This is a genomic window from Pseudomonas sp. GL_090 (assembly GCF_057837765.1).
Window position 1 is genome coordinate 3673980 of sequence record NZ_CM174452.1, and the last position, 57671, is coordinate 3731650.

Consider the following 57671-nt stretch of genomic DNA (forward strand, 5'->3'; position numbering starts at 1 on the left):
GGCCGGGTGTCTGCTGGCCAATCGACTGTCGGCCGATGCGCAACATCGCGTGTTGCTGCTCGAGGCCGGTGGCCGCGATAACTACGCGTGGATTCACATCCCCGTGGGCTACCTGTTCTGCATCGGCAACCCGCGCACCGACTGGTGCTTCAAGACCGAAGCACAACCGGGCCTGCAAGGTCGCGCCCTGAGCTACCCGCGCGGCAAGGTACTGGGCGGTTGCTCCTCGATCAACGGCATGATCTACATGCGCGGCCAGGCCGGCGACTACGATCGCTGGGCCGCCGACGGCAACCCTGGCTGGAGCTGGCAAGAGGTGTTGCCGCTGTTCAAGCAGAGTGAAAACCACTTTGCCGGTGCCGCCGAATTTCACGGTGCCGCGGGCGAATGGCGGGTCGAACGCCAGCGCCTGTCTTGGCCGATTCTCGATGCGTTCCGCAGCGCCGCCGAACAAAGCGGCATCGCCAGCATCGATGACTTCAACCAGGGCGACAACGAAGGTTGCGGTTACTTCCAGGTCAATCAGAAGGCCGGCATCCGCTGGAACGCGTCCAAGGCCTTTCTCAAACCCATTCGCCAGCGTCCCAATCTCACCGTGCTGACCGCTGTCGAAGTCGACCGCGTGCTGCTGGACAATGGCCGCGCCTCAGCGGTCAGCGCCCGCTGGCAAGGCCAGGCGAAAACCTTCAAGGCACGCAAGGAGATCGTCCTGTGTGCCGGCTCGGTCGGTTCGCCCAGCATCCTGCAACGCTCCGGCATCGGCCCGCGACCATTGCTTGAGCGGCTGGGCATCGGCGTCGCCCATGAGCTGCCCGGTGTCGGCGGTAACTTGCAGGATCACCTGCAACTGCGGCTGATCTACAAGCTGGAAAACGCCCGCACCCTGAACCAGATTGCCGGCAGCCTGTGGGGCAAGATGGGCATGGGCCTGCGCTACCTGTATGACCGCAGCGGCCCGCTGTCCATGGCGCCGAGCCAATTGGGCGCCTTTGCCCGCTCGGGGCCTGAGCAGACGTCAGCGAACCTCGAATACCACGTGCAACCGCTGTCACTGGAGCGTTTTGGCGAACCGCTGCATGCCTTCCCGGCGTTCACCGCGTCGGTCTGCGATCTACGTCCGCAAAGCCGTGGCCGGGTGGAAATTCGCTCCGCCGATCCGCAAGAAGCCCCGCTGATCCAACCCAATTACCTGAGTCATCCGCAGGACCTGCGGGTCGCCGCCGACGCCATTCGCCTGACCCGGCGCATCGTCGCCGCTCCGGCCCTGCGCGCCTTCAATCCGGTGGAATACCTGCCCGGCGACAGCCTGCAAAGCGAGGAGCAACTGCACGAAGCCGCCGCACGGATCGGCACCACGATTTTCCATCCGGTGGGCACCTGCCGCATGGGCAACGACGCCGACGCCGTGGTCGATGCGCAACTCAAGGTCCATGGCATCCCCGGCCTGCGCATTGCCGATGCCTCGATCATGCCGCGCATCACCTCGGGCAACACTTGCTCGCCGACGCTGATGATTGCCGAGAAGGCGGCGCGGATGATCCTCGACTCCGCTGCACACACAATCCCTGTAGGAGCGAGCCTGCTCGCGATGACGGAATGACAGTCAACATCTTCGTTGTTTGACCCACCGCCATCGCGAGCAGGCTCGCTCCTACAAGGACCCGCATCAGATTCACGGACACTGAGCATTACCCCTGAAATGGAACACGCAGCACCAGTGGAACAACAAAAACAATCACTGTGAGGGATACCGGAATGTCAGAAAACGTTCAAACCCTGGAAGCCGTGCGCAGCGCGGGCACCAGCCAGGAAACCCAGAAAGTCATCTTCGCCTCGTCCCTCGGGACGGTCTTCGAGTGGTATGACTTTTTCCTCTATGGCGCCCTCGCGGCGGTGATCAGCAAGCAGTTCTTCGCCGGGGTCAACGACACCACGGCGTTTATCTTTGCCCTGATGGCCTTCGCCGCCGGCTTCATCGTCCGGCCGTTCGGCGCGCTGGTGTTCGGGCGATTGGGGGACATGATCGGGCGCAAGTACACCTTCCTCGCCACCATCGTCCTCATGGGCCTGGCGACGTTCTGCGTCGGATTGCTGCCGACCTACGCCAGCATCGGCATCGCCGCGCCGATCATTCTGGTGGTGCTGCGCATGCTCCAGGGCCTGGCCCTGGGCGGTGAATACGGCGGCGCCGCAACCTACGTCGCCGAGCACGCGCCCATCGGCAAGCGTGGCTTCCACACCAGCTGGATTCAGTCCACCGCGACCCTGGGCCTGCTGCTGTCGCTGCTGGTCGTGCTGGGTTGCCGCTACTTCACCGGCGACCAGTTTGAAGTCTGGGGCTGGCGCATTCCGTTCCTGTTTTCCATCGTGCTGCTGGGCATCTCGACCTGGATTCGCCTGAGCCTGCACGAGTCGCCAGCCTTCGTGAAAATGAAAGAAGAAGGCAAGCTGTGCAAACAGCCGATTCGCGATTCCTTCGGCAAATGGGAAAACCTCAAGGTGGTGTTGATCGCCCTGTTCAGCATCAATGCCGGGCAAGCGGTGACCTTCTACGCCGCGCAATTCTACGTGCTGTTCTTCCTCACCCAGTTCCTGAAAATGGACCCGGCCGTGGCCAACGGCCTGCTGATTGTCAGCGTGACCATTGGCGCCCCTTTCTTCATTTTCTTTGGCTGGCTGTCGGACAAGGTCGGGCGCAAACCGGTGCTGATGATCGGCCTGCTGCTGGCCACCGCGTTGTACTTCCCGATCTTCAAGACCCTGGCCCACTACGCCAACCCGGCCATCGACCAGGCCAGCCGCCAGGCACCGATCACCGTGATGGCCGACCCGGCCACCTGCACCTTCCAGTTCGACCCGGTGGGCAAGGCGAAATTCGACAGCCCGTGCGACAAGGTCAAGACCTTCCTGGTCAAGCAGGGCCTGCCGTACCAGAGCGCAGCGGCCCCGGCCGGCAGCGGCGTGCAGGTCAGCGTCGGTGACGTGAAGATCGATGGTTTCGACGAAGCCGCCCTGCGCGGTGCCGTGACCCTGGCCGGTTACCCGCAAAAGGCAGACATGCAGCAGATCAACAAGCCGATGATCGTGGCACTGATCGTTGCCCTGATCATCATCTCCGCGATGTGCTACGGCCCGCTGGCGGCGTTGATGGTCGAACTGTTCCCGACCCGCATCCGCTACACCTCGATGTCCCTGCCCTACCACATCGGCAACGGCTGGTTCGGCGGCTTCCTGCCGACCGTGTCGTTCGCGTTGGTGGTGTACACCGGGGACATCTTCTACGGGCTGTGGTACCCGGTGGTGATCACCGGGGTAAGCCTGGTGGTGGGGATGATTTGCCTGCGTGAGACGCGCAACGTCGATCTCGACAAGAACTGAGGTCATTGTTCGCGACGAGGGAGCGCCTCCCTCGTCGCGGTAACCAGCCCCAATCAAACCTCGGCATCGAGCAGCTCGAACTTCACCTGATCCGGGTAGAACGCCACGTACTCACGAATCTGTTCGACAGACACCTTGGGGTTCTCGTAACTCCACACCGCGTTGGCAGCTTCATGCCCTGGCACCTGCAAACTGAAATAACTGGCATCGCCCTTGTACGGGCAATAACTGGTGTGGTCGGTGCGGGCGAAATACTTCTCGTCGATATCCTCGCGCGGCACGTAGTACACCGGCGGGTAATTGGCCTCCAGCAACACCAGGGCCCGCGCCGAGGCAGCCACTTGAATACCGTGAAATCTCACCAGCAGACAGCCAGGCTGCTCGGCGATGGTGATGACAGGGCTAGGACCGGAGCTTTTCATGGAATGCGTTCCTCATGACGGTGATGGACCTGCAAATCGATGATGCGGGAGCGTGGCTTGCCCGCGATGGGCTGCGCAGCGGCCCCAAAACCTGAAACCTCGATTTATCAGGTATAACCCAAGTTTTACCCTCACGACTGCTTCGCAGCCGAACGGGAGTGACACACCAAGCTGTACATCCATACAGATAAAGATTGCTCCATCGTCCATCAAGCGCCATTCTGTGCACCCTTGGCACATTGATCGACGATGGTGGTTATGCGGCTGTACCTCTGTGAAAAACCTTCCCAGGCCAAAGACATTGCGGCTGTCCTCGGCGCCCGGCGCCGGGGCGATGGCTGCTGGCTGGGAACGGACGTCACGGTGACCTGGTGCATCGGCCACCTGCTGGAAACCGCACCGCCGGATGCCTACGACGCGCGCTACAAGCGCTGGGTGCTGGCGGACCTGCCGATCATTCCCGAAAAGTGGAAAATGACCGTCAAGCCGCGCACCGCCAGCCAGTACAAGGCGGTCAAGCGCCTGCTCGGTGAAGCGTCCGAACTGATCATCGCCACGGACGCCGACCGCGAGGGCGAGATGATCGCCCGGGAACTGGTAGAACATTGCCGCTATCGCGGGCCGATCCGCCGGCTCTGGTTGTCGGCGCTGGACGATGCGTCCATCCGCAAGGCCCTCGCGGCCCTCAAACCGGGCAACGAAACCTTCAGCCTCTATCACTCGGCCCTGGGGCGGTCCCGGGCCGACTGGCTGATCGGCATGAACATGAGTCGATTGTTCACCCTGTTGGGGCGCCAGTCCGGCTATCAAGGCGTGTTACCGGTCGGCCGGGTGCAAACGCCGACCTTGCGCCTGGTGGTGGATCGCGATCGCAGCATCGCCGACTTTGTGCCCGTCCCCTATTGGGCCATCGACGTGCAATTGCTGCACAACGGGACCACGTTCACGGCGCAATGGCGCGCGGCATCGGAGCTTTGCGACGATCAGGACCGCTGCCTGAACCAGGCGCTGGCCCAACAGGCGGCAGCCGCCATGCGCGGCGCGGCCAGTGCGCGGGTGATCAAGCTGCGCACCGAACGGATGCGCGAAGTGGCCCCGCTGCCGTTCGACCTGGGCACCCTGCAGGAGGTCTGCTCGAAGAAGCTCGGCCTCGGCGCCCAGGAAACCCTCGATATCGCCCAGGCACTCTACGAAACCTACAAAGTCATTACCTATCCGCGCAGTGATTGCGGCTACTTGCCCCTCAGCCAGCACAGCGAGGCACCGGCCATTCTGGCGGCGTTGCGCCAGGCCGATTCTGCGTTGAACGCCTTGCACGATCACCTTGATCCGCAACGGCGCTCACGGGCCTGGAACGATGCCAAGGTCAGTGCTCACCACGGCATCATCCCCACCGCCGCGGCGAAGAATCTCGACAGGCTGGCGGGCAAACAGCGTGCGGTCTACACCCTGATCCGCGCGCGGTATCTGGCGCAGTTCCTGCCCAATCACGAATACGACCGCACCCAGGCCGACTTCGATTGCGCCGGCGAGGCCTTGCGGGCTGTCGGCAAGCAGATCATCGAGCCTGGCTGGAAACGCGCCCTGCCCGAAGCACTGGCGCAGGCCAAGGGGCGCGAAGCCCCGGCGCCGCAGACACTGCCCAACCTGGCCGAAGGCATGGATTGCGCAGTGGCCGGCGTGCAATTCAAGGACCTCTGGACGCAACCGCCAAAGCCGTTCACGGAAGGCGACCTGATCAAGGCCATGAAGAATGTCGCCAAACTGGTGGAAGACCCGCTGCTCAAGCAAAAACTCAAGGACACCACCGGCATCGGCACCGAAGCGACTCGCGCGTCGATCATCCAGGGCCTGCTCGACCGTGGTTATCTGGTCAAGAACGGCAAGGCCCTGGCCGCCACGCCGGCCGCGTTCAGCCTGATCGACGCCGTACCGCGGGCCATCGCCGATCCGGGCACCACGGCGATCTGGGAGCAGGCCCTGGACATGGTGCAAAGCGGGGAAATGAGCCTGGAAGAGTTCGTCACCAAACAGGCGGCGTGGATGAGCAAACAGGTCAGTCGCTGTGCCGGGCTGAGCCTGACCATCAGCGGCCCACCGCCCGGTGGCTCCGCCGCGGCCCCCTGGAAGAAAAAACGCAAGAGCACCCCACGCAAACCAGCAAGCGGCACCAGGCGCAGGGCAAAGCCGGCAAGCAAAACCTGAACCCGGCACCGAACCCTGTGGGCAACCATAATGAACGGTGTCCCTGCCCCGGCGTAACTGGAGCCAACCCGCATGCCTTCGATAGAACTGCACGCCGCCGAACGCGATGAACTTGAAACCATCGAGAACCTGATGCAGTTCTACACCTACGACTTCAGCGAATGGTTGCCGCTGAAACTGGGCGAATACGGTTTGTTCAACATCCTGCCCATGCCCGACTACTGGCGAAACCCGGCCACCCGGCCCTTCCTGATCAAGGTCGACAGTGAACTGGCCGGCTTCGTGACCGTGGATAACCAGGTCCATCTACCCGGTGCCGACTACAACATCGGCTATCTGTTTGTCAGCCGACGCTTCCGTGGCCAGGGTGTCGCGCGATTTGTCGTTTCCACCCTCTTGAGCCGCTTCCCCGGTCAATGGCAGATTTTCCACATCAAGGCGAACCAGCCGGCGCGCCTGTTCTGGGCCGCCGTAATGCCGGGGCTCAACGTTGGCGGGTTCACCTTGCATCAGCAGGTAGTTGACGGTCATCCCTGCACTTTTTACCGCTTTGAGTGTCCGCCTTTGTCGTCCTGACCGACACGACCTCGCCCCCCGCGCTAATTCCCAACAGCTTTGTCCGACAATATGTAGTGACTGAAAATATTCACTACAAAACCGTTGACGCCTCCGATTTGCCCTTGCATGATGCAGACGTCTCCCCGATCGGGAGTACAGGCAACACGTTTGAGCAAGCTCGTCTGACCGCCGAGCTGTTTTTCCCGGATACACGCTGCCCACAAGGCAGATTGAAGAAGCTGACCTGGCCTGAACGTCCAGTACAAGGGCGAGAAGTCTTGGCGAGCAATCCTCATGAAGCTTGTGGCCGACCCTGAAAACGTCGGCAGTGGCCTTAAGGTTTTCGCCGCTTCTCTTCGTTGTGACGCTATTGCGTAGCAGTTATTCAACACGACTACATGCAACAGACGCAGGACCCCGCCCGATAAGGCGGTCGAACGCTGACGTCCTGGTTTCGGTGCCAGGGATCAACTAACCGATGGGCTACCTGTATTAGCGAATCAACTTTGAAAGATCACCAATTGGTCAAGGGGCTTTATGATGAATTTGAACAATCAACCAACTATCGATGAACTGGCTCGTATCTTCGCTGCAAAGAAAGACAGCCACGACAACCATATTCTCTGGATCAGCAAGTGTGGCCAGGTTCATATCGACTGCCTGTCGCCGCACGCCCATGAAGCAGAGTTCGACCAGAACAACCAGAACCTGTTGGCCCGACTGAAGATGTACCGTCGCGGCCAGGGCTATGTCGGCAAGAAAGCCGCCGCCGACAAGGACTTCATCGGTAATGTTCTGCAAACCCTGAAACAGGCCTGGGCCTCGATGCAGAATCAGAACGAAGTTCGGGTGATTGACCGGTTCTACTAATTGAAATGAGTCATGACTGACTTATTGATAAACAAGGCCTGCTCCCGATAAGGAGCAGGCCTTTTTTATGCCTGAACGGAGATCAACAGTGGGAGCAAGCCCGCAGGGTTTTGTAGTGATCAGAACCGTCGTCCATTCAAAAAGTGACCGCCCTTGCAACGGTCACAGGCTGGGCCATCTCAGCGTTTGACACCCAGATCGACCTGGGTCATGCGGCTGCGAATGGTGAACACGCCATCACCGGAGAGAATCGCACTGCGAGCAAACAGGCGCCCGCTCTCCCAGTTCGAAAGCCCCAGTTCCGGCTTGTTCAGCGCGTACTGGCCGTCGACCCAACGAGTGATGCCATTGCCGACAAAAGGCGCGTTGACCGCGTTGTAGAAACGCTCCTGGGCCTCGGCACTTTCACTGATCAGCGACACCGTGAATTGCGGGCTGTAGCGATTGAACAAGTCAATGGCACTGTCCAGGTCGTCGACGATCTTCAGGCTGACTTCCGGGGTTTCTTCCCACTCCCACTCACGGCCCAATTGATCTTCCGGCAACGGCTCGGCCTGTGCCTCGCTCTGATAGCCTTCGGCGCGGTACACCTGGACCGTTGCAGCCAGCCAGTCCTGCGGCAGGTGCGACTCGCTGCCTTCGACGATGTGCAGCTTGCATCCCTGGCCCCTTGCGGTGCCGGCCTGCTTGAGTGCGTCGAGGAACAGCGGCACCAGTTCAGCGGCGCGGTCGCGGTGAATCAGGCAGACGTTCAGGGTGTTGCAGACCTTGCGGTCCAGGGAGTTGCGCACCACGGCGGCAAAGCGCGAGGCATCGGCATCGGCGTTGGCAATCAGCCACGCGCCACCGGTGCCGTGCAGGCTGACCGCCGTGCCGGCCTGCTGGGCAATGCTGCCCAACTGGCTGACGGCACGACCCGAACCACGGGCCACCGCCAATGACAGGCGCCGGTCAGCGAACATCGCCCAACCGGCGGCGTGGTTGACACTTTCCACCAGCGATACGGCACCGACCGGCAGGCCGGCGTCGCTCAGTGCGCGATTCAGTGCATGGGTGACGATCGCCTGGGCGGTGCCCAACGCATCACTGCCGATGCGCAGCACGGCGGTGTTGCCGGTGCGCAATACACCGGCCGCGTCGGCAAACACATTCGGCCGGCCTTCGAAGACGAACGCGACAATGCCCAGGGGCGAGACCACTTGCTCGACTTTCCAGCCATCGTGCTCGACGCAACTGATCACCTTGCCACGGCTGGCCGCTGCATCACGCCAGGCGCGCAGGCCGGCGATCATGTCGCGACGCATGCGCTCATCGGCCAGCAAGCGGGTGGTCGAGCGACCGCGTGCCTTGGCCCGTTCGATGTCGGCCAGGTTGGCGGCTTCGATCAAGGCCCAGCATTCCGGGGTTTCCAGGCGTTGGGCAAACAGGTCGAAAAACGTGCTGATCGCTTGATCGGACACTGTCGACAGCGCGGTAAAAGCCGCCTGGGCGCGCTCGATCGCGATGTTGGCCGCTTGCTGGTCCGCCACGGGGATCAGCAGCAGCTCGCCATTGACCTGCTCCACCAGCAGGTGGTCACCGGGCTGGAAGCGTTGCGCCAGTTCGGGGCTGACGACAGTGACACGATTACCGGCGAAAGGGATCGGCGTGCCAGCGACTAGACGTTCGAGCGCGAGGGACATGAAGCGGTATCACCATGCTGTGGGTGGCCGGAAAATGTATAGCAATTCCCCTGTGGGAGCGAGCCTGCTCGCGATGAACTCCGGAACACCGCGTTTATCCAGCAGGCACGCGTTTTCGTTAACGACCATCGCGAGCAAGCTCGCTCCTACGGGGGACAGCGGTGGCCGCTTACGTATCTCAATGTATACAGCCCCACCCCCGACACACCCCGCACGCAAAACCCCGCCACAGCGACACACCGCAGATACACCCCATTGATGAAATACGCCTGTCGATTGGCCACGCCGATCAAAGCGCTCAACTCACGGGGCATGCCGTTGCCCCGCCGCCCTGACCTGAAAGAGAGCAACGTCCATGAGCACCTCCATTTCTTCGGCCGTCAAAGGCCTGCACCTGAACCTCGACCGTGCCGGCGACTGGGTTGCCCCCCTGGCGCTGCGGGTATTCCTCGCCTGGGAATTCTTCGAGTCCGGTCTTGAAAAATTCAACGGCCAGAACTGGTTTACCGATATCCAGACGCGCTTCCCGTTTCCGTTCGACCACCTTCCAGCGACACTGAACTGGGAACTGTCGATGTGGGCCGAACTGATCTTCGCCTTGACCTTGCTGGTGGGCCTGGGCACACGTTTTTCGGCGTTAAGCCTGATGGTGGTGACCCTCGTCGCAACCGCTGCGGTGCATTGGCCCGCCGACTGGCACACCCTGAGTGAACTCGCCCAAGGCTATGCCATCAGCAACAAGGGTTACGGCAACTTCAAACTGCCTCTGATCTACCTTGTGGCCCTCACGCCCCTGCTGCTGTCGGGTGCCGGCAAGTTCAGCATCGATGCGCTGCTGGCTCGTTTGTTCTGGCGTCGCTGAAACGAAAGCTGCAACGCCCTCAGCCCCGTCACCCAAAACAGACGCGACAACCCCCTACCACTCATCGGAAACCCCTCCAGACCTGTCAGATCTGACAGTAGGCAGCCTCCCTTTTCAGGCTTTAAATCCCTCCACCGCGCCCCTCTTCCGTTCGCGACAGGAGTCCTTGTCATGCTCGTTCAACCCGTGAAAAACCTCAATCCCCTGGCCCTGCTCGCCCCGGACATTCCCGGGCGCACCGAACCGCCACTGCCTTCCGGCGAATGGGGCATCAACCGTGCCGCGGCCCAGGGCAACTTTCCGGAACAGGGGCTGAAAGTGCAGATTCCCGTGTGGTCGACCCAAGGCCTGGGCGACAAGGTCGAGTTGTTGCTCAACAACGACCCGGTCGACCTACGCACCCTTACCGATCCGGCCGAAATCGGCGAGCGCACAATCTTGTGGGTCGCGCCGGCTCGATTGCCGACGGGTTCATACACCCTGGCCTACCGGGTCACCCGGCTCAACCAGGCACCCGAAACCTACGCCCCGCCCCTCGAGCTCTACGTCAAACTGGAAATCCCCGGCGGCCAGGACACCGACCCGGATTTCGGCCACTCCAACCTGTTCATGTTCATCCCCCCGGACATCGTCCAAGGCGGCGTGGACAAGGACATCGCCGAAGAAGGGGTGCCCATTGTGATTCGCGCCGCCTCCGGCACCGGCATCCCGTACCCCGACGCCGCCGAGGGTGATGTCATCTTCGTCAGTTGGGGGGGCGTGCTCCAGCAATCAGCGCCACTGACGGCGCAGCAGATCAGCGACCCGGTCAATCACCCGATCGAGGTGCGGATCACCAAAGACACCATTGAGCAGGCCGGTGACACCGACAGCGCCGGGTTGGCCGTGACCTTCATCGTCCGCGACAAGGTCGGCAACTACTCGGAGGATTGGTGCAAGGAAACCCGGATCGTCGTTTCCATCGGCACCAGTCTGCTGCTCGCCCCTATCGTCAAGGAGACGCTGAACAATGTCCTTGACCTCGATGCCCTGGGTGATAAGCCGGTCACGGTTCAAGTGTGGGCCACCCCGCCGTCGTTCGAGCTGAACGATGTCATCGTCGTGAAGATGCGCGGCACCACCCTGGACGGTGACCCGGTCGAAATCACAGCGCCCGAACAAAAAGTCGACAACCTGCCTCACACTTACGAGCCTGAACTGTCTAGCGAAGATGTCCGCAAGCTGGTGAAGACCCAGGTCATTTTCTCTTATGAAGTGCGACGGGCCGGCAGCCCCGCCCCTCTGCGTTCCAAAGGGCGGTTTGTCCAGGTCGTGGGCGAGGCCACCCGCCTGGACGCGCCGATTGCCGAAGATGAACAACAGGGCAGCCTCGACCCCGACCTGCCCAGCACCCGCATCCGGATTCCGTTTAATCCACTGATCGTGGTCGGGACGGCGATCGAGCTCAAATGGTTCGGCACCCGACCCAATGGCAGTACCTATGATCCGGAGCTGGAGTGGTTCTCTCCGGACAAAGATGAAGCCGCCGACCCGGAAGGCTTTTTCATCACCGTCGACGGCAAACACCTCAAGACGCTTGAGGGTGGCAATCTGGACCTGTCGTACAACCTGCTCACTGATGAAGACGGCACTGTCGTCCGTCGTGGCTCAGAGCACGCCGCCAAACTGAAGGTCGGCGAGCCGCAACTCGAACTGGTCAAGCCCATCGTCCTCGGTGAAACCGATGGCGCCCTGGAGCCTGGCGACCTGCCCAACGGCGCCAGCCGATTGACCGCCCCCAGACCCACGGAAAACCCGAGCAAAAGCGGGGATATCGTGACCTACACCTGGATGGGCGAAGTCAGCGGCCGAACCGAAGACTCGATCACCCTCAATGCCCTGACCGCCGACAAGGATGTGAACTTCACCCTCAATGCCACGTTCGTCGCCACCCACATCGAGCCCAATCGCGGGCAAAAGGTAACGGCCAGCTATCGCATCCTGCGCAAGGAGACGGGGAATACCAGTTATTCGAATCCGTTGACGTTCCTCGTCGGCACCGCCCTGGAACTCGCCCCGCCGAAAATCCGCCAGGCCGAACCGGACGGCAAAACCTTGCTCCCGATGAACGCCGTGGAAGCGCTGACGGCCGAAGTGCCGCCCGCCGGGTTGCTACAGACCGACCTGCTGAGCGTGACCTGGGCCGCGGCGGCCGGCAGCCATGCCGAGGGCTCCCACACCACCGAAGCCAGGCCGATCAGTGAGACGGGCCTGAACATTGAACTGCCGGTCACGGTGCTGGCGTTCAACCTGGGCAAAACGGTGACTGTGACGTTTACCATTACCCGCGATGGCAAATCTGTTACGTCGTTGCCGTTGAGCCTGGCGGTACAGAATCTGCCGCAAAGCGAATTGCCCAAGCCCCTGATCCTGGCTGCCGACAACGATGGCGAAGGCCCCGAATTCAATGTGGGTAACCTGACCGCCAATACCGCCTCTCGCATTGGCGTCTGGCCGTTGATCAGCGCTGGTCAGCGTGCCTGGATGATTCTGAGCGGTACCTACGCTGACAACAGCCACTATTACTACAGTATCGTACCGGGTTCAGCTGTCTCTCAGCAGTGGATCGACAATGGCTTTCAAAATCGCGGCCTCACTGCCGCCAGCCTTCGAACCTTGAAAGATGGCAGTACCCTGACCATCGAGTGTAAAGCGACGCTCAACAAGAGCACGAATGAGAGCGAGGCCGTGGTTTTTCCCGTACGCACTTACACGATCAAGGCCTTCAAGCTACCCGTGGCCACCTTCTGGGAAGCCACCGGTGCCGGCAACGACCTACTGAACCCGGACGATGTGTACCCTCTGGGCGCCACTGTCGTGATTGCCCAGACAGCCCTGCTGAAAACCGATGACTTCATCACCGTGCAGGTGCAAGGTAAAACCGTCACTACCTATACCCACCAGGTCCAGCCAGAGGAGGCCGACAAGGAACTGAAGACCATCAAAGTGGCGTATTCGGTGATCGCCGACAACGTAGACTCGAGCATTAGCCTCAGTTATTCCATCGCGCGCAAAGCCGGGGGCACCGATGGCCCGGCTGACCCGAGCGTTTACGATGTGCGCCGGGTGATTGGTTCGGGCAATCTGAAGGTCATGGGTGCGCGCAATATCCGCAGTGCCTGGGAAGCGTCCCGTTCCTCGCAGGTGTTGAGCGCCTTCAACAAAACAACGGGGGAGCCGGTGCAGGCGCAATGGAAATACCCCGGCGACAGTGACTGGACAACGGCGGCCACCTGGCGCGATAGCAAACCGCAGGAGCCGCTGCAGGTTCGTACCAGCGATGATCAGCTCACGCTGAATCCGGCCAACATCATTGGTAACGGTGGCAGCGCTAGCAGCTGGGCTGCGTTTGTTGCGCTTCGCGATGCGGGGGATGTCGTCGCTTGGGGCAAGGATACCCACGGTGCAACAATTCCCGCTCCCATCATCACCCAGGACGACATCGTTGAGGTGAGCTGCACCACTAGCGCCTTTGCGGCACGCCGGGCGGATGGCGAGGTCGTGGCGTGGGGATCAGCCGAAGATGGCGGGGACATGACTGACTCGCCCTTGGACTTTGTTGAAGTTGTCGGTAACGGCAGGGCGTTTGCCGGCCTCAAAACCACGGGACACGTGGTGGCCTGGGGGAATGCTGGGAGCGGCGGCGCCGTTCCTGCGCCAATCGCTGCACTGAATGACGTTGTCAGGGTTGTCACCGCCCATGACGCCTTCGTCGCACAGCGAACAACCGGCCATGTACTGGCATGGGGACGCGCAGTATGGGGCGGTACGGTGCCAGAGGACATTGCCAGGCTCACCGATATCAAGACCATCATTGGCAACATCGGTGCATTTGCAGCACTTCGCGCCAACGGCAGCCTCGTCGCCTGGGGCTACGAAAGCGGAGGTGGCAAATTGCCGGACAACATCGCTGCCATGACCGACATCATTGAGCTGTGTTGCGCCACCAATCATTCCTTTACCGCACGACGCGCCACTGGCAAGCTTATTTGTTGGGGGCAGGAACCGTTGTTTGGCCAGATAGGAGAACTGATCGACATCGTTGACGTCAGCGCCGCAATGGAGGCATTCGCCGCTCGCCGTGGCAATGGCCGCGTCGTAGCCTGGGGGAACTCAATGTGGGGAGGAACAGTACCTGGCGACATTGCCGCTCTGGAGGACATTGTTCAAGTATGCGGTTCATCCACGGCGTTCGCCGCCTTGCGTAAAAACGGCACGGTGGTAGCTTGGGGGTCTCGAGGTACGGGAGGCGATACCTCAACGGTGGTCGACCAACTGACCAACGTACTGGCGCTTTACAGCAACACTTTCGGTTTTACCGCCCTCACCTCCGACGGGCGTGTCGTGACCTGGGGCGCCCCGGACAGTGGCGGCGACAGCAGTGCGGTGCAAGACCGTCTGCGCGGCCACGTCTCTTACCTGGCCAGCCCGGCGTCACGGGGGCGGGCACTCAACGCCAGTCGCCGGGCGGCGCTGAACGCGAACCCAAACCTTCAGGATCGGTGATCTTCCGCGCCTCACCATGGCGCTCCTTCGGGAGCGCCATTTGCGAGCACAAGGCTTGCGTCTTCTCGATACCATACCTGAAGTTCAGGCCAGAAGACCTGTACTCTAACCCAAACAACAGGCGCCGGACATCAGGCTGGAGTCCCTCGCGCATTGGCCGATGGCGACCGATAATCAAGTGCTTTCCATCTCACCGAGGAATAGAAGGATGTCACTGACTCTTTATTTCCATCCGCTCTCGTCGTTCTGCCACAAAACGCTGATCGCGCTCTATGAACTGGAAATCGAGTTTGAAAAACGGATCATCGACCTGGGCAACGAGGCTGACCGGGCCGAGCTTCAAACGCTGTGGCCGATCGGCAAGTTTCCGGTGCTGCGCGATCACGCCCGGCAAAAGAATGTGCCGGAGTCGAGTGTGATCATTGAGTACCTGGACCGGCTCCATCCCGGCCAGGCACACCTGATTCCGGATGATTGGGAAACCGCGCTGGAAGTCCGCCTGTGGGATCGCTTTTTCGACCTGCATGTCCAGGTGCCGATGCAGAAGATCGTCGCCGACCGAATCCATGCCGCAAACGGCGACCTGACCCGCGAACGCGCCGCGCTGACAACGGCGTACGGCATGCTTGAACGCCAGTTGGCCGCCAACACCTGGGCAGCCAGCCCCGCATTCAGCATGGCCGATTGCGCCGCCGCCCCGGCGCTGTTCTACGCCAGCACCCTCGTACCCTTTGCCGCCGATCACCACCACTTGAGTGCGTATTTTGACAGGTTGACACAAAGGCCCTCGGTCAAGCGGGTGATCGACGAGGCACGGCCGTATTTTGCCTTGTATCCGTTTGCCGAGGCCATCCCGGAGTGCTTTCGGTAGTGGTAGACGGGGGAACGGGAGGCAAAAAAACAACGAATCGACGAATAATAACCGTCGGTCGAGTGTTATCTGATTAGGCAGGAATAAAAAATGGCAGGGGCGGCTGGATTCGAACCAACGCATGGCAGGATCAAAACCTGCTGCCTTACCGCTTGGCGACGCCCCTGTATCTGTTGCGATGAGTGCCTGGCACTCGCTTTCTTGAGTAGCAACAAGACCTGTTGCCTGCTCTCGCGACTGGTTCCCTGAGGGCCGCTGCAAGAGTGGGCGCAAATTTACCAACATTTTCCTCGTCTGGGAAGCCCAAACAAAAAAAATTGTTCATTAAAACAGGTGCTTAGTGTTGAGCCGAATCTCGGGGAGTTATCGGCGCACATTCACCCCGAACAGCTCTGCTACGCTTTTCTTTACTCGAATTGAATCGGGAATCGTTTGTGCAACACCCTTCCCTTGCCATTTGAGGGCGCCAAAAGTGAAAGGCAAATTAATGGGGGCCGCTGCAACCCTTCTGGTACTCGGGACCGCGATTTATGGGTTGAACACCTGGGAACACATCCAGAGCCAGCGACAGGAAGCGGTCTGCAAGGCCGCCCGCGAGCATCTCAATCGCCTGGAAACCCAGACGCGAGCGTTGGCCTCCGGGTTGACGGTCGAAGCCTATGCCGAAGCCGAAAAAGCCGAGGCCGGCCAGTTGGTTTTAGCGCTCGATACGGCCAAAAATGAAGCCGAGGTCGATGCCGTCATCGACAGGCACGCCGCTGCCATCGAGGCGCAGATAACCGCCGAGGACGCAGAGGTCCAGTCCCGAGGCGAACAACCCTTCCTCGGTCAGGAAATGAAAAAGCAGCGCATCCCCACCGACGTCAAACAGGAATTCAAACGCGCTGAAAAGGCCGTCGCCGAGACCTGCGGATAGTGTCGACCGCCAGCTCCAGGTTGGTCGCCAGCGTCCAGACTTCAGCAAAAGCAGGTTTCAAGCCGGAACAGGTGAGCGCGCCGTTGCGGCGCACTCACCAGTCACTCAGTGCGGTGCGCGCGGGATGGTCTTGAGCAGGTCTTCGGGGCTGATGTGACCCACCACGCTGCCCGGTTGCGGCAGGTTGAGGATGTGGCCTTTCATCTTGCCGATGATGTGCATTTCACAGGGCTTGCAGTCGAACTTCAGTGTCAGCACTTCATCGCCGTGGATCAATTGCATCGGCGCGACCTTGGTGCGCACGCCCGTCACGCCCTTGGCCTGTTTCGGGCACAGGTTGAAGGAGAAACGCAGGCAGTGCTTGGTGATCATCACCGGCACCTCGCCGGTTTCCTCGTGGGCCTCGTAGGCCGCGTCGATCAGCTTGACGCCGTGGCGGTGATAGAAGTCGCGGGCCTTCTGGTTGTAGACGTTGGCCAGGAACGACAGGTGCGACTCCGGGTACACCGGCGGCGGCGTGGTTTCGGCCTTGCGGCTGCCACGGGGGTGGGCGGCAATCCGCGCTGCGGTCAAGGCTTCAATCACTTCACGGCGCAAGGCCTTGAGCTGCGAGTTCGGAATGAAGTACGCCTGCGGCGCGTCCAACTTGATGTCGATGGCGTGGTACTGCGTTGTGCCCAGTTGACCGAGCAGATCCTGCAATTGCTCCAGCGCCTGTTCCGGCTTGTTGGCGGCGCCAAACGGGCCGGCCAGGATGACGCTGGCGCTGATGCCCTCTTCGCTGGTAGCGGTCAGTTCCAGCTGCTCTTCACGCAGGCGAGCGACCCAGCTCAGGGCGATGCGACGCTCGGCGGAGGTCTTTTGCAGCGCCTGTTGCCAGTTGTGATCGAGATTGCGATTCAGCGGATGGTTGGGGCGCAGCTTGTACATCCCCTCCGGCATCTCGTTGGGCTCGACGCGATAGCGATAACGCTTCTCGCCGTCCTCCTCGAATTCGCCTTTGGGTTCGGCGATGTTGGCGCGGAACCCCACCACTTCACGCTTGACCAGCACGTTGAGGCCGTCGCCGTTGGACAGCGGCTCGTGCGTCACGACCTGCATGTCACGCTTGGCGACTTTCTCGACCACACCCACCGGCAGACCGGTGAAGGTCGGCGAGTCAAAGGCGCCGATATCGATCTTGCGGTCAGTGACGAAATAATCGGTGCTGCCACGGTGGAAGGTTTTTTCCGGGTCGGGCAGGAAGAAGTGCGCGGTGCGGCCGCTGGAGGCTCGGGCCAGGTCCGGACGGTCTTCGAGCACGGCGTCGAGGCGCTGGCGGTAGTAGGCGGTGATGTTTTTCACATAGCCCATGTCCTTGTAGCGGCCCTCGATCTTGAACGAACGCACGCCGGCCTCGACCAGGGCGCGGATGTTGGCGCTCTGGTTGTTGTCCTTCATCGACAGCAGGTGCTTTTCGTAAGCGATCACCCCGCCCTTTTCGTCCTTGAGGGTGTACGGCAGACGGCAGGCCTGGGAGCAGTCGCCACGGTTGGCGCTGCGCCCGGTTTGCGCGTGGGAAATGTTGCACTGACCGGAAAACGCTACGCACAACGCGCCATGGATAAAGAACTCGATGGCCGCGTCGGTTTCGTCGGCGATGGCGCGGATCTCCTGGAGATTCAGCTCGCGGGCCAGCACCAGTTGCGAGAAGCCGGCCTGATCGAGGAACTTGGCCCGCTCCAGAGTGCGGATGTCGGTCTGGGTACTGGCGTGCAGTTCGATCGGCGGAATGTCCAGCTCCATCACACCCAGGTCCTGGACGATCAGCGCATCGACGCCGGCGTCGTACAACTGGTGGATCAGCTTGCGGGCCGGCTCCAGTTCGTTGTCGTGCAGGATGGTATTGATGGTGGTGAACACCCGGGCGTGGTAACGACGGGCGAATTCCACCAGTTCAGCGATATCGCTCACTTCGTTGCAGGCGTTGTGGCGGGCGCCGAAGCTCGGGCCACCGATGTAGATGGCATCGGCGCCATGCAGGATGGCCTCGCGGGCGATGGCGACATCGCGGGCAGGGCTGAGCAATTCCAGGTGATGTTTGGGCAAAGACATAATTTTTTTAGTCAGGCTTGTCACGGTCGAGGCATGCATTGTAGCGGCGAAACGCTCGAACGACACCTATGCGCTGATTCTGACGACTGGTACCAAGCACATATTATATCGCCAAGCAACTGTCATATCTGACAGTAGATTCTTCAGGAGACAACGGATAAGTTCAAAAAGGATCGCGCTATCCCACAAAGCGATCTTGGTTAGTCCACATTTACCCATTAGAGAAAACTTCTCATGAATAACATTGAAGATAAATACTATGCTTCCCTTGATATTGATAAAGAAACCATGTCAAGCGCTGGTGCAAAAAGCGTGGTAGTGCCGACATTTCAGGCGACCTACACCCCCCCGCACCCTCTTCTCGGAACATACTACTCGGCAAACACATTCATTTACGCGTCCTTAACCGAGCGTTCGATTAGCGTCATTGGTCGCTATGAGGCTGCCGGCGTATTTGAACAAATCTCGATTGTTTTTCCCAGAGACATAGAAGACGGCAAGCATCCTGTAGTTCCACAGGAGCAAAACGGTGTACATATTACCGACATAATGAATGGCGAGTTCAACCATGCAACCAAAGGTGAAATCACCATAAAACGAAACAGTGAAAAAAAAATATTTGAGGCAATATTTGATGTAGAGACAAAAAATAACGGAACCATATATAAAATAACACATGGAATTGTCATTTTAGAGGCTACTGGCCCACTTTGACTTTGATATTCAGGAGTGCCTGCAAGCTAGCTTTATATAAAAAACCATTGAGGCATGCTACAAATTCGTTAAACATCCTTATCAAAACGAGCTTCACCCTACAGCCACCTCAGTGCTGGACAGAGGTGGCTGTAACATTTTTTGCAGACTCAGCCCTTGGCCGCCATCGCGGTCACTTCCACACGCATGCCTTCCACCGCCAACGCGGCAACCCCGACAGCGGCGCGCACCGGCCATGGCTTGGCGAAGTAGCGCTTGTAGACCTCATTGAACGCAGCGCGGTCGGCCATGTCGGTGAGGTAGATGGTCAGGTGCATCACGCGGTCCATGGAACTGCCGGCACGCTCCAGCGCGACCTTCAGTGCTTGCAGGGTGCATTCGCTTTGCAGGGTGATGTCGCCCAGTTCCAGGCTGCCGTCGGCGCGGGTGGGGATCTGGGTGGAGACCAGCACACCGCCGAAACCGACGACGTCGGAGGAAATCGAATCCGCATCGGGATCGGGGGTAAAGGTCAGGTCGTGGTTTGCCATGAGGACTCTCTTGCTTGAAGTGATGAGGCTGGCGCCTTGTGCGCGGCCAGTTTACAGGGCCATTGGCGGTCCGTCGCTAATCCAGCCCGGACGGCTGCTCGTGGCCCAGCCTCATGGCCTGCCGACGACTGCACCGTACCGGCTGGATCGTTTCTGAGGCCCCCGATCGAGCCACACCCGGGTCATTGCAAGGGCGAGAACGTCGCGGGCAGGTAGCGCTCGCGCTCCGCGTGCCTCAGGTGTTCGTCGGCGTAGCCACGCAGCACGGCAATCTGGTTCAACTGACCGATTTCCGAGGCCCAGCAGCCCATCAACACCCCGCCGACTTCCGGCTTCGCCCATTCTGCCTCGATGCGTACCAGCGCATCAGTCACTGTGCGCACCCGCACGGTAAAAGTGATCCGTTCAAATAAACGCATAACGACTCCGCCCACCGGCCATTATCGGCCCAGCCGATTCAAACCTGCGAATTATCGATTTGTGCAGCCGTCCGTGGACCGCGAGCATGGCGTCACTTCCAACAACAAAAACAAGGACCCGCCATGACCGCCCGATTTCACAATCCAGTGGATACCCGTTTCGGCTGGGGCAGCCTGCAAGAGCTTGCCGCCATCACCGAACACCAGAACGTTGCCGTCGTGACCTTTCCCGAAGCCCGTGGCCTGGGGCTGGTGGATCGCCTTCAAGCGCTGCTGGGCGAACGCCTGGTCTACGTGATCGAAGATGTCCAGCCCAACCCCGATGTCGCGCAACTTCGCGCGACCTATGAACGCTTCTGGCAAGAGGCCGGCGAATGCCACGCCGTGATTGCCGTCGGTGGCGGCAGTGCGATCGACACTGCCAAGGCGCTGATTGTCGGCACCGAATCAGGTCGCTTCGATGAGCTGCTGGCCTTGCTGGCCAGCGGTAAACCCTTCGTTCCGGTTCGCAGTAAACAGCTGATCGCGGCCCCGACCACGGCAGGCACCGGCAGTGAAGTCACGCCCTGGGCGACGATCTGGGACGCGGCCAACCACAAGAAGTACTCGCTGCACCTGGACTGCACCTGGCCAAAGGTTGCGATCATTGATCCGCAACTGATGCTCACGGTGCCGGCCAGCGTCACCGTTTCCACCGGGCTGGATGCACTGTCCCACGCACTGGAGTCGATCTGGAACATCAACGCCAACCCGCTTTCCGACACCTTCGCCATCTCTGCCATCGAGGACATCCTCGAATGCCTGCCCTTGCTGCGGCGTGACCTGTCCAGCCAGGAACTGCGCTCACGGATGGCCCTGGCCGCACTCAAGGCCGGCATGGCGTTCTCCAACACCAAGACCGCACTGGCCCACTCCATCTCCTATGAGATGACCTTGCGCTACGGCCTGCCCCACGGCATCGCCTGCTCCTTCACCCTGCCACTGGTTTTGGGCCTTGCCTGGGGCCACGACGCAACGCGCGACAAGACCCTGCAACGGGTTTTCGGGCCAGATCTGGATAAAGCCCAGGCCCGTTTGCGCGCCTTCCTGCACAGCCTGGAGGTGAAAACCGAGTTCGCCGACTATGGCGTGACGGCCGAAGAGGCCCAGACCATGATCGATTTCGCCCTGCAGGGCGCACGCGGCAAGAACTTCATCGGCGCACGAGCGGCCTAGGGCTCGCCAGCCCCCCAAAGACACTACACTGCCAGCGGCGTAACGAGCCGCGACGATTTCCTGCTGCACCTGAAAAAGAGTGCACCCTGCGATGCAACTCGCAGGGACCGAACAAGAATAAGGAAAAGATCATGAATCGTGCCCAAACCATGCCAGGTCTCGCCGTACATACCGCATCGTTTCGCGTCGCCCAGTGGCGCATGCTGCTGGCAGCCATGTTTTGCTATCTGTTTTTCTATACCGGGCGACAAACGTTCGGTTTCGCCATTCCCGGTATCCAGGCCGAGTTCGGCTTTACCAAAGAGCACCTTGGCTGGGCATCGGCCGCCATGCTCTGGGCCTACGCCATTGGCCAGGCCATCAACGGCAACCTCGCCGACAAGTTCGGTGGCCGACGCATCATGACCCTGGGCGCCGTGCTGTCCTGCGGCGCCAACTGGGTGACCAGTTTCGCCAGCGGTTTTGCCGGGCTGATCCTGCCCTGGGGTATCAATGGCTACTTCCAGGCATTGGGCTGGGCACCGGGCAGCCGGCTGATCTCCAACTGGTGGAGCGCGGGCGAACGCGGCAAGGTCTACGGCTTTTATGTGTTCGCGGCCGGCTGCGCGTCGGTACTGTCCTACGTGACCTCGATCGTCGTGCTGGAAGTGATGCATCTGGAGTGGCGCTGGATCTTCCGCCTGCCCGTATTGCTCATGCTGGCCGGCGGCATCATCTTCTACCTGGTGGCCCGCGAGCGTCCGCAGGACATGGGTTTCGAACCGCCTGCCGACACGGGCGTGGCCAACGCCGAGGACAAAGGCCATGAAGTGGCCCATGGCGAAGTCGAAACGTCCGCGCAGCGTTACAAGGCTGTTCTGAAAAACTTCCGCCTGATCATCGCCGCCGTGTCCCTGGGTTTCCAGAACGCTGCCCGCTACGGTTTGATCGTCTGGGTGCCGGTGCACTTCCTGGGCGCCAACTGGAAGACCGGCGACAGCATGATCGATCCGAAGTGGATCACCGTGGCCCTTCCCGTCGGCATGGCCATAGGTGCACTGAGCAACGGCTGGATCTCGGACAAACTGTTCGGCTCCAAACGCTATCTGGCGATCATGCTCTACATGTTCCTCGGTGCAGCGACCAGCTTGTGGATGTGGACCCTTGCCCCCCACAGCGCGACCGGTCTGGTGGCGTTGTTTCTCTGCGGCTTCTTCGTGTACGGCCCCGCCTCCAGCTTCTGGGCGCTATGCCCGGACCTGGTCGGCGCCAAACGCGCCGGCACCGCGACCGGTGTGATGAACTTCTCGTCCTACCTGTTCGCCGGCCTGGCGGAACCGCTGATCGGCAGTATGCTCGACAGTACCGGCAACACCTCGCTGATCTTCATCGTGGTCACCGCGGCTTGTCTGTGCAGCGCGTCGGTGGCGCTGTTCATCAGGCGCTGATGGCCCGGCTGGACAGATTGAATCAACGGCAGCGGCTCAGGAACAGGATCGTCTATGTACCAGTACCACAAGTGGCTACGTTCATTTCATGCCGTGGCCAAGACTGGCAGCTTCACCCTCGCCGCCGAGTATTTGAGCGTCGGCCAGCCCACGGTCAGTGAGCAGGTCAATGCCCTGGAAAAGAAGTTTTCCGTGGAGCTGTTCCATCGCCGCGGCCGCTTTATCGAAATGAGTGCCGCCGGGCACCAGCTCTACGCGATCACCCAGGGCCTGTTCGGCCAGGAGGATGAAGCCGTGCAATTGCTGCAAAGTTTCAAGCAACGCAAGACCGGCATGCTGCGCCTGGGCGCGGTGTCACCGCCGATTGCCATGAGCCTGACCTACGAACTGATGCAACGGCATCCCGACATCGAGCTGGAAACCTCGTTCTCCCCGGAAAAAGAGACCCTGGATCGCCTGTTCAACTTCGATATCGATGTGGCGATCCTGGCCCTGTCCGAATTCGACCAGCGTTTTGACACGCAGCTTTACCGACGCTACCCGATCATTGCCGTGGTGCGTGACGACCATCCATGGGCCCGGCAGAAAGAAGTGCATGTCGAGCAGATCAGCGAAGAGAAATGGGTACTGCGGGAAAAAAGCTCCCGCACTCGTCAACTGGTGGAGGAAAGCTGCAAGCACCTGGGCGTCGCACTGAACTGCGTCATGCAGTTGAACAGCCGCGAGGCCATCGTGCATGCCATCGCCAAGGGCATCGGCATCGGTTTCGTCTCGGCGGTCGAATACGCTGAAACGCCCGGTACCAAACCGATCACCTTCGTCAATCACCCGTTTTCCATCGACTACCACCTGTGCTGCCTGGGCATTCGCCGAAATCGGCCAATGATCGCGGAACTGTTCGACTCGAGCCCGACACCGACCACCTGATTTTGCCTCACCCTTGAGCAATCCATAGGTCTACTTCCTGGCGACAGGAGGGACGGCCTGCCCACAACAAAAAATGGAGCAATACCATGAACTACCAACAACCGACCCAACTGCAAGCCGTGGTCCTGGACTGGGCCGGCACCGTCGTCGATTTCGGCTCCTTCGCCCCCACGCAGATTTTCGTCGAGGCCTTTGCCGAGTTCGGCGTCGCCGTTTCGCTGGAAGAGGCTCGGGGGCCGATGGGCATGGGCAAGTGGGATCACATCCGCACCCTGTGCAATCAACCGCAGATCGCTGAACGCTACCGTGCGGTGTTTGATCGCCTGCCGACCGATGACGATGTCACCGCACTGTACGAACGGTTCATGCCGCTGCAGATCGAGAAAATTGCCCTGCACTCGGCCCTGATTCCCGGCGCGCTTAACACCATCGAAGCCTTGCGCGACAAAGGCCTGAAAATGGGTTCCTGTTCCGGTTACCCGGCCGTGGTCATGGAAAAAGTGGTTGAGCTGGCGCGACACAATGGCTACGTGGCGGACCATGTGGTGGCCACCGACGAGGTGCCGAACGGCCGCCCCTACCCGGCCCAGGCCTTGGCCAACGTGATTGCCCTGGGGATCAGCGACGTCGCCGCCTGCGTAAAGGTCGACGACACCTGGCCCGGCATTCTCGAAGGCCGGGCCGCCGGGATGTGGACGGTGGCGCTGACCTGTTCGGGCAATGCCCTGGGCTTGACCTACGAGCAATACAAGGCCCTGCCCTCCGACCGGCTGGACAGCGAACGGGTGCGCATCGTCAAGATGTTCGAAGGTTCCCGCCCGCACTATCTGATCGACACCATCGTCGATTTGCCGGCGGTCATCGAAGACATCAATGCGCGACTGGCGCGAGGTGAAACGCCGCAAGGGTCCTGAGCTGATTCAGGCATCGAGCGGCCGTCCCGTGGGCGGCCGCCTCACTTGAAAAAATCACTCGGCGTCTTGCCGAACTGCTTCTTGAACATGGTCGTGAACGCGCTCGGGCTGTCGTATCCCAGCTCCCCGGCGATGTCGATGATCTTCTCCCCCACGGCGATTCGTTCCAGCGCCAGCAGCAGTCGTGCTTGCTGGCGCCATTGGCCGAAGGTCATGCCGGTTTCCTTGCGAAACCTGCGCTGGATGGTTTTGGCGTCGAGGCTCAAGCGGGCGCTCCAGTCCGACAACGTCGAGCCATCCCCGGGATCACGCTGCAACGCAGTGCAGATCAGGTTGATCCGTGGATCGGTGGGCTGCGGCAGGTTCAACGGCAAGGTCGGCAGGATCGTCAGTTCATCCAGAATCAGCCGCAGCACCCGGGCTTCCCGCGAGTCCGGATCGCAGTAGAAATCGAAATCGACCGAGACCTTGATCAGCTCACTCAACAATGCGGACACACTCACGGCCCGGGTTTCGGTGGGCAGATCCAGGCTCGCGTCGGGGTGCACGAACACGCTGCGCATCTTGATCGGCCCCACACAGCGAATCGAGTGCACTTCCCCACTCGGCATCCAGATGCCGCGGCTCGGCGGTACGGTCCATTGGCTGCTTGCGGCGTGCACCACCATCACACCTTCGATGGCATAGATCAGTTGATGCTTCTCGTGGGAGTGCGGCTGGATAAACCAGTTTTCCGGGTAATCGGTCGCGCTGCTGCGAACGTCCCAGTCGCCTTGGTCGATGTCCGCGAGAAATTTATCCAGTGGTTTGATCATGACGACCTTTTTGCGATAGTCGATGCCCGATCTACGCGAGACGGGCGATTTCAAGGCCCATAGGATAACGCCGAACCCTGAAATTGACTGCTTCGCAGTTAGCGTTTATCCGGAAGATCGCCCATGTCGACCACCACCCTCAGTTCACCCTCACCCACAGCTTCGGTGGCCAGCCAGGCCAGCCCGCTGGTTATGCGCGTCATTGGCGCCTGTGCGCTGGCGCACCTGATCAACGACCTGATCCAGGCCGTGCTGCCGTCGATCTATCCGATGCTCAAGGCGAGTTATGGCTTGAGTTTCACCCAGGTCGGGCTGATCACCCTGACCTTCCAGCTCACCGCTTCACTGCTGCAACCGTGGATCGGTTTCTACACCGACCGTCACCCCAAGCCGTGGCTGCTGCCGGCCGGCATGGTCTGCACCCTGATCGGGATTCTGATGCTGTCGATGGTCGCCAGCTTCCCGGCGATTCTCGTGGCCTCGGCGCTGGTGGGGGTTGGCTCGTCGACCTTTCACCCGGAGACCTCACGGGTGGCGCGGCTGGCCTCGGGCGGTCGCTATGGCCTGGCACAGTCGACCTTTCAGGTCGGTGGCAATGCCGGTAGCGCCTTCGGCCCATTACTGGCCGCCGCGATCATCATTCCCTATGGCCAGGGCAACGTCGCCTGGTTCGGCCTGTTCGCGGTGTTCGCCATCTTCGTGCAATACGGCCTGAGCCGCTGGTACCGCCATCACCTGAACCTGTTCAAGCTCAAGCAAGGCGGCAAGGCCACCCACGGTCTGTCCAAACGGCGGGTGACCTTCGCCCTGGTGGTGCTGGCGTTACTGGTGTTCTCCAAATACTTCTACATGGCCAGCTTCACCAGTTACTTCACCTTCTACCTGATCGAGAAATTCGACCTGTCGGTGTCCAGTTCGCAGTTGTACCTGTTCCTGTTTCTTGGCGCCGTCGCGGCGGGCACCTTCTTTGGTGGCCCGATCGGTGACCGGATCGGTCGCAAGCAGGTGATCTGGTTCTCGATCCTCGGCGCCGCGCCCTTCACCCTCGCCCTGCCCTACGTCGACCTGTTCTGGACCGGCGTGCTGAGCATGATCATCGGCTTCATCCTCGCCTCGGCGTTCTCGGCCATCGTGGTCTTCGCCCAGGAACTGGTGCCCGGCAACGTCGGCATGATCGCCGGGGTGTTCTTCGGCCTGATGTTCGGTTTTGGCGGGATCGGTGCTGCGTTGCTCGGGCACCTGGCGGATATCCATGGCATCGAATATGTCTACACCTTGTGTTCGTTCCTGCCGCTGTTGGGAATTCTGACCATACTGTTGCCGTCTACTGGACAACGCTCGTCGGGAGCGTGAACAGCCATCAGGAGGAACCCCCCATGAAGATCGTAGTCACCAGCGTGCTCGTCGATGATCAGGCCAAGGCGCTTGCCTTCTACCGGGATGTGCTCGGTTTTGAACTCAAGCACGATATCCCCATGGGCGAACATCGCTGGCTGACGCTGACCTCTCCCGGCGATCCCGATGGCGTCGAGCTACTGCTGGAGCCCAATGCCCACAGCGCGGCAAAGACGTTCCAGAGCGCGATCAAGCAGGACGGTATTCCCTGCACGTTTTTCGGTGTCGAAGACGTGCAATTCGAGTATGCCCGGCTCAGCGCCGCCGGCGTGCAGTTCACCCGCCCGCCGACGGTGATGGGGCCGGTCACCCTGGCGGTACTGGACGACACCTGCGGCAACCTCATCCAGATCGTCCAGCACCACTCAACCGCCTGATCATTTCTGCTACCCGCCCTGTAGCACTCGGTAACACCCGGCCCCAGTGCGGTGCGTCTTTTAAACGCCATACCGTGCGCCACCCCGCTCCATACGGGGGCCACCTGCCATGGCGTACTTTGTGCATCCAAAGGCCATCCTCTTCTGCCTGTAGTCGCCATGCGCCCCAAGGAACTGAAACTCTGGACCACCGGTGTCGCCCACCTGCTCGACCTGCCTGCCGGGCATGGGCGGCTGTCGGGATTGAGCCATTGGCTTCGGCAAATCTGCCCGGTCGATCATTTCGTGTTGTTTGTCTACGAAGGCAATCACCGGCCACTGGCGTTGTTCGATACGTTCTCGGCGGACAAGCGCGCAGTGTATGTCGACGACTATCAGTGCGGGCCCTACCTGCTCGATCCGTTCTACCTGGCCTGCACACGCGGGCAGGCGCCCGGGCTGTGGCGTTTGCGCCAGTTCGCCCCCGACCACTTCTACCTCGGCGAGTACTTCCTGACCTATTACCAGCAAACCGGACTGGCCGAGGAAGTGGCGTTCTTCGTCGACCTCGGTGGCGGTGCCACGGCGGTGTTGTCGTTGATGCGATCCAGCGCCAGTTGCGCGTTCAGCCGTGACGAAATGCAATTGGTCGAGTGCGCGCAAGCGGTGGTCGAGCAAGTCATCAATGAAGCCTGGCGCTTGCGTCAGGCCCAGCAACCGCGCCCGGCACAGGACCTGGACTTCAAGATCCGCGAAGCTTTCGACCACTTCGGCGCGCACATCCTCACCGGGCGCGAGCAGGAAATCGTTCAACTGTTGCTGCGCGGTCACTCCAGCGCCTCGGTGGCCGAACAACTGAACATCAGCCCCGGCACGGTGAAGATTCACCGCAAGAACATCTACGCCAAGCTCGGCATTGGCAGCCAGTCGGAATTGCTCGGGTTGTTTATACGGGAGTTGACGGAAGATCCGTTGCAGGCGCCAGGCCTCAAGCTGCAAGCCTGAGACCTGCAGGTTAGTAGAGAACCCTGTAGGAGCGAGCCTGCTCGCGATGGCGTCAGTACGGCCAACATCCCTGTTTCTGATACACCGCCATCGCGAGCAGGCTCACTCCTACAGGTTTATCGGTGTTCTGGAGAGTATGGTCAGGGCGGATCAAGCTGATCCAGCGCCCGGTTCACCGCCAACTCCCCCAGCATGATCACCTGCGCAATCCCCAACAGCGCATTGCGGCTCGTCCCCTCCAGATTATCAACCAGATCGTTGGCCATGACATTGGCCGAGGCCAGCGACTCACAGGCGTGCACCAGCAGAGTTTCGATATTGAGTTCGGGATTGACGATAAACATGGAACTGGGCTTGCGCGGCGTCGCCATGATGTGGGGGCCGGGGTTGAGATCGAGGCTTTCGTATGGAGATGCCGGATCAGTGTCCGGGGGATTGGGTGTGACTTTGAACATAGTGAAACTCCTCGCATCGTAAAAAGGAGCCATCACTCTCACGCTACCAAACGTAGGGTGGTGGCCATACGCAGGTTGGTAGACCGGGATGCAAGGAGACCGGCGCGCCCGAAAGCGCCCTGTGCATGGCCACCATAAAGCAGAGTAGAAAAACGCTGCAGATGATGACGCTTTGCACCTCACATAGCCGGGCTACCAAACCCGATCACTGTTGTTTTCCAGCGACCGGCCAACGATAAAACCCAACCCCAAGGCGCACAAGCCGGCGGATTCTGGCGTACCTGTAGGCAACGACGCAAGGTGCTGTAGCTTGCTGGAAGTAACGCTGACAGCGCTTAAACATACATATCTCAGCCCTGAGTTTACATGGCCTACCTACGTTGAAATTCCTAGGACTGCAGAGGAAATATCTGACGTATTTTTAAGGTTGGCGGCCGAAAGCATGAGGTTTAACTTGGCCGCTCTGATCAGGGATAACGATTTCTCGCCTGATGCAGGCGTTCTTTCAGGCATTTAGGGTGAAACGATTACATGCGCGAGACAAGGATCGACAAAGGCAATTACCCGGCTGGCGACATTTGGCGTTATGATCGCGTCAAATGTCGCATGGAGGTAATCGATATGCCCGCCGTCAAAAATGAAGTCGTAGGAACGGAGACAAAGCGTGTCGCCCGCAAGCCTACCGAAGTGCTGCTACATGGCCGTAGTGGCGATACGCGCATGTTGATCATTCGATACACACAGGAAGGCTTTGATCTGAGCGACGTCAGGGACATGATTTCCATATCCGGTCTATACATGGAGCACGACCTTGTTCAGCGCATTACCGGGAAATCCCTCAGAACCGTGCAGCGCTTGGCAAAGGAGACGCAACCGGTTCGGCTGAACCAGCAACAAAGCACTGTCGCCTTTCAATATGCGCAAGTACTTGAGCACGCCATCAATGTGTTTGGCGATCAGCCGTTGGCTGAGGACTGGCTGAAGAAACCCTGCAAGTATCTGGAGGGTCATATTCCGCTGGAACTGATCGACAACTCGCTGGGTTTCCAGGTGGTAGAGGACTACCTGACCAGAATTGAACACGGGGTTTATCAATGAATCCTTTGCCTTGGGATGGGAAGTGGCACGCCTGGCGTCTGGATCGTGCAGTTTTCAAGGATTCATGGGATAGCGGCATTGGTGCGCAACAATCCGGCGGCCGATGGAATCCTCCTGGCCGCCGGGTTATTTACGCTTCGGCCGACCCGGCTACGGCGATTTTAGAGGTCGCCACCCACGCAGGCTTCGATACGCTCGACAGGGTGCCTTATGTGCTGACGTGTTTCGAAGTGCTGGATTCGAATGTCATCAAAGTTGTTCAACCTGAAGATGTACCGAACCCTAACTGGCTAATCCCATCTGAACTTTCGCCCAATCAACAGCATTTCGCTGATGAGCTACTGGCCGAACACCCGTTCGTGCTTATCCCGTCCGCAGTTACCCGCCACTCTTGGAACCTACTCGTTAGCTGTGATTTGGCGGCGGATCAATTCAAGCTTGTTTCGCAGGAGCGTTTTGGACTGGATACCCGCTTACTGAAATGAATGAGAATGTCGAACTTGCCCACCAGAACCTCAAATGCAGCCTGTCGCGTGTGATCTCTACGCTGCACACCTACTGAACACCTGCTCCACCCCCCTCCTATCCCCCAAGGGATATATACACCGCAAAACCCCGATTGCTAGTTTGGCCCCCGACGCACTGATTCATCACTGCAAGGGAGCCCGCCTCGTGAACAACACCCCGCCAAGCGATATCGAATTCTGCAATGTGGTCAAACGCTATGGCGAGGTGCAGGCCGTCAGCGGTCTGGATTTCGCGGTGCGGCGTGGCTCGTTTCATTCCTTTCTCGGCGGTTCGGGCTGCGGCAAGACCACCACCCTGCGCATGATCGCCGGCTTCGAGCAGCCCACCAGCGGCGAGGTCCGTCTGGCCGGCAAGAGCGTGGCCGGTGTGCCGGCCTTCGAGCGGCCGGTGAACATGGTGTTCCAGCATTACGCGTTGTTCCCGCATCTGACCGTGGCGCAGAACATTGCCTACGGCCTGCGTTATCGCAATCCACGCCCGGACAAAAAGCAGCAACTGCGCATGGCCGATGAAGCGCTGGAGATGGTGCGTCTGAGCGGCTTTGGCCAGCGCAAGCCGAGTGAATTGTCCGGCGGCCAGCAACAGCGTGTCGCCCTCGCCCGCGCCTTGGTCAACAAGCCGACAGTGTTGCTGCTCGACGAGCCGCTGGCCGCGCTGGACCGCAAGCTGCGCAAGGAGATGCAGTCAGAATTGCTGCGTCTGCAACGGGAGGTCGGCATCACCTTCGTGCTGGTCACCCATGACCAGGAAGAAGCCCTGTCGATGAGCGACAGCATCAGCGTGATGCACAACGGTTCGATCATCCAGACCGCCACCCCGGAACAGCTCTACGAAGCCCCGGCCAGCCGTTACGTGGCCGACTTTATCGGCGAGTCCAACCTGTTCGACGGCACCGTGCGCCAGCTCAACGGCAACTCGGTGGTGCTGCGTACCGAGCAGGGGCTGGAGCTGACCAGCCCCCTCACCCCCACCGGCAAAGGCCTGACCGCCAATGCCGCCGGTTGCATTGCGGTGCGCCCGGAACTGATCAGCATCGCCGGCGCCAACGCCGAGATGGCCCGGGAAGTGAAGCTGCAAGGCAGTGTCGAAGACCGCATCTACCTGGGCAATTGCACCGAATACCGCGTGCGCACCCAGGCCTTCGGCGTGGTCTGCGTGCGGGTGCCGCGCCAGCAGGATCACGGCGCCAATGCATTCGAACACGGCGCAGCGGTTCGCGTCGGCTGGGATCACGCCAATGGGTTGGCCATGGCGTTGTAAATCATCGATTCGTTTCATCAACCGGATGTGGAGCGTGCTATGGACCAGAAGACTTTTATAAAAACCCTGCGCAGCTGGCAGAACGGCTCGATCAGTCGTCGCGATTTCCTTGGCCGCACCGGCCTGGGGATCGCCGCCGCCGTGGTCGCCACCCACATGCCCGGCCTGCTGACCTCCACCGCCGAGGCTGCCGAGCAAACCAAGCTGGGTGATCGCCTGTCGCTGGCGACCTGGCCGAACTACCACAGCCAGGAAAACCTCGATGCTTTCGCCAAGACCACTGGCGCCCGGGTGTCGATGAGCGTGTTCGGTTCCAACGAAGAAATGCTCGCCAAACTGCAGGCCGGCGGCAGTGGCTGGGACGTGCTGGTGCCGACCAACTACACCATCAGCACCTACGTCGGACTGGGGTTGATCGAGCCGCTGGACCTGTCGCGCATTCCCAACTTCGACGCCTCGGCCTTCCAGCAGAAATTCATGGCCCAAGGCACGGTAGACGGCAAGGTCTACGCGGTGCCGAAAAACTGGGGCACCACCGGCATGCTCTACGACGCCGGCAAGCTGAAAAACGGCCCCGCCAGCTGGAAGGAATTCTGGGCCGCCGCCCAAGGCCCGGCCAGTGGCCGCACGATCGTTCACGACTACCAGTTGACCGCCATCGGCAACGCGCTGAAAAGCTTCGGCTACAGCTTCAACTCCCTGGACCCGAAAGAACTGGCCGACGCGGAAAAACTGCTGATCGAGACCAAGCCGCACCTGTTCGCGATCAGCTCCGACATCCAGCCATCGATGCGCAGCGGCGATGTCTGGCTGGCGATGTCCTGGACCGGCGATGCCTCGCAACTGCACCGCGACAACGCGCAAATGCAGTTCGAACTGGGCAAGGAAGGTGGCGAGTTGTGGAGTGATTTCTTCGCGATTCCTAAAAGCTCGGAGCACAAGGACGCCGCCTACGCCTTCATCAACTACCTGCTCGATCCGCAGCACAACAAGCTGGAAGTGCTGAGCCACGGCTACCCGAGTGGCGACAAACGTGTCGACGCGCTGCTGCCGGTGGCGATGCTCGACGATCCGATCATGTACCCGGCCGCCGAGGCCCTGAGCCCGCTGGAGTTCGGTGCCGCCGCGACGCTGACCAGCCCGGCGCGCGCCGAACTGATGGCGCGCTTCAAGTCCGCCTGATCGCCTGACCATGGCCAATGAGGAGTCACCCATGAATGCCGCCGCCCACCCGCAAACGGTGCAGCCGGGCCATGCCCTGCCGGTCGAGGTTCGCCAACGGCGCAGCCTCGGCCGGCGCATCACCCTGCTGATGCTCTTGCCTTCGACCCTGTGGTTCCTGCTGCTGTTGTTGATGCCGCTGGTGATCATCCTGGTCTTCAGCTTCGGCGAGCGCAGCGCCGTGGGCGGTTACGCCGGTGGCTTCACCCTGGCCAACTACCTGAACCTCGGCTCTCGCGGCGCGGCGTTCAGCAATACGCTGATGCTGGCGCCGCTGGGCACCCTGGTGTGCCTGGTGGCGGCTTATCCGCTGGCGTACTTTCTGGCGGTCAAGGTCACGAGGAACCGTTCGCTGTTGCTGACCCTGGTGATCGTGCCGTTCTGGACCAGCTTCCTGATCCGCACCTACGCGTGGATTTTCATCCTCAGCGGCAAGGGCATTCCGGCGCTGCTGGCCAGCCTGGGGCTTGAGGATGTGCGGCTGATCAACACGCCATGGGCGGTGCTGATCGGCATCGTCTACGGCTACCTGCCGCTGATGGTGTTCCCGATCTACGTCAGCCTGGAAAAACTCGACAAGCGCCTGCTCGAAGCCTCGGCGGACCTGGGCGCCAGCGCTTTCGAAAGCTTTCGCCGGATCACCCTGCCGCTGTCCGCGCCGGGGATCATCACCGGGGTGATGCTGGTGTTCATCCTGTTGATGGGCGAGTTCCTGATCCCGGCCATTCTCGGTGGCGGCAAGGTGTTCTTTGTCGGCAACGCGCTGGTCGACCTGTTCCTGCAATCGCGCAACTGGCCATTCGGCAGTGCGCTGGCCATGACGCTGGTGGCCATGATGCTGCTGATTATCGGCGTGTACTTGAAACTGGTGGCGCGCTACGGCGGCCGCCCTGCCGACGGGGGCCTGTGACATGTGGCTGCGCAGCTATTCGACCTCGCTGTACCTGTTCCTCTACGCGCCGATTGCCTTGATCGTGCTGTTCAGCTTCAACGCCGGGCGCAGCGGCCTGGCGTTCCAGTGCTGTTCGGTGCAATGGTTCGGCACCGCGTTCGGCAACCCGTTCATCATGGAAGCCCTGGGCAACAGCGCGCTGATCGCTTTCAGTTCAGCGGTGATTGCCACGCTGTTCGGCACCCTGGCGGTGTTCGGCCTGCAGCGCTGCGGCGCCAAAGTACGCCTGCTGTTCGATGCCCTGACCTACTGCGCGATCATCGTGCCGGGCATCGTCATCGGCATCTCGACGCTGATCGCCTTCATCAGCCTGTTCGACCTGATCAACCCGCTGCTGGCGAGCTGGCTGCCGACTGTGCCGAAGCTGAACATGGGCTTCTTTACGGTGATCGCCGCGCATTCGTTGTTCACCATGGCCCTGGTGATGGTGATCGTGCGCAGCCGCGTCGATTCGCTGGACAAGGCCTTGCTGGAAGCGTCGGCGGACCTGTACGCGCCACCGATGGACACCTTCTGGCGGGTGACCCTGCCGCAGATCAGCCCGGCGATCATGGCCGGGTTCCTGCTGGCCTTCACCTTCAGCTTCGACGATTTCATCATCGCGTTCTTCGTTGCGGGCTCGGAAACGACGCTGCCGATCTACATCTTTTCTTCCATCCGCCGCGGCGTGACGCCGGAGATCAACGCGATCTCCACGGTGATCATCTGTGTGTCGCTGGCCCTGCTGTTCACTTCCCGCCATCTGCAAATCCGCCGTACCGGCGTTCAGGAGTCGCACCATGCGTGATCAGCTCTACATCAACGGCGAATGGGTCAGCCCGGACCTGGGCGGCTATCTGGATGTGATCGACCCGGCTACCGAACAGGCCTTCCACCGCGTGGCGGCAGGCACTGAAGAAGACGTCGACCATGCCGTGCGTGCGGCCCGTCGTGCCTTCGACAATGGCTGGGGCCAGACCAGCGGCGCCGAGCGCGGGCAGTGGCTGGAGGCGCTGGCCGATGAACTGGAAAGTGGCCAGCAGGTGCTGGCGGAACTGGAAGTGCGCGACAACGGCAAGCCCTTGCCCGAAGCGCAGTGGGACATTGGCGATGCGATTGGTTGCTTCCGTTACTACGCCGGTCTGGCCCGCGATCTGGACCAGCAACAGGACCAACCGCTGGCCTTGCCGGATGAGCGTTTTCGCTGTCGCCTGCGCCACGAGCCGATTGGCGTGGCCGGGCAGATCATTCCCTGGAACTACCCGCTGCTGATGGCCGCGTGGAAGGTCGCGCCAGCCTTGGCCGCCGGGGCCACAGTGGTGTTGAAGCCGTCCGAGCTGACGCCGCTGACCGCCCTGGAACTGGCGGCCGCCGCCGATCGTATCGGCTTGCCCGCCGGGGTGTTGAATCTGGTCACCGGCCTCGGTGCCGATGCCGGCAGCCCGCTCACCGAGCATCCGGGGGTGGACAAGCTGGCCTTCACCGGCAGCGTGCCCACCGGGGCGAAAATCATGTCGGCGGCGGCGCGGGACATCAAGAACATCAGCCTGGAACTGGGGGGCAAGTCTGCGTTCATCGTGTTCGAGGACGCCGATGTCGACGCCGCCGTGGAGTGGATTCTGTTCGGGATTTTCTGGAACCAGGGCCAGGTGTGCAGCGCGACTTCACGCCTGCTGGTGCAGGAAGCCATCGCCCCGCGCCTGATCGAACGGCTGGTGGAAGAAACCCGCAAGATCAGCATTGGCCCGGGCATGCAGCCCGGCGTGCTGCTCGGGCCGCTGGTCAGCCAGGGCCAGTACGACAAGGTGCTCGGTTTCATCGACCAGGGCCTGGCCAGCGGCGCCCGTTTGCTCACCGGCGGACGGCGACCGGCGCATCTGGCCGAAGGGTATTTCATCGAGCCGGCAATCTTCGACGAACCGGGGCACAGCAGCATTCTGTGGCGTGAAGAAGTGTTCGGCCCGGTGCTGTGCATCAAGCGCTTCAAGACCGAAGAGCAGGCGCTGCAAATGGCCAACGCCAGCCGCTTCGGCCTGGCCGCCGCCGTGATGAGCGCGGACCTGCAGCGCACCGCCCGGGTCGCCAACCAATTGCGCGCCGGCATCGTCTGGGTCAACTGCTCGCAACCGACCTTCGTCGAAGCGCCCTGGGGCGGCATGAAACACAGCGGCATCGGCCGGGAACTGGGGCAATGGGGGTTGCACAATTATCTTGAGGTCAAGCAAGTGACTGAGTACATCAGTGACCAGCCTTGGGGGTGGTATTTGAAGTAAACGGGGGATCAATCAATATTTACGTTGACTGACCCGCCGCCATCGCCAGCAGGCTGGCTCCCACAGTGGGTCAGTGCCGAGCACAAATCTGCCGAACGCGCCCCCCCCTGTGGGAGCTAGCCTGCTAGCGATGGCGGCATGCCAGACACCGCTTTCGCGAGCAGACTTGTGACACCAGGTCGACAGCGGGTAATTTGGATAACCCGCCCTTCAAGACACGCCGGAGTTGATCCATGCGCATCGCCTTGCTGTCCGACATGCACCTGTCCGTCAACGCGATCCCCTTTCCCGCCGTGGAAGCCGACATCGTCGTGCTTGCCGGGGACATCGCCCGGCCGGCCAAGGCCATCGAGTGGGCCATGGCGTGCCCGGTTCCGCTGCTGTATGTGGCGGGCAATCACGAGTTTTATGGTAGTGACCTGATCTCCACCTACGAGCAACTGAACAGCCTGGCGCAAGGCACGCAGATCCACGTTCTGGAACGCTCGGAGTACGTCCACGACGGCGTGCGTTTTCTCGGCTGCACCTTGTGGTCTGACTATCGCCTGCTCGACAGCCCGGATGATCGGGCGCTGGGCATCGATCTGGCGACCAATCTGATCCGTGACTTCAGCCACATCAGGATTGCCCCCGACTTCCCGGACCTGTTCACACCAGCCATTTCCCAGTGGGTGTTTCTGCAGACGGTCGCCTGGCTGGAGGACTGCTTCAGCCGCGACAGCAGCACGCCCACGGTGGTGGTCTCGCATTTCGCCCCGACACGGTCGAGCATCAGCCCGACCTTTGCCGGTTCGCCGATCAACTCAAGTTTTGTCTCGGACCTCAAAGCGCGGATCAAGGACTGGCAGCCGGCACTGTGGCTGCATGGCCATACCCATGGCAGCTTCGATTATCGGGTGGGCAACACCCGCGTGGTCTGCAACCCTCGAGGCTATGCCAAGAATGGCATCAATGAAAATCCTGATTTCAATGAGGCTTTCGTGATCAATCTGCAGATCTGAGGCAACTCCGAAATCAACAGTCTCCAGGCTCGCGCCTGATGCAACGCCAGCAACCCGCTACACTTTCCTCGCTCCGCCGCTGCACCAAAGCGGCCAAGACCCCTGACTTCTGATCTGGAGGTATCCCATGAGCGACAGCAGCGAACTCACCACCTTTACCGGCTGGGCCGCCACGGCAGCAGGCGCGCCACTGGAACGCTACAGCTACGACCCCGGTTCGCTGGGCAACGATGAGGTAGAAGTCGCCGTGGAATACTGCGGCGTCTGCCACTCCGACCAGTCGCTGATCGACAACGATTGGGGCATCAGCCACTACCCGTTCATCCCTGGCCACGAGGTGGTCGGCCGTATCGTGCGCCTGGGCGACCAGGTTCGCGGTCTGGAAATGGGGCAACGGGTGGGCATCGGTTGGTACAAGGGCAGTTGCATGCATTGCACGTCGTGCATCGAAGGCTCGCATAACCTGTGTCGCACCGTGCAACCGACCATCATCGGCAGCAACGGCGGCTTTGCCGACCGCATTCGTTCGCACTGGGCCTGGGCCCTGCCGATCCCGGCCGGGCTCGATCCGGCAATGGCCGGGCCGTTGTTCTGTGCTGGTTCCACCGTGTTCAACCCGCTGGTGGAGTTCGGCATCAAGCCCACCGACCGGGCCGGCGTGGTGGGCATCGGCGGTCTCGGTCACCTGGCGCTGCGTTTCCTCAACGCCTGGGGTTGCGAAGTCACGGCGTTCACCTCATCGCTGGGCAAGCAGGACGAAGCCAGGCGCCTGGGCGCGCACAAGGTGGTCGCCTCGACCGACACCGATGCGCTCAATGCCATTGCCGGCACCCTGGATTTCCTGCTGGTCACCGCCAACGCCAACCTCGACTGGACCGCCATGCTCGCCACTCTGCGCGGCAAGGGTCGCCTGCACTTTGTCGGCGTCGTGCCCGATGCCATACCGGTGCATGTGTTCAATCTGATTCCCCAGCAAAAAGTCTTGTCCGCCTCACCGGTCGGCTCACCCGCCAACACCGCGATGATGCTGGAGTTCTGCGCCCGCCATCAGATCCTGCCGCAGGTCGAGATGTTTCCCATGAGCCGGATCAACGAGGCCGTCGATCATTTGCGCAGTGGCAAGGCGCGCTACCGCGTGGTGCTGGACGCCAGTCAGTGACAGGCGACGAACGAAGACTGGTTTGGAAGTCACTTCATATTCGACTCAAACGCGGTCTCTTGTAGGAGCTGGCTTGCCAGCGATGGTCGTTAACGATAACGCACGTAAGCTGGATAAACGCGGCGCATTTGAGTCCATCGCCGGCAAGCCGGCTCCTACAAGTCCCCTCAGGGATTGGCTACCTGTACTGGTGCCGATGGCATGTGCGGGTCATTCCAGGTAAACCGATAGGCTCTACCGGCCTCTTGCGGCAGGCATTTGCCGTTGTCGGCATCCGCGCCCACGATCGACCAGTTCGCCCGGGCGTTTTCCCCCAGTTCACGGGCCGCTTCGGGCTTGAAGCACTGCCTGAGTACGTCATCCGGCACCAAAGCGTAGGCCTTGGGGTGTTCGCGCAGGTACAGCGCGGCCTTTTCGATGGTCGAATTGTCCATGCCGAAATGTACGATCGGCTGCCGGGCGAACAACCAGTGCCCCTCCTCCCAGTTGACCAGCACCAGATCGGCGCCCTGAGTCATGGTCGCCGCCTGGGTCATGAGCACCTGATCAACGTTGGTGCCGTCCTTGAGCGGTTCGATGAAACCACGGGCGAACCACAGCACGAACCAGGCCGCCGCCAGTGCCGGGAACACCCGACGCAAACCCGGGAGCCGTTTGAACCAGCGCTTGAGCAGCCACGGGATCAACGGCGCGGCGACCAGCACCAGCCCGGGCAGTGCCGGGTAGATGTACAACTTGCGCTTGCCCGTGCTGATGCAGAAGAACAGCACCACCAGCACCACCCAGCCGAGCAAGACCAACACCCGGCCGTCGCGTTTTTGTAGCTGACGGCGCCAGGCCGGCACCAGCCATGGCAACACCAGCACCAACGGCAGCCAGTACTGCGGAATCACCTTGGTGAAGAAATACCAGAACGGTTCGCGGTGATGCCACGCAGCGGCATAGCGGCCTGCGGTCTGACGCAGGAGGATCTCCCGCGCATAGGCAATTTCGTCTGCGCTGCCATTGAAGAGAATGGACAAGGCCAGGGGCAACAGCCAGATCGCAATCGCCGCGAGCATCACTGCTAACCCGAGCAACCACTTGCGTGCTTCACCGGGCATGGCCACCACACCAGGCCAGTCCTTGCGCATCCCATAGGCATAAGGAATCAGCAACAACGCCGGCAGAAAACCCACGCCTTTGGTGATCACGCCAATGCCCATGGCCGCGCAGCCGGCGTAAAACCAGCGCCATGCAGGTCCCAGTAGCAGGTGTCGCGCCAGACCGTACAGGCCCAGGGAGGTGAACAGAATCAACAAACTGTCGATCTGACCGGTGCGCAGAATGCTGTAGGTCTGGTACGTCGCCAGGTACAACAACGCGGCGTTGCGCCCGGTACGCTGGGTCCACAGGCGACGGCCCAGGTCATAGACCATCGCCGTGACCGTCACCGCCGAAAACAGTCCCGGGATATAAAGGGCGATGTTGGGCTTACCGGTCAGCCAGGTGAAGAACGCCACCGCCCACATGAAAATCGGCGGTTTGTCGCCGTAGATCTCGGCGGCCCGATGCGGGATCAGCCACGAGCCGTTCTGCAACATCTCCAGTGCGACACCGAGGAAACGTTCTTCATCCACATTCTGCGCCTGACGCAGGCCCATTCCCGCGCCGATCAGCAACAGGGCAAGCAGCATCACCCCCAGGCACTCGACCCTGGGCGACAACGATCTACGCATGGCTTATTCCTTTGCGCTTCTGCTTTTGGCAATCAATTGCAGGTTGCGAAAATAGACGAGGGAGCCAAAGGCCTGCCCAACGATGAACACCGGGTCCTGGCGGTATATGGCGTAGGCGAGCAACAAGGTGCTGCCGACGATGCTCAGGTACCAGAAGTTGGTCGGGATCACGCTGCGTTTCTTGTACTCGCTGTACAACCACTGCAAGACAAACCGCCCGGTAAAGGCAGCCTGCCCGGCAAAGCCGACCAGCAACCACAGGGTTTCACGGGTCAAAATCATCCTTCGAGCTCCTGGGCGTGGGTGTTCAGGCGCGTGCGTTTGATCAGCCACCAGACACCGATCAGGTCAAGAATGCCGACCAGCGCGCGGTCGAGATTGCCGTATTTCGACACCCCGGCCGTGCGCGGCCGGTGGTTGACCGGGTGCACGATCATGCGTCCGTTATGGCGCTGGATCAGCGCCGGAATATAGCGATGCATGTGGTCGAAGTACGGCAGCCGCAAGAACGCCGCGCGCTCGATCAGCTTCAGGCCGCAACCGGTGTCCGGGGTGGCGTCCTTGAGCAGGCGCCGGCGCAGGTTGTTGGCGAACCGCGAGGCGTAGCGTTTGCTCGCGGTGTCGCGGCGATTGACCCGGTGCCCGGCCACCAGTTGCACGTCGACCTTGCCTGGCTCGCCGCGCACCAGCGCGAGCATGCCGGGAATGTCCGCCGGATCGTTCTGACCGTCGCCATCGAGGGTCGCCAGCCACTGCCCGCGAGCCTCCCGTGCCGCGTGATACAGCGAGGTGCTCTGCCCCAGCGACCGCTCGTGATGCAGGATACGCAAGGTGTTCAGGCCGTTTTGACGAATCTGCCGCAGTTCCTGCAGGGTCGAATCGGTGCTGCCGTCGTCGACCACGATGATTTCGTAGGATTCATCGGCCAGCGCCACGCGGATTTCCTCCAGTAGCGGCTTGAGGTTGTTCGCTTCGTTCCTGGCGGGAATCAGTACGGATACAAAAATGTCTTGGCTCATGGGGTCTCTCTCGCCTTTTTTGATTTTTTGGAGATCAGAGGCGAACGCTTCAAATCCGGTAGAACTGCCGATACCACTTCACAAATGCTCTGACGCCGGTTTCCAGCGTCACCTGCGGGCTGAAGCCCACCCACTCGGCCAGCGCCGAGACATCGGCCCAGGTCTTGACCACATCTCCGGCCTGCATCGGCAGGTAGTTGCGCCGGGCTTGCAGGTCCAGGGCTGATTCCAGGCACTCGACGAAATCCAGCAACGCCACCGGCATGCCGCGACCGATGTTGAACAGCCGGTTGACCCCGGCGGCAGATCCTTCCGGCACCGGAGGCTTTGGGCGCAGTCGGGCGATGCCTTCGACAATGTCGTCGACACAGGTAAAGTCGCGGGACATCTGCCCCTGGTTGTAAATGTCGATGGGCAGGCCTTTGAGAATGGCGTCGGTGAACTTGAACAGCGCCATGTCCGGGCGCCCCCACGGGCCGTAGACGGTAAAAAAGCGCAGGCCACTGGCTTTCAGGCCATACAAATGGCAGTAACTTTCGGCCAGCAGTTCATTGGCACGCTTGCTGGCGGCATACAGCGAAACGGGATGTTCGACAGGGTCCTCGACACTGAATGGCAGCTTGCTGTTGGCGCCGTACACCGAACTGCTCGAGGCGTAGATCAGGTGCTCGGAGCGATGGTGCCGACAGGCTTCGAGCACATTGAGGAAACCCACCAGGTTCGATTGCCCATAGATATCCGGGTTGTCCAGCGAATAGCGCACTCCAGCCTGGGCGGCCAGGTGCACCACCTCGGTAAAGGCGTGTTCCTGAAACAGGCTCATCAGGGCCGTTTTGTCGACGATGTCCATTTTCCGGAAACGAAACCCCGGCAGCGTCTCCAGCACCTTGAGGCGTGCGTGCTTGAGTTCCACGTCGTAGTAGTCGTTGAGGTTGTCGATACCGACGACCTCCTGACCCTCGCGGCACAAGCGCTGGACCGTATGAAAGCCGATGAAACCGGCCGCACCGGTGACCAGGACGGTCATGGGAAACGCGCCGGCGACTGCGCCGCGATCGACGCGAGGTTACTGATCCGGACCCTCGTCAACTTCATGTGTAGTCCCTGTTTATGGCTTCATTCGCGCACGGTTGCGTTATGAAGCTTATAAAACAGGCACATTTCAGTTTGGATAACGCCTGGCACTACCTCGGAAAAATAAAATATCCGGCCGAAAACACCGCGGCTATCTGGCCGATCCGCCATGGGGTTTGTAAAACCGGAACAAACCGATATCCACGGTCTTGATGTATTGCCTGGCCCAATCCGGCTTGACCGTACGATCATGGAAATACAGGGCACCGTTGGTGCGATCCGGCAGTTCCTTGTTCAGGGCCTTGCGCGCGATTTCCTTGGCCATCGCGTAAGGCACCTCTTCCTGGACCGAATCGGATTTGCCGTCGCACCACCAGGAGAACTGGCAACTCTGGGTCTGCGAACCCTGTTTGACCACTTTGCATACCGTGTCCGGAAAACCTTCGTGGCCCAGGCGATTCATGACCACATTGGCCACCGCCTCCATGTCGGCGGCGTCCTTGCCCTTGGCTTCCCAGTAAATGGACCGGGCCAGGCAGGTGATTGCATCGTCCAGCGGCGCGGTGCCGACCGGGTCGACGGCCTGGACTTCGGACGGGGTAATGGCTTCGGCCTTGGGCGCCGGTGCGGGGCTGTTGCTCTCGGCGGCTTTCTGTTCCAGCACTTCGGCCTTGTTCTCGGCCGCTTGCTGCTTTTGCGCTTGATCCGTAGCGGATACCGGGCCAGCAAGCAACGTCAGTGCGAAGCAGGTGGCGATCCAGTCGAGGCGCATGGTCGGTGTCACTCGGTGAGTGGTTCAATTGAGTCTAGTAGTGAAATGATTTCGCCCACCCCACTACACTCTGGATAAATCCGTTGTCTTAGCTGGGCCAACTTCGCGCATCATGGGCGCAATCTGCTCAAGGGGATATTCATGGGTTTCATCTCATCCGCAATGCGTTTGGCCGGTGTGTCACTGGGCCTGGTATTCGCCGCCAACGTCGTGGCGGCCGACGAAACGCAATTGATCGAATCGATCAATGTCTACCGCAGCCAACTGCAGCGCTGTGCAGGCCAGGTTTCATCGGAGCTTCCACCGCTGTCGGCCGACCCGCGCCTGGTGCTGACCGCCCCGAGCATCGGTAATCTGCAGCAGGCCATGGCCACTGCCGGTTATCCCATGAAAAATGTGCAGGCCATCAGCCTGTCCGGGCCTCGTGATGCGGCGTCGGCGATGAAGGCGATCCAGGAGAGCTTTTGCCAGATCGTCCTCGACCCGCAATTCGTCGACGTCGGCGTCAGCCGCCAGGACAATCAGTGGCGCATCGTCGTGGCACGACCGTTATTGAGCGCACGCCTGGGCGACTGGCAGACCGAGGGCCAGAAGCTGCTCATCGAGCTCAACGCAGCACGGGCCAAGCCGCGTCAATGCGGCACCCAGTCTTTCAATGCGACCGCGCCGCTGGCCTGGAACGCCACGCTGGCCACCGCCGCCGAAACCCACTCGCGCGCCATGGCCAACAACAACTTCTTCGACCACAAGGACCGCGACGGCCGCACCCCGGGCGACCGCGCGGAACTGGCCGGCTACAACTTCCAGCAGATCGGCGAAAACATCGCCGCCGGGCAAGACAGCGTACGCAAAGTGGTCGAAGGCTGGCTGACCAGCCCCGGTCATTGCGCCAACCTGATGAACCCGCAGTTCAACGAATTGGGCGCGGCCTATGCGAATGATCCGAAGAGCGATGCGGGGATCTACTGGACGGCGATGTTTGGGGCCCAGTGAGCAATTTGGCAAGTTTCTTTACGGTGACAACATGACAAGCATCCCGATAGGTTTGATTGTCGGCATGCGCGGTGGCGCTCGGTTTTGGAGAAAATCACACCGCCTACCCAGGGAAAAATCTGCTCCATCATGGTTTTTTCTTTATTTTCAGTCGCTTGAATTAACTAAAAGTAATTTTTAAAGCCAAATTAAGTTCATCATAGAGCTGGTCGATCAATCGGTTATTAATAGTGATTGGACACCTCTCGAAGCTACTCTTAGCCTGCGCTCAACAAATCCGCAAATAACGGAATTCGTAACTGTAGGAGCGAGCCTGCTCCGGGCGGCGATCCGACGATGGCCCCAAGGACACCGCGTTCAACCAGAAACCGCGCGTAATCGTTAACGACCATCGCGAGCAGGCTCGCTCCTACAGATTTTTCGGTGCCTAGAGAAAAAATCATGTCCGAACGAGTCTTGATCGATGGCTTCTCCCGGCGCGTGGATTATCTGCGGATGTCGGTCACCGACCGCTGCGATTTCCGTTGCGTGTATTGCATGGCCGAGGACATGCAGTTTCTGCCGCGCCAACGGGTGCTGACCCTGGAAGAGATCTATCAACTGGCACAAAGCTTCGTGGCGCTGGGCACCCGCAAGATCCGCCTGACCGGGGGCGAGCCGCTGATCCGTCCGGGCGTGGTGCAGCTGTGCGAGAAGATCGCCGCCCTGCCCGGCCTGCGTGAACTGTGCATGACCACCAACGGTTCGCAGCTGGCAAAACTGGCCGAGCCGTTGTTCGACGCCGGGGTCAAGCGCCTCAACATCAGCCTCGACTGCCTGGACCCGCAACGTTTTCGCGAACTGACCCGCACCGGTGATCTGGCGCAAGTGATCAAGGGTATCGACGCCGCCAACCGGGCAGGATTTCGCAATACCAAGCTCAACTGCGTGGTGATGAAGGGCCGCAACGACCATGAGATCAATGATCTGGTGAACTTCGCCATCGACCGCAATCTCGACATCTCCTTCATCGAGGAAATGCCGCTGGGCAGCATCGATGAACACAGCCGCGCCGAATCGTTTTTCGCAAGCAGCCAGGTCCGCGAACGCATCGCCGAACGCTACACCTTGATTGATTCCGCCGAGTCGACCCAGGGGCCGTCGCGCTACTGGCGCCTGGCCGAAGCGCCGCAGATTCGCCTGGGCTTCATCTCGCCCCACAGCCACAACTTTTGCGGCACCTGCAATCGGGTGCGGCTGACCGTGGAAGGGCGCCTGCTGCTGTGCCTGGGCAATGAACACTCGGTGGATCTCAAGGCTGTCCTGCGCAGCCATCCCGGACAGCCCGAACGCCTGGAAACAGCCATTATCGAGGCGATGAAACTCAAGCCTTATCGACACAACTTTGAAGTGAACGACGATGTCCAGGTTGTTCGCTTCATGAACATGACGGGCGGCTGAAACCCATGATCGTGAGAACCTGTTCTGCATCCTTTTGCCCTTCGCCATGGCTGAACCCCTGGGCTGGAAGAGCCCTTCGGCCGCGATGAAAACGACCTGCCAACCGATGCCATCGTGCGCAACATCGAGCATGATGTGCTGGCTGCGCAGGGCATGACGGAGTTGCCGCCAGAGCTGGAGCCTGTCGGAGCGGTGTCGCCCATTTCCACGGTGCAGCCCCGGCACTTCAACTCAGGCGGCTATGCAACGCGCTCCGGCATAGCTACAGTCGTTGGCTCAAAGCTCCTCTGCACAAGGAATTTCCGCTTGAGCCCCACGCCCTCCCCGGTTACCCAACAGGATGTGCCGCAGCCACGGTCCATCAGCCTGCGCGAAGCCTTTCTATTCTGGCTCAAGCTTGGCTTCATCAGTTTCGGCGGGCCGGCGGGGCAGATTTCGATCATGCACCAGGAGCTGGTCGAGCGCCGGCGCTGGATCTCCGAGCGGCGTTTTCTGCATGCCCTCAACTACTGCATGTTGCTGCCCGGGCCCGAGGCTCAGCAGTTGGCGACCTACATCGGCTGGCTGATGCACCGGACCTGGGGCGGCGTGATCGCTGGCGTGCTGTTTGTGTTGCCGTCGCTGTTCATCCTGATTGCGCTGTCCTGGGTGTACATCGCGTTTGGCGAAGTGCCCGTGGTCGCCGGACTGTTCTACGGGATCAAGCCCGCGGTCACGGCAATCGTGGTGCAGGCGGCTCACCGGATCGGCTCGCGGGCGCTGAAAAACGGCTGGTTATGGGGCATCGCCGCCGCGTCCTTCGTGGCCATCTTCGTGCTCAATATGCCGTTTCCGCTGATCGTGCTCGGCGCGGCGGTCATCGGCTTTTTCGGTGGACGCCTGGCGCCGGAAAAATTCAGGACCGGTGGCCACAGCGCGGCGAAGAAGTCCTTCGGTCCGGCCGTGATCGACGATGACACCCCAACCCCCGGACACGCCCGTTTCAGCGGCTGGAAACTGGCGCGCCTGGCCGTGATCGGTGCGATCTTGTGGACACTGCCCATGGCCATGCTCACCGTACTGTTCGGCTGGGAAGGCACGCTGACCCAGATGGCCTGGTTCTTCACCAAGGCCGCGCTGCTGACCTTTGGCGGCGCCTACGCGGTGCTGCCGTATGTCTATCAGGGCGCGGTCGGTCACTATGGATGGCTGACGCCGACGCAGATGATCGACGGCCTGGCGCTTGGTGAAACCACCCCGGGTCCGTTGATCATGGTCGTCGCCTTCGTCGGGTTCATCGGCGCCTACGTGCTTCAGGTCTTCGGGCCGGATCAAGCGTTTGTCGCCGGTGCCGTGGCCGCCACGCTGGTGACCTGGTTCACCTTCCTGCCCTCGTTCCTGTTCATCCTCGCCGGCGGGCCGCTGGTGGAATCGACGCACAACGAACTCAAGTTCACCGCGCCGCTGACGGCCATTACGGCCGCCGTGGTCGGCGTGATTCTCAATCTGGCCTGTTTCTTTGGTTACCACGTGCTGTGGCCCAAAGGCTTCGAAGGAGCACTGGACTGGCCTTCGCTGCTGATCGCGATTGTGGCGGGCATTGCCTTGCTTCGGTTCAAGCGCGGGGTGATCGAGGTGTTGATCGGCTGCGGGTTGATCGGCCTCGGGATTCACCTTGCAGGTTGAAGGGCGACCCCCTACTATCCAGCATCCCCGGAGGCTTCGGCCTCCAACGTTGTCCGCAGCCGGAAACACGCGCATGAAGCGTATTGTCAACCTGCCCATGGCCCTGCGCCGCTCCAAATTGCGTCACTCCGCACGTCCGCCGGATAGCGCCCTGCTCGCCTGATCGGCGAGCCCCCTCCTTCGCTATCCCTGCGTTTGCTCAGCGTATGCCATCCCTGTGGGAGCGAGCCTGCTCGCGATAGCGGAGTGTCATTCGACATCAACGGTGAATGACACTCCGCATTCGCGAGCAGGCTCGCTCCTCCAGGTTGTGCACTTCGACTGGCTGGCATTGGGTTCTCCCAAATTTGCGTGGACACCGACATGACTCAACGTTGCAATTCCTATTACACCGCCACCCTCAACCAGGACACCGATTACCCGACGCTGCAAGGCCGGCACCGGGTTGACGTGGTGATCATCGGCGGCGGTTTCACCGGCGTGGCCAGCGCCGTCGAGCTGGCGGAAAAAGGCCTGAAGGTCGCCATCGTCGAAAGCCACAAGATCGGTTGGGGCGCCACCGGGCGCAATGGAGGCCAGGTCACCGGCAGCCTGTCGGGCGACGAAGCCATGCGCAAACAGATGCGCCGCAGCATCGGGGATGAAGTCGACGATTTCATCTGGAACCTGCGCTGGCGCGGGCACCAGATCATCCGGCAGCGCGTGGAAAAATACGGCATCGCCTGCGATCTCAAGCAGGGTCACCTGCACGCGGCGTACAAACCCGCGCACATGGTCGGCTTGCGCAAGGATTACAAAGAGGCGGTGCACCGTGGCATGGGTGACGAGGTCAGCCTGCTCGACCGCAGTCAGGTGCGTGACCTGCTGCAAAGCGACCTCTACCACGGCGCGATCAAGAACACCCGCAACATGCACCTGCATCCGTTGAACCTGTGCATCGGCGAGGCCCGCGCAGCCGAGAGCCTGGGTGCGTTAATCTTCGAGAACAGCGAGGTGCTTGAGATCATCCATGGCGACATGCCGGGTATACGCACCGCCCACGGGCAGATCGACGCCAACCAGGTACTGCTGGCCGGCGACGTCTACCACAAGCTGGAACCGGGCAAGCTCAAGGGCAAGATTTTCCCGGCCATGGGCGGCATCGTCACCACCGCGCCGCTGGGCGATCTGGCCAGACAGATCAACCCCGAGGACCTGGCGGTCTACGACTGCCGTTTCGTACTCGACTACTACCGCCTCACCGCCGACGGTCGCCTGTTGTTCGGTGGCGGCGCCAACTACAGCGGCAAGGATTCACGCGACATCGCCGCCGAACTGCGCCCATGCATCGAGCAAACCTTCCCGGCGCTCAAGGGCGTGGCCATCGACTACCAGTGGAGCTGCGCGATGGGCATCGTGATCAACCGCATTCCGCAACTGGGCAAGCTCTCGGACAACGTCTGGTATTGCCAGGGCTACTCCGGCCACGGCATCGCCACCACCCACATCATGGGTGAAATCATGGGCCGCGCGATCACAGGACAAATGCAGCAGTTCGACACCTTCGCCGCCTGCCAGCACATCCGCGTACCCATGGGCGACCTGCTGGGCAACCCGATGCTCGCCGCGGGCATGTGGTACTACCAGATGCTGGAGCGATTGCGCTGAGGTTACTGGCCAATACATTCAACATGGATGTTGTTTGTACTGGCCTCTTCGCAAGCAGGCTCGCTCCCACAGGGATCGATGTCGACCTCAAACATCAAGGCCGGCAAACACCCCTTGCAGGAGCGAGCCTGCTCGCGAAAGCGGTGTGTCATTCAGTAATGATGTCGGCTGAAAGTACGTCATCGCGAGCAAGCTCGCTCCCACAAAGACCTACTCAAGCCTGCACCACCTCAACCCCCAGCGCCTGGTAGTCCTCGACATTGCCTGACGCCACATGCCGTTCGCTGATCAGCGTGTGCACGCGGCTGCAAGGTGGTGGTGCCGGAATCGAACACCACGATCTGACCGCCCTGTACCCGTTGCGCGGCCAGTTGCGCCAGATGGGTTTTCACCTCGTCGGTTTCGCTGATCCGGGTGAAACGAACCGGCCAAGTATCATTTTTTTCGATCTTTCAAATCATTACGCCGAATTTTTTATTTTCCCGTGACCTGTTCAAGATGGCGCCGTCACTCATGTTTCGGATGGAAACCTCATGAATATCAATTTTGCTTTTGCCTGCATGATCGTGGTCTCGTTCACCATTGCGCTGGTACACGCCTGACCGACAGGGCGTGAGGCGTCACACGTCAAGATGTGCAAGGTCGCGGTCAAAAGCCTGACAGATCAGGAATATGCTCTATAACCAGTGGTGACCCGATTTCCGAGCAGGGGAACTGGAAGGCTCTCCCGGAAGTTGATCTCTAAAAAAGCTGCGGACAATTGAGTGCCCGCCAGGAGACACCACCGATGAAAGCCCTGAAAATCGCCGCCAGTGAAGGCGCATCTGAATGTTTCCTGAACGCTCGGGAGGTGGTCCCGCTCGGTCACACCGACTTCACCGACGTCGCCGTGGCCGTGGTGTCGGTCAATGATGTGTTGGCCGGATCCCTCGACGTCATTCAGCGCACCGGTTTTGATATTCCAATCTTCCTGGTGGCGTCCCCCGGCACCAGCACCCACCCCCGAGAAGTCTACAAACACCTCAACGACGTGCTGCTGCAAGTGAACGGCATCTTCGACCTGTCGCCCAGCAACATCGAATACCACGGCAACCAACTGGAGACCGCCGCCAAGGCCTACGAAGCAAGCCTGCTGCCACCGTTCTTCGATGCCCTCAAACACTACACCGAATCCGCCAACGCCACCTTCGCCTGCCCAGGCCACCAGGGCGGTCAGTTCTTTCGCAAGCACCCGGCCGGGCGGCAGTTTTTCGACTTCTTCGGCGAGACGCTGTTTCGCGCCGACATGTGCAACGCCGACGTCAAGCTTGGCGACCTGTTGATCCACGAAGGCCCGGCGCTGCTGGCGCAGAAACACGCCGCGCAAGTGTTCAACGCCGACAAGACCTACTTCGTGCTCAACGGCACCTCGGCTTCGAACAAGGTGGTGACCAACGCCCTGTTGACCCCCGGCGACCTGGTGCTGTTCGACCGCAACAACCACAAGTCCAACCACCAGGGCGCGCTGCTGCAGGCCGGTGCCACGCCGGTGTACCTGGAAACCGCGCGCAACCCCTACGGCTTCATCGGCGGCATTGACGCCCACTGTTTCGAAGAAGACTACCTGCGCGAACTCATCGCCGAGGTCGCCCCGGACAAGGCGCAACAGCCGCGGCCGTTCCGCCTGGCGATCATTCAGCTGGGCACCTACGACGGCACCATCTACAACGCCCGGCAAGTGGTCGACCGCATCGGCCAGCTGTGTGACTACATCCTGTTCGACTCGGCATGGGTCGGCTACGAGCAGTTCATCCCGATGATGAAGGACTGCTCGCCACTGCTGCTCGATCTCAACGAGAACGACCCGGGCATCTTCGTCACCCAGTCGGTGCACAAGCAGCAGGCGGGTTTTTCCCAGGCCTCCCAGGTGCACAAGAAGGACCGCCACATCAAAGGCCAGGCGCGCTATTGCAACCACCACCGGCTCAACAACGCGTTCATGGCCCAGGCCTCCACCAGCCCGTTCTACCCGTTGTTCGCCTCGCTGGATGTCAACGCGCGCATTCATTCGGGCCGCAGCGGCCTGCGCCTGTGGGAAGACTGCGTGAAGTTCGGCATCGAAGCGCGCAAGTTGATCCTCGAAGCCTGCACCCTGGTCCGCCCGTTCGTGCCGCACGCTATTGAAGGGCGGGCGTGGGAAGACTATCCAACGGAAGAAATCGCCAACGACATCCGCTTCTTCGAGTTCCACCCCAAGGACCGCTGGCACGCCTTTGCCGGCTACGCCGAGAAGCAGTACTTCATCGACCCGTGCAAGTTGCTGTTCACCACGCCGGGCATCGACCCGGTGGACGGCAGCTACACCGACTTCGGCATACACGCCGGCATCCTCGCCAACTTCCTGCGCGAGAACGGCATCGTCCCGGAAAAATGCGACCTCAACTCGATCCTGTTCCTGCTCACCCCGGCCGAAGACTGGGCGAAGATGACCCACCTGGCGGCGCAAATCGCCCGTTTCGAACGATTCATCAGCGATGACGCGCCGATGAGCCGGGTGCTACCGGCGATCTACGCGCAGCATCAGGAACGCTACCGCAACTACACCATTCGCCAGCTCTGCCAGGAAATGCACGACCTGTATCGCCACCACAACGTGCAGCAACTGCAGAAGGACATGTTCCGCAAGGAACACTTCCCGAAAAAGGCCATGAACCCGCAACAGGCGCAAATCGAGTACATCCGCGGCAACGTCGAACTGGTGGCGCTGGCGCAGGCCGACGGGCGCATTGCCGCCGAGGGCGCGCTGCCTTATCCGCCAGGCGTCTTGTGCGTGGTACCGGGGGAAATCTGGGGCGGCGCGGTGCTCAAGTACTTCCTGGCCCTGGAAGAAGGCATCAACCGCTTGCCCGGTTTCACGCCGGAGTTGCAGGGGGTGTACCTGAAGCAGGAAGGCGGTCGTACCCGGGCGTATGGGTACGTGATCAAGGCCTGATGGCATGCAGCAGGAGTTGGCGTGGGCCGGCTCCTGCCCGATGCATCGGTCTAGAATTTTTCCGCGATGAACTTGAACGGATAGTTCGGATCCCGATAGTTGCCGGGACTTTGGCGCTTGGGCAGTTTCACTTTTGCCCGCGGTACTTCCTCATAAGGAATACTGCCCAACACATCGCTGATGATGTTCAGCCGCGCCCGGCGCTTGTCATTCGAGTTGGCGACCCGCCACGGTGCAAAATCGGTGTCGGTGGCCTCGAACATGTCGTCCCGGGCACGGGAGTAGTCGTACCAGCGGTTATAGGACTTGAGGTCCATGGGCGACAGCTTCCAGATCTTGCGCCCGTCAGTGATGCGCTCCTTGAGGCGTCGGGTCTGTTCCTCCTGGCTTACTTCAAGCCAGTACTTGATCAGGATGATTCCCGATTCGACCAGTGCCTGCTCGACGCGCGGCACCGAGGTGAGAAAATTGCGCACCTGTTCTTCGCTGCAAAAGCCCATGACCCGCTCCACACCGGCGCGGTTGTACCAGCTGCGATCGAAGATCACCACTTCGCCAGCCGCCGGCAGGTGCGGCAGATAGCGTTGCACATACATCTGGCTTTTTTCCCGCTCGGTCGGTGCCGGCAACGCCACCACCCGGAACAGCCGCGGACTGACCCGCTCGGTCAGCGCCTTGATGGTCCCGCCCTTGCCAGCGCCATCACGGCCCTCGAAGATAATGCAAACCTTCGCGCCCGTGTGCTGCACCCACTCCTGCAGCTTGACCATCTCGACATGCAGCCGCGCCAGTTCCTCGAGATACACCTTGTTCTTGAGCTTGCCGCTTTCAACCGGTTTGCTTTTGCTTGCCGCCTTCTTCTTCGCCATGCCCGTTAACTCCTTCAATGCGTCACATAGCGTCCGGAGTGCCCCCGGCCGCGTTCATTCAGCGTCGACTGCGCTGATAATGTTCAACCGCCAGTTCCAGGTTCAGGAACATGCGCGCCTCGCCCAGCGCATGGCCCAGGGGGGCCTTGATGACCATCTCCCATACGCTCGGGCTCATGCCCACCAGCCACAATGAAATGCCTTTTTCCTGCAGTTGCTGTTCCGCCCCGGTGAGCATTTTCAACGCGGTGTATTCCAGGTCGAACACACTGCGCAGGTCCAGGACCACAACCTTTGGGTTCGCCTCGTCAATCAGCGGCCGGATCTTGTCGGCGATGCGCTCGGCATTGGCGAAGAACACCCGCCCTTCAGGCCTGAGCAACAGCAGCCCGTCAAAGTGTTCGTCGTCTGCGTGTTCGGTGGCCTGCGGGCGATAGACGTTGGTGCCGGGCTTGCGTCCCAGGACATGCACGGGCGGGTCCGAGACCTGATAGGCCAGGGCCAGCAACGAGACGATGATCGCCACGACGATCCCTTGCAGCGTGCCCAGCAGTATCACGCCGATCATGGCCACCACGGCCCAGGCAAATTCGGTACGACGAACCGACAGGATCTCGCGAAACTCCGCCGGCTCGATCAGGCCCACCGAATACACGATCACCACGGCGGCGAGCGTGGCATTGGGCATCAGGCCAATGAGCGGTGCCAGCAGCAGGCACGTGCCCAGTGCCAGTGCAGCGGTGACCAGTGCGGCCAGTTGCGAACGGGCGCCGGCCAGGCGGTTCACCGCTGTCTGGGTGGTCCCGCCACCGGCTACCATGGCCCCGAGAAACGCGCCACCGATGTTGGCGACGCCCGTGGCCAGCAGCTCCCGGTTCGGTTGTGGCGCGGGCTCGTCACTGCGGGCGAAAGCGCGCCCCGCCGCGATGGTTTCGGTGAAACTCATCAACGCGATACCCATCGCCGAGGACCACAGGGTCTCGACCATCGACCAGACCGGCAGGGTCGGCGCAGGCAATCCGATCGGCACCACACCGACGGCGGACACACCAAAGCGCTCCAGGCCAAACAGGCTCATGCCGATGATGCCAAGCGCCACCGCAATCAAGGGTGCGGGCAGCCTTGGCGTAAAACGCTTCATGCCCACCAGCAGCAGGACCATGAACACACCGACCGCCACGGTCGGCAACGAAGCATGGCCGACGCTCTGGACCGTGGCCACCAGGTTGTGCAGGAAGCCGCCTTTGTCGATGTGCGTGCCCAATAGCTTGGGCAACTGGTCGAGCACGATGACCACGCCGATGCCGGCCTTGAAACCCACCAGCACCGGTTCGGAAATGAAATTGGCGACGAAGCCCAGGCGCAGCAACCCTGCAACGATCAGGATCGCGCCCACCATCAGGGCCAGCGTGGCGGAGCCGGCGAGCAAGGTCGCCGCATCGCCATCAGGGCTGATCTGGCCCAACGCGGAGCCGGCGAGAATGGCCAGGGTGGTTGTGGTGCTGACACTAAGCGGGCGCGACGTGCCGAGCACGGCATAGATCACCATCGGCACCAGCGCCGTGTACAACCCGACTTGCACCGGCAGGCCGGCAATGGTGGCGTACGCCAGCGCCTTGGGAATGACCACCGCCGCTGCCGTCAGCCCGGCGACCACATCGCTGCGCAGCCAGTCTGGCCGGTAGTTGTCGAGCCACTCCGGGATCAACAGGCTGCGCAAGGTTCCCCGCTGTGGAGTGCCTGTAATCCGCTCTTGCGGATGGCCGCCTTGTTGGTTCATCAGTCACTCCAGTGGCAAATCTTCCACGCAGATGATGAGTGGGCTCAACTGACCGCACAATCCTTTAACTGCACGCGCCCCCCTTGCAAACCTTCATTGGCATCGAAGCGCGTGTGCCGGCAGGCAATCCATGCAGACTCGACCAGTTACAAATGTAGCGGGTTTGCGCGGCTACGCCGCCACATGGCTGGCGAAGGAGATAGATGCCCCACCATCACCACTAAAAAATGAAAAGCCTTATATGGACGACGTCATGAAAGCGATAAATGAGCTATACCCGCTAATTCTCCCCATTGCAGTTCTTCAACTCAGGAGTTTGGCAATGAAGCTCAAAACCTCACTGGCAGCACTCATGGTTGCGGCAAGCCTTTTCGGCTGCACCACTTCATCGACCCACGGCGTAAACGTCAACCTGGCCGCCACCCAGCAAAACGCCGGTCAGATCGGCACCGTCACCTTGACCGACTGGGACAAGAAAACCGGGCTCAGTTTCTTCATCAGCGGTGCTCCAATGGGGGTTACCCTGCCCCTGCGCCTTTACTCGTTCATCAATAACGGCACCTGCGAGCAACCCGGGTCAGTCGCCTACGCGATGAACGACACCGTCAACACCGAAGCCCAACCCGTACGCGGCTGGACTTTTACCAGAACCGCGCCTGTGCCGTTGCAAACCCTGGTTGACGGCAAGTATTCGGTGGTCGTGCGAACGGCTGCGACCGATGGCAACGTCGATATCTTTTGCGGGGATATCAAGGCAACAGAGCCGGTGAAATAGCCGCGCCCCTTGCAGGCCAGTACCGCTCGCGCCACCGGTTGTCCGGTGCGAGCGGTGGCGTCGGGTGAACGGAAACGGGGCCCGCGGCAACAACCAGTAACAAACCTGTCATTACTCACTGATAACGTCCAAACGCTTTCCCGAACCGCTTCCGCTCGATCTCCGATCGCCCAGTTTCCTGTACCAGGGCTTTGCCCATCCGCTCAAGGTGCCACTTCAGGTGTACGCAAGCACGACGCGCAAGCAAATCATCATCAGGTCCAACGACATGAGCTGCGACGACTTTGGCGCGTTGTTCTCGAACCTGTTCGGCAACCTCTATTCAGACTCTCCACCGCCGCCGAAAAACATCATCATTGGCGGGGTCTATGGCCGGCACGAAGGTGTCAGTTTTCGTCGCATGCACTATCGCGGTGACTTCACGGTGGCGTTTCCCGCCCCCCTTGATGAAATCACCTTCGTCATTCCCACCGCCGGCAAGATCATCTTCAACCACGTCACCGAGTCGGTCGGCTTCGCACAAATAGGCCTGGCGATCGACAAGGCCGAAGTCCGCTCGACGCGCTTTGTCGACAACCACGCACAACACGGGATTTCGATCAGCCGCCGCCTGATCACCGAGCGCCTGTCGGCTCTGTTGGGCAAACCTATCCTGCAAAAGGTGCATTTCGAGCCGGTGGTGGATCTGAATGTGGCGGCCTTGCAGGGCATCCGTGCGTTGATTGAACTGGCCACGGGCACTGAGTTCGACCTGCTGATCAACACGGGTTCGCTGATGCCTTCGCGCCTTCGCGAAATGCTGGTCGATGCGGTGCTGGAAGCCTGGCCGCACAACTTCACCGAAGCCCTGCGGCGCCCTTCCCCACTGATAGCGCCACGGCATGTGAAGCTGGCCGTCGAGTACATTCAGGCGCATCCCGACCACCTGGCCAGCGGCACGGAACTGGCGCAGTTGACCAACGTCAGCCTGCGCGCATTGCAGGAAGGTTTTCAGCGTTTCATGGGCACTTCGATCGTCGCCTATCAACGGCAGGTACGCCTGGAGCGCGCCTTTGCCGCGCTGTCCCAGGGGGTGTCGCCTTCGGTGACAGACGTGGCCCTGCAACACGGCTTCAGCAATGTCGGGCGGTTTTGCCAGTATTTCCAGAGTGCCTACGGCATCAGCCCCGCAGATGTGAGAAAGGGCCTGCGAACGCGGCCAATGAGTTCAGCTATACCTGAACCCTCGGGGGTTCAGGTATAGCAATGAGCCAATGTGGCAGCGAGCCTGCTCGCGAATAAGTCATCACATCCAACATCCATGTTGACTGACACTCCGCCATCGCGAGCAGGCTCGCTCCCACAAGGATCTCCAGTGAATGGTGCTCCGTCAGAACAGATAACTGGCCTTCAGCCCGCCATTGAAGCCGTGGCTGTCGCCGCCACCGCTGGCGCCGATTTCTGCCCCTACGCTCCACGGGCCAAGGTTGGCCATGACGTTGACGCCACCGCTGAACTGGTCACGGTTGTCGAAGGCGGCTTGCTGTTCGATGTCCAGGCCCAGCAGTTGCCCTTCGCTGTCGACTTCAGGGTCGCCCAACACATGCTCGTAGCCCACTTGCACGCCTGGCACCACTTGCCAGGAACCGAGGCTGACAGGTGCAAAGGATGCGTTGAGGTTGGCCACCGCGCTCTTGCGGGTCTGGTGGATGCCGTCGACGTCCAGCGCCAGTTCGCTGCCTTTTTCCTGGAAGCCCGACAGGTTGATGTGGCTGATCCGCACGCCGAGGCTCGGCTCGAGGGTCACGCCGTTCACCGGCACACGGTAACCGAGCGCCAGGGTCGCGCCGGTGAGGTTGCCATGGCTGTCACCCTTGGCCGTGCCCAGACCGCTGCCGAGTTCGCGCTTGCTCTCGTAATCGAGGTAGCCGGCGCTGGCATCGGCATCCACAAACAGGCCGCGCTCCAGGCCGTTCGGGGCGAAGCGTGCGCCGACGCTGAAGAAGGTCAGGTCGGTATCGGCCTCGCCACCTGCGCCACCGACATTGCCGCTGCTGTAGCCGAAACCGGCATGGGCGCTGAGCTGCTCGGAAAAGCGCTGGGTCAGGCCGATCATCATGCCCTGGCCATGCTCGTTGCTGCTGGAAGCCTGGGACGAACCGTCGGTGCCCAGATACCCCGCCAGCGCGGTGCTCCACAGGCGATATTGCCCGGTCTTGAGGTCGATGCCGCTGGTGAACGGCGCGCTAGCCTTTTCGATCATCGCACCCTGGCGCAGCAGGTAGCTGGCGGCGTCGGCATGCACCTGACCGCCGACGGTGGACTCCACGCCCCCGAGGCTGCGGGCATCGATGGCCGACTGCAGGTAGTAGTTGTAGGCGCTGTAGGTGCCCGACAGGTTGCTGCTCTGCAGTTGCTGCAACAACTGCGCGCCCGCCGCGGCGTTGCCGGCCAGGTCCGCCGCGCCCGGCAGGCTGTTGTAGAACACCATCTTGCCGCGCAGCACGTAGATGGTTTCCTGGGACAGGCCCAGGCCTTCCTTGAGGTAGTTATCCATGGTGCCGTATTGCGCGGTCACCTCGTCCAGGCCGGCTTGCAGGTAACTGGCCTCAACACCGATCAGCGGCCCATAGATGGTCGCCAGGCTCGGTGGCAACGCCGCCAGAGTCGCCTTGATGCGCGCGGCGGTGTAGTCGTTGGTCGCCAGGTAGTTGCTCATGATGGTGGCATCGTCGACCCCGGCGATGCTTTGCAGCACAGCGGCGGTCCAGCCCGTGCGGTCCTTGCCGGCGGTGCAGTGGAACAACGCAGCGCCATCGACCGTGGCCAGCTCATTGAACAGCTGGTTGAACTCGCTGCGCATCCCTGGGTTGCGGACGAAATCACGGTTGGTGTCCTGCATCATGGCGGTGGCTTCGGCGGC

At 61.0% G+C, this 57671-nt stretch carries 47 protein-coding genes, 1 tRNA gene and 3 pseudogenes (2 of these 51 cut by a window edge); 34 read left to right on the forward strand and 17 right to left on the reverse strand.

Features of this window, described 5'->3' with window-relative positions:
• Both AC3ITA_RS16375 and AC3ITA_RS16380 read left to right on the forward strand, forming a co-directional pair.
• A protein-coding gene (locus tag AC3ITA_RS16375; RefSeq protein ID WP_489277868.1) for a GMC family oxidoreductase crosses the window boundary here: on the forward strand, positions 1–1600 show its 3' portion. Its footprint begins 50 nt before the window's first position; 1600 of the gene's 1650 nt are visible here — the last part of the coding sequence; the start codon falls outside the window, past its left edge; the stop codon is at positions 1598–1600.
• Between the two features lie 155 nt (positions 1601–1755).
• Positions 1756–3378 (forward strand): MFS transporter, encoded by a 1623-nt coding sequence (locus AC3ITA_RS16380; protein WP_095944098.1) that lies wholly within the window; start codon positions 1756–1758, stop codon positions 3376–3378.
• A gap of 53 nt (positions 3379–3431) precedes the next feature.
• On the opposite strand, the gene AC3ITA_RS16385 is transcribed toward AC3ITA_RS16380, so the two are convergent.
• Positions 3432–3800 carry a DUF427 domain-containing protein gene (locus tag AC3ITA_RS16385; protein ID WP_095944097.1) on the reverse strand — a complete coding sequence of 123 codons (369 nt, stop codon included), beginning with the start codon at positions 3798–3800 and terminating at the stop codon, positions 3432–3434.
• Positions 3801–4058: 258 nt separating this feature from the next.
• Between AC3ITA_RS16385 and AC3ITA_RS16390 the strand changes: the two genes are divergently transcribed.
• The 3 genes from AC3ITA_RS16390 (at position 4059) to AC3ITA_RS16400 (ending at position 7433) form a co-directional block, all read left to right on the forward strand.
• Positions 4059–6005, forward strand: a complete 1947-nt coding sequence (locus tag AC3ITA_RS16390) for a DNA topoisomerase III (RefSeq protein ID WP_489277871.1) — start codon at positions 4059–4061, stop codon at positions 6003–6005.
• Between the two features lie 72 nt (positions 6006–6077).
• Positions 6078–6581, forward strand: a complete 504-nt coding sequence (locus tag AC3ITA_RS16395) for a GNAT family N-acetyltransferase (protein ID WP_095944095.1) — start codon at positions 6078–6080, stop codon at positions 6579–6581.
• 522 nt (positions 6582–7103) lie between these two features.
• Positions 7104–7433 carry a hypothetical protein gene (locus AC3ITA_RS16400; RefSeq protein WP_032829393.1) on the forward strand — a complete coding sequence of 110 codons (330 nt, stop codon included), beginning with the start codon at positions 7104–7106 and terminating at the stop codon, positions 7431–7433.
• A 179-nt stretch (positions 7434–7612) separates the two neighbouring features.
• On the opposite strand, the gene AC3ITA_RS16405 is transcribed toward AC3ITA_RS16400, so the two are convergent.
• Positions 7613–9115 (reverse strand): aldehyde dehydrogenase family protein, encoded by a 1503-nt coding sequence (locus AC3ITA_RS16405; protein WP_095944094.1) that lies wholly within the window; start codon positions 9113–9115, stop codon positions 7613–7615.
• Between the two features lie 355 nt (positions 9116–9470).
• Here AC3ITA_RS16405 and AC3ITA_RS16410 point away from each other — a divergent pair, with 355 nt between their 5' ends.
• The 3 genes from AC3ITA_RS16410 (at position 9471) to AC3ITA_RS16420 (ending at position 15393) form a co-directional block, all read left to right on the forward strand.
• Positions 9471–9977, forward strand: coding sequence for an HvfX family Cu-binding RiPP maturation protein (locus AC3ITA_RS16410; RefSeq protein WP_414928871.1), 507 nt, complete (start codon positions 9471–9473; stop codon positions 9975–9977).
• Positions 9978–10148: 171 nt separating this feature from the next.
• Positions 10149–14522, forward strand: coding sequence for an RCC1 domain-containing protein (locus AC3ITA_RS16415; RefSeq protein WP_489277874.1), 4374 nt, complete (start codon positions 10149–10151; stop codon positions 14520–14522).
• A gap of 208 nt (positions 14523–14730) precedes the next feature.
• On the forward strand, positions 14731–15393 hold the full coding sequence (locus AC3ITA_RS16420) for a glutathione S-transferase family protein (RefSeq protein WP_095945686.1): 663 nt from the start codon (positions 14731–14733) through the stop codon (positions 15391–15393).
• Between the two features lie 91 nt (positions 15394–15484).
• Here the strand turns inward: AC3ITA_RS16420 and AC3ITA_RS16425 are convergent.
• A tRNA-Gln gene (locus tag AC3ITA_RS16425) sits at positions 15485–15559 on the reverse strand.
• Between the two features lie 321 nt (positions 15560–15880).
• Here AC3ITA_RS16425 and AC3ITA_RS16430 point away from each other — a divergent pair.
• A complete protein-coding gene (locus AC3ITA_RS16430; RefSeq protein WP_095945687.1) occupies positions 15881–16309 on the forward strand; it encodes a hypothetical protein in 429 nt (142 codons plus the stop codon).
• Between the two features lie 105 nt (positions 16310–16414).
• On the opposite strand, the gene AC3ITA_RS16435 is transcribed toward AC3ITA_RS16430, so the two are convergent.
• Positions 16415–18403 carry a peptidase U32 family protein gene (locus AC3ITA_RS16435; RefSeq protein ID WP_489277877.1) on the reverse strand — a complete coding sequence of 663 codons (1989 nt, stop codon included), beginning with the start codon at positions 18401–18403 and terminating at the stop codon, positions 16415–16417.
• A 234-nt stretch (positions 18404–18637) separates the two neighbouring features.
• On the opposite strand from AC3ITA_RS16435, the gene AC3ITA_RS16440 reads away from it, so the two are divergent.
• Positions 18638–19117 carry a hypothetical protein gene (locus tag AC3ITA_RS16440; protein WP_095945689.1) on the forward strand — a complete coding sequence of 160 codons (480 nt, stop codon included), beginning with the start codon at positions 18638–18640 and terminating at the stop codon, positions 19115–19117.
• Positions 19118–19266: 149 nt separating this feature from the next.
• Here AC3ITA_RS16440 and AC3ITA_RS16445 read toward each other — a convergent pair whose 3' ends face one another.
• Both AC3ITA_RS16445 and AC3ITA_RS16450 read right to left on the reverse strand, forming a co-directional pair.
• On the reverse strand, positions 19267–19647 hold the full coding sequence (locus tag AC3ITA_RS16445) for a RidA family protein (RefSeq protein WP_095945690.1): 381 nt from the start codon (positions 19645–19647) through the stop codon (positions 19267–19269).
• 209 nt (positions 19648–19856) lie between these two features.
• Positions 19857–20066: pseudogene (locus tag AC3ITA_RS16450) on the reverse strand (NIPSNAP family protein); the annotation flags it as partial.
• Positions 20067–20189: 123 nt separating this feature from the next.
• On the opposite strand from AC3ITA_RS16450, the gene psrA reads away from it, so the two are divergent.
• The 4 genes from psrA to phnX all read left to right on the forward strand — a co-directional run bounded on the left by psrA (position 20190) and on the right by phnX (position 24549).
• Positions 20190–21281, forward strand: coding sequence for an iron-containing alcohol dehydrogenase PsrA (psrA, locus tag AC3ITA_RS16455; protein WP_489277879.1), 1092 nt, complete (start codon positions 20190–20192; stop codon positions 21279–21281).
• Positions 21282–21412: 131 nt separating this feature from the next.
• Complete coding sequence (locus tag AC3ITA_RS16460) at positions 21413–22708, forward strand: MFS transporter (RefSeq protein ID WP_489277881.1); 1296 nt, start codon at positions 21413–21415, stop codon at positions 22706–22708.
• Between the two features lie 54 nt (positions 22709–22762).
• Complete coding sequence (locus tag AC3ITA_RS16465; RefSeq protein ID WP_489277883.1) at positions 22763–23635, forward strand: LysR substrate-binding domain-containing protein; 873 nt, start codon at positions 22763–22765, stop codon at positions 23633–23635.
• 86 nt (positions 23636–23721) lie between these two features.
• Positions 23722–24549 (forward strand): phosphonoacetaldehyde hydrolase, encoded by an 828-nt coding sequence (phnX, locus tag AC3ITA_RS16470; protein ID WP_489277885.1) that lies wholly within the window; start codon positions 23722–23724, stop codon positions 24547–24549.
• A gap of 41 nt (positions 24550–24590) precedes the next feature.
• Here the strand turns inward: phnX and AC3ITA_RS16475 are convergent, their stop codons facing one another.
• On the reverse strand, positions 24591–25364 hold the full coding sequence (locus tag AC3ITA_RS16475; protein ID WP_489277887.1) for an AraC family transcriptional regulator: 774 nt from the start codon (positions 25362–25364) through the stop codon (positions 24591–24593).
• 123 nt (positions 25365–25487) lie between these two features.
• Here AC3ITA_RS16475 and AC3ITA_RS16480 point away from each other — a divergent pair, with 123 nt between their 5' ends.
• The 3 genes from AC3ITA_RS16480 to AC3ITA_RS16490 all read left to right on the forward strand — a co-directional run bounded on the left by AC3ITA_RS16480 (position 25488) and on the right by AC3ITA_RS16490 (position 28120).
• Positions 25488–26717 (forward strand): MFS transporter, encoded by a 1230-nt coding sequence (locus tag AC3ITA_RS16480; protein WP_489277889.1) that lies wholly within the window; start codon positions 25488–25490, stop codon positions 26715–26717.
• A gap of 23 nt (positions 26718–26740) precedes the next feature.
• Positions 26741–27136: a VOC family protein gene (locus AC3ITA_RS16485; protein ID WP_489277890.1), complete on the forward strand. Its 396-nt coding sequence runs from the start codon at positions 26741–26743 to the stop codon at positions 27134–27136.
• Positions 27137–27295: 159 nt separating this feature from the next.
• Positions 27296–28120 (forward strand): response regulator transcription factor, encoded by an 825-nt coding sequence (locus AC3ITA_RS16490; RefSeq protein WP_095945697.1) that lies wholly within the window; start codon positions 27296–27298, stop codon positions 28118–28120.
• Between the two features lie 140 nt (positions 28121–28260).
• Here the strand turns inward: AC3ITA_RS16490 and AC3ITA_RS16495 are convergent, their stop codons facing one another.
• A complete protein-coding gene (locus tag AC3ITA_RS16495; RefSeq protein WP_489277892.1) occupies positions 28261–28575 on the reverse strand; it encodes a DUF6124 family protein in 315 nt (104 codons plus the stop codon).
• Positions 28576–29196: 621 nt separating this feature from the next.
• Here AC3ITA_RS16495 and AC3ITA_RS16500 point away from each other — a divergent pair.
• The 9 genes from AC3ITA_RS16500 (at position 29197) to ahr (ending at position 38046) form a co-directional block, all read left to right on the forward strand.
• Positions 29197–29673, forward strand: coding sequence for an Xre family toxin-antitoxin system antitoxin (locus AC3ITA_RS16500; protein ID WP_095945723.1), 477 nt, complete (start codon positions 29197–29199; stop codon positions 29671–29673).
• A complete protein-coding gene (locus tag AC3ITA_RS16505) occupies positions 29670–30158 on the forward strand; it encodes an RES family NAD+ phosphorylase (protein ID WP_095945699.1) in 489 nt (162 codons plus the stop codon). Before AC3ITA_RS16500 ends, AC3ITA_RS16505 begins: the two co-directional genes overlap by 4 nt.
• A gap of 187 nt (positions 30159–30345) precedes the next feature.
• Positions 30346–31461, forward strand: a complete 1116-nt coding sequence (locus AC3ITA_RS16510; protein WP_150673273.1) for an ABC transporter ATP-binding protein — start codon at positions 30346–30348, stop codon at positions 31459–31461.
• A gap of 39 nt (positions 31462–31500) precedes the next feature.
• The gene (locus tag AC3ITA_RS16515) at positions 31501–32643 is read left to right on the forward strand and encodes an ABC transporter substrate-binding protein (protein ID WP_095945701.1); all 1143 of its coding nucleotides are present in this window, start codon (positions 31501–31503) and stop codon (positions 32641–32643) included.
• 31 nt (positions 32644–32674) lie between these two features.
• A complete protein-coding gene (locus tag AC3ITA_RS16520; protein ID WP_414928884.1) occupies positions 32675–33592 on the forward strand; it encodes an ABC transporter permease in 918 nt (305 codons plus the stop codon).
• A gap of 1 nt (position 33593) precedes the next feature.
• Complete coding sequence (locus AC3ITA_RS16525; RefSeq protein ID WP_489277897.1) at positions 33594–34421, forward strand: ABC transporter permease; 828 nt, start codon at positions 33594–33596, stop codon at positions 34419–34421.
• Entirely contained in the window at positions 34414–35886 is a 1473-nt protein-coding gene (locus AC3ITA_RS16530) for an aldehyde dehydrogenase family protein (RefSeq protein ID WP_489277899.1), read from the forward strand. Before AC3ITA_RS16525 ends, AC3ITA_RS16530 begins: the two co-directional genes overlap by 8 nt.
• Before the next feature lie 233 nt (positions 35887–36119).
• Positions 36120–36887 carry a metallophosphoesterase gene (locus tag AC3ITA_RS16535; RefSeq protein ID WP_414928886.1) on the forward strand — a complete coding sequence of 256 codons (768 nt, stop codon included), beginning with the start codon at positions 36120–36122 and terminating at the stop codon, positions 36885–36887.
• A 127-nt stretch (positions 36888–37014) separates the two neighbouring features.
• Positions 37015–38046: an NADPH-dependent aldehyde reductase Ahr gene (gene ahr / locus AC3ITA_RS16540; RefSeq protein ID WP_489277901.1), complete on the forward strand. Its 1032-nt coding sequence runs from the start codon at positions 37015–37017 to the stop codon at positions 38044–38046.
• 167 nt (positions 38047–38213) lie between these two features.
• Here the strand turns inward: ahr and AC3ITA_RS16545 are convergent, their stop codons facing one another.
• The 5 genes from AC3ITA_RS16545 to AC3ITA_RS16565 form a co-directional block, all read right to left on the reverse strand.
• Positions 38214–39764, reverse strand: a complete 1551-nt coding sequence (locus AC3ITA_RS16545) for an ArnT family glycosyltransferase (RefSeq protein ID WP_489277903.1) — start codon at positions 39762–39764, stop codon at positions 38214–38216.
• Positions 39765–39767: 3 nt separating this feature from the next.
• Positions 39768–40046, reverse strand: coding sequence for a lipid-A-disaccharide synthase N-terminal domain-containing protein (locus tag AC3ITA_RS16550; protein WP_095945709.1), 279 nt, complete (start codon positions 40044–40046; stop codon positions 39768–39770).
• Positions 40043–40783: a glycosyltransferase family 2 protein gene (locus AC3ITA_RS16555; RefSeq protein WP_095945710.1), complete on the reverse strand. Its 741-nt coding sequence runs from the start codon at positions 40781–40783 to the stop codon at positions 40043–40045. Before AC3ITA_RS16555 ends, AC3ITA_RS16550 begins: the two co-directional genes overlap by 4 nt.
• Before the next feature lie 49 nt (positions 40784–40832).
• Complete coding sequence (locus AC3ITA_RS16560) at positions 40833–41810, reverse strand: NAD-dependent epimerase (RefSeq protein ID WP_095945711.1); 978 nt, start codon at positions 41808–41810, stop codon at positions 40833–40835.
• A gap of 198 nt (positions 41811–42008) precedes the next feature.
• On the reverse strand, positions 42009–42629 hold the full coding sequence (locus AC3ITA_RS16565; protein ID WP_095945712.1) for a cell wall hydrolase: 621 nt from the start codon (positions 42627–42629) through the stop codon (positions 42009–42011).
• Between the two features lie 141 nt (positions 42630–42770).
• On the opposite strand from AC3ITA_RS16565, the gene AC3ITA_RS16570 reads away from it, so the two are divergent.
• The 5 genes and pseudogenes from AC3ITA_RS16570 (at position 42771) to AC3ITA_RS16590 (ending at position 48374) form a co-directional block, all read left to right on the forward strand.
• Positions 42771–43622, forward strand: coding sequence for a CAP domain-containing protein (locus AC3ITA_RS16570; RefSeq protein WP_095945713.1), 852 nt, complete (start codon positions 42771–42773; stop codon positions 43620–43622).
• Between the two features lie 441 nt (positions 43623–44063).
• Positions 44064–45062 (forward strand): GTP 3',8-cyclase MoaA, encoded by a 999-nt coding sequence (moaA, locus tag AC3ITA_RS16575; protein ID WP_095945715.1) that lies wholly within the window; start codon positions 44064–44066, stop codon positions 45060–45062.
• 69 nt (positions 45063–45131) lie between these two features.
• Positions 45132–45257, forward strand: a pseudogene (locus AC3ITA_RS16580) (bestrophin family protein); the annotation flags it as partial.
• A 111-nt stretch (positions 45258–45368) separates the two neighbouring features.
• Positions 45369–46727 carry a chromate efflux transporter gene (chrA, locus tag AC3ITA_RS16585; RefSeq protein WP_150673319.1) on the forward strand — a complete coding sequence of 453 codons (1359 nt, stop codon included), beginning with the start codon at positions 45369–45371 and terminating at the stop codon, positions 46725–46727.
• Positions 46728–47090: 363 nt separating this feature from the next.
• On the forward strand, positions 47091–48374 hold the full coding sequence (locus tag AC3ITA_RS16590; protein ID WP_489277908.1) for an NAD(P)/FAD-dependent oxidoreductase: 1284 nt from the start codon (positions 47091–47093) through the stop codon (positions 48372–48374).
• A 305-nt stretch (positions 48375–48679) separates the two neighbouring features.
• On the opposite strand, the pseudogene AC3ITA_RS16595 reads toward AC3ITA_RS16590, so the two are convergent.
• Positions 48680–48811, reverse strand: a pseudogene (locus tag AC3ITA_RS16595) (DeoR/GlpR family DNA-binding transcription regulator); the annotation flags it as partial.
• A 350-nt stretch (positions 48812–49161) separates the two neighbouring features.
• Here AC3ITA_RS16595 and speF point away from each other — a divergent pair.
• Entirely contained in the window at positions 49162–51345 is a 2184-nt protein-coding gene (speF, locus tag AC3ITA_RS16600) for an ornithine decarboxylase SpeF (protein WP_095945718.1), read from the forward strand.
• 50 nt (positions 51346–51395) lie between these two features.
• Here the strand turns inward: speF and ppk2 are convergent, their stop codons facing one another.
• Positions 51396–52214: a polyphosphate kinase 2 gene (ppk2, locus tag AC3ITA_RS16605; protein ID WP_095945719.1), complete on the reverse strand. Its 819-nt coding sequence runs from the start codon at positions 52212–52214 to the stop codon at positions 51396–51398.
• Positions 52215–52272: 58 nt separating this feature from the next.
• The gene (locus AC3ITA_RS16610; protein WP_150673284.1) at positions 52273–53994 is read right to left on the reverse strand and encodes a SulP family inorganic anion transporter; all 1722 of its coding nucleotides are present in this window, start codon (positions 53992–53994) and stop codon (positions 52273–52275) included.
• 322 nt (positions 53995–54316) lie between these two features.
• On the opposite strand from AC3ITA_RS16610, the gene AC3ITA_RS16615 reads away from it, so the two are divergent.
• Positions 54317–54769, forward strand: coding sequence for a hypothetical protein (locus tag AC3ITA_RS16615; protein ID WP_489277911.1), 453 nt, complete (start codon positions 54317–54319; stop codon positions 54767–54769).
• 268 nt (positions 54770–55037) lie between these two features.
• A complete protein-coding gene (locus tag AC3ITA_RS16620; RefSeq protein ID WP_224790024.1) occupies positions 55038–56012 on the forward strand; it encodes a helix-turn-helix transcriptional regulator in 975 nt (324 codons plus the stop codon).
• A 126-nt stretch (positions 56013–56138) separates the two neighbouring features.
• Here the strand turns inward: AC3ITA_RS16620 and AC3ITA_RS16625 are convergent, their stop codons facing one another.
• Positions 56139–57671, reverse strand: partial view of a tyrosine-protein phosphatase gene (locus AC3ITA_RS16625; protein WP_489277913.1) — the 3' portion only. It continues 387 nt past the right edge of the window; only the last 1533 of its 1920 coding nucleotides appear in the window; its start codon lies off the right edge, out of view; the stop codon is at positions 56139–56141.

Excerpts from the sequence above, each read along its gene's own strand:
- speF (WP_095945718.1), top strand. The coding sequence starts at position 49,162 with ATGAAAGCCCTGAAAATCGCCGCCAGTGAAGGCGCATCTGAATGTTTC.
- AC3ITA_RS16460 (WP_489277881.1), top strand. The coding sequence starts at position 21,413 with ATGAATCGTGCCCAAACCATGCCAGGTCTCGCCGTACATACCGCATCG.
- AC3ITA_RS16405 (WP_095944094.1), bottom strand. The coding sequence starts at position 9,115 with ATGTCCCTCGCGCTCGAACGTCTAGTCGCTGGCACGCCGATCCCTTTC.
- AC3ITA_RS16555 (WP_095945710.1), bottom strand. The coding sequence starts at position 40,783 with ATGAGCCAAGACATTTTTGTATCCGTACTGATTCCCGCCAGGAACGAA.
- AC3ITA_RS16445 (WP_095945690.1), bottom strand. The coding sequence starts at position 19,647 with ATGGCAAACCACGACCTGACCTTTACCCCCGATCCCGATGCGGATTCG.
- ppk2 (WP_095945719.1), bottom strand. The coding sequence starts at position 52,214 with ATGGCGAAGAAGAAGGCGGCAAGCAAAAGCAAACCGGTTGAAAGCGGC.
- AC3ITA_RS16480 (WP_489277889.1), top strand. The coding sequence starts at position 25,488 with ATGTCGACCACCACCCTCAGTTCACCCTCACCCACAGCTTCGGTGGCC.
- ahr (WP_489277901.1), top strand. The coding sequence starts at position 37,015 with ATGAGCGACAGCAGCGAACTCACCACCTTTACCGGCTGGGCCGCCACG.
- AC3ITA_RS16495 (WP_489277892.1), bottom strand. The coding sequence starts at position 28,575 with ATGTTCAAAGTCACACCCAATCCCCCGGACACTGATCCGGCATCTCCA.
- AC3ITA_RS16410 (WP_414928871.1), top strand. The coding sequence starts at position 9,471 with ATGAGCACCTCCATTTCTTCGGCCGTCAAAGGCCTGCACCTGAACCTC.
- AC3ITA_RS16395 (WP_095944095.1), top strand. The coding sequence starts at position 6,078 with ATGCCTTCGATAGAACTGCACGCCGCCGAACGCGATGAACTTGAAACC.
- AC3ITA_RS16415 (WP_489277874.1), top strand. The coding sequence starts at position 10,149 with ATGCTCGTTCAACCCGTGAAAAACCTCAATCCCCTGGCCCTGCTCGCC.
- AC3ITA_RS16385 (WP_095944097.1), bottom strand. The coding sequence starts at position 3,800 with ATGAAAAGCTCCGGTCCTAGCCCTGTCATCACCATCGCCGAGCAGCCT.
- AC3ITA_RS16560 (WP_095945711.1), bottom strand. The coding sequence starts at position 41,810 with ATGACCGTCCTGGTCACCGGTGCGGCCGGTTTCATCGGCTTTCATACG.
- AC3ITA_RS16515 (WP_095945701.1), top strand. The coding sequence starts at position 31,501 with ATGGACCAGAAGACTTTTATAAAAACCCTGCGCAGCTGGCAGAACGGC.
- AC3ITA_RS16550 (WP_095945709.1), bottom strand. The coding sequence starts at position 40,046 with ATGATTTTGACCCGTGAAACCCTGTGGTTGCTGGTCGGCTTTGCCGGG.
- AC3ITA_RS16570 (WP_095945713.1), top strand. The coding sequence starts at position 42,771 with ATGGGTTTCATCTCATCCGCAATGCGTTTGGCCGGTGTGTCACTGGGC.
- AC3ITA_RS16565 (WP_095945712.1), bottom strand. The coding sequence starts at position 42,629 with ATGCGCCTCGACTGGATCGCCACCTGCTTCGCACTGACGTTGCTTGCT.
- phnX (WP_489277885.1), top strand. The coding sequence starts at position 23,722 with ATGAACTACCAACAACCGACCCAACTGCAAGCCGTGGTCCTGGACTGG.
- AC3ITA_RS16390 (WP_489277871.1), top strand. The coding sequence starts at position 4,059 with ATGCGGCTGTACCTCTGTGAAAAACCTTCCCAGGCCAAAGACATTGCG.
- AC3ITA_RS16380 (WP_095944098.1), top strand. The coding sequence starts at position 1,756 with ATGTCAGAAAACGTTCAAACCCTGGAAGCCGTGCGCAGCGCGGGCACC.
- AC3ITA_RS16535 (WP_414928886.1), top strand. The coding sequence starts at position 36,120 with ATGCGCATCGCCTTGCTGTCCGACATGCACCTGTCCGTCAACGCGATC.
- AC3ITA_RS16475 (WP_489277887.1), bottom strand. The coding sequence starts at position 25,364 with ATGATCAAACCACTGGATAAATTTCTCGCGGACATCGACCAAGGCGAC.
- AC3ITA_RS16545 (WP_489277903.1), bottom strand. The coding sequence starts at position 39,764 with ATGCGTAGATCGTTGTCGCCCAGGGTCGAGTGCCTGGGGGTGATGCTG.
- moaA (WP_095945715.1), top strand. The coding sequence starts at position 44,064 with ATGTCCGAACGAGTCTTGATCGATGGCTTCTCCCGGCGCGTGGATTAT.
- AC3ITA_RS16620 (WP_224790024.1), top strand. The coding sequence starts at position 55,038 with ATGAGCTGCGACGACTTTGGCGCGTTGTTCTCGAACCTGTTCGGCAAC.
- AC3ITA_RS16520 (WP_414928884.1), top strand. The coding sequence starts at position 32,675 with ATGAATGCCGCCGCCCACCCGCAAACGGTGCAGCCGGGCCATGCCCTG.
- AC3ITA_RS16590 (WP_489277908.1), top strand. The coding sequence starts at position 47,091 with ATGACTCAACGTTGCAATTCCTATTACACCGCCACCCTCAACCAGGAC.
- AC3ITA_RS16420 (WP_095945686.1), top strand. The coding sequence starts at position 14,731 with ATGTCACTGACTCTTTATTTCCATCCGCTCTCGTCGTTCTGCCACAAA.
- AC3ITA_RS16615 (WP_489277911.1), top strand. The coding sequence starts at position 54,317 with ATGAAGCTCAAAACCTCACTGGCAGCACTCATGGTTGCGGCAAGCCTT.
- AC3ITA_RS16400 (WP_032829393.1), top strand. The coding sequence starts at position 7,104 with ATGAATTTGAACAATCAACCAACTATCGATGAACTGGCTCGTATCTTC.
- AC3ITA_RS16530 (WP_489277899.1), top strand. The coding sequence starts at position 34,414 with ATGCGTGATCAGCTCTACATCAACGGCGAATGGGTCAGCCCGGACCTG.
- AC3ITA_RS16500 (WP_095945723.1), top strand. The coding sequence starts at position 29,197 with ATGCCCGCCGTCAAAAATGAAGTCGTAGGAACGGAGACAAAGCGTGTC.
- AC3ITA_RS16610 (WP_150673284.1), bottom strand. The coding sequence starts at position 53,994 with ATGAACCAACAAGGCGGCCATCCGCAAGAGCGGATTACAGGCACTCCA.
- psrA (WP_489277879.1), top strand. The coding sequence starts at position 20,190 with ATGACCGCCCGATTTCACAATCCAGTGGATACCCGTTTCGGCTGGGGC.
- AC3ITA_RS16430 (WP_095945687.1), top strand. The coding sequence starts at position 15,881 with ATGGGGGCCGCTGCAACCCTTCTGGTACTCGGGACCGCGATTTATGGG.
- AC3ITA_RS16465 (WP_489277883.1), top strand. The coding sequence starts at position 22,763 with ATGTACCAGTACCACAAGTGGCTACGTTCATTTCATGCCGTGGCCAAG.
- AC3ITA_RS16435 (WP_489277877.1), bottom strand. The coding sequence starts at position 18,403 with ATGTCTTTGCCCAAACATCACCTGGAATTGCTCAGCCCTGCCCGCGAT.
- AC3ITA_RS16505 (WP_095945699.1), top strand. The coding sequence starts at position 29,670 with ATGAATCCTTTGCCTTGGGATGGGAAGTGGCACGCCTGGCGTCTGGAT.
- AC3ITA_RS16440 (WP_095945689.1), top strand. The coding sequence starts at position 18,638 with ATGAATAACATTGAAGATAAATACTATGCTTCCCTTGATATTGATAAA.
- AC3ITA_RS16490 (WP_095945697.1), top strand. The coding sequence starts at position 27,296 with ATGCGCCCCAAGGAACTGAAACTCTGGACCACCGGTGTCGCCCACCTG.
- AC3ITA_RS16485 (WP_489277890.1), top strand. The coding sequence starts at position 26,741 with ATGAAGATCGTAGTCACCAGCGTGCTCGTCGATGATCAGGCCAAGGCG.
- AC3ITA_RS16525 (WP_489277897.1), top strand. The coding sequence starts at position 33,594 with ATGTGGCTGCGCAGCTATTCGACCTCGCTGTACCTGTTCCTCTACGCG.